Here is a 57,671-nt window from a genome sequence, read left to right on the forward strand (position 1 = left end):
GCGCCGGGCGAGCCAATATCAAGGAAAGCTACGTCATGATCAAGGATGGCGAGCTGTATCTGATCGGCACGCACATCAGCCCGCTGCCCGAGGCCTCGACGCACATCCAGCCCGACCCCACGCGTATCCGCAAGCTGCTCCTGAAACGCGAGGAAATCGACAAGCTGATCGGCAAGGTCGAGCAGCGCGGCTTCACGCTCGTGCCGCTGAATTTCCATTACAAGGGTGGCCGCGTGAAGTGCGAGATCGGCCTCGCCAAGGGCAAGAAGCTGCACGACAAGCGTGAAACCGAGAAGAAGCGCGACTGGGAGCGCGAAAAGGCGCGCCTGATGCGCTCGCCCACCTGATTCTTCCGGAATCGTTCAGACGAAAAACGGGCCGCTCATGCGGCCCGTTGTCATTTTCGGCGGTCTCGACGCCTATGCGCCCTTTGTCGCGCCCGCACCGCTGATCTGCCCCTCGCGCAAACCCGCCCGGTTCACGATCGTGAGTGCCGAAGCGATCATCGTGCTCAAATCGCCCATATTGCCCGGCACGATCAGCGTATTGCCCTGCTTCGCGAGATTGGCGAAAGCATTCACGTATTGCTCGGCCACCTTCAGGTTGACGGCATCCATACCGCCCTGCGCCTGAATCGAATTGCCGATCTTCTGGATGGCCTGCGCGTTCGCCTCCGCCACAGCGAGGATAGCGGCCGCCTGGCCCTGCGCCTGGTTGATGGCCGCCTGGCGCTCGCCCTCCGACTTCTGGATCGCCGCCTCGCGCGCCCCTGCCGCCAGGTTGATCTGCTCCTGCTTGCGGCCTTCGGAGGCTGCGATGAGCGCGCGCTTTTCCCGCTCGGCGGTGATCTGCGCCTGCATCGCGTGCAGGATTTCCTTCGGCGGCGTCAAATCCTTGATCTCGTAGCGCAGCACCTTCACGCCCCAGTTCGAGGCGGCTTCGTCGAGCGCCGACACAACGCTATGGTTGATGAAGTCGCGTTCCTCGAAGGTCTTGTCGAGTTCGAGCTTGCCGATCACGGAGCGCAGCGTGGTCTGCGAAAGCTGCGTAATCGCGAAGACGAAATTGCTCGACCCGTACGACGCTTTCATCGGATCGGTCACCTGGAAGTACAGCACGCCATCCACCTGAAGCTGCGTGTTGTCGCGCGTGATGCAAACCTGGCTCGGCACGTCGAGCGGTATCTCCTTCAGCACGTGCTTGTAGGCCACCCGATCGACGAACGGCAACACGATCGTCAAGCCCGGCGTGAGCGTGGCATGGTAGCGCCCAAGCCGTTCGAGCACCCAGGCATGCTGCTGCGGCACGATCTTGATAGTCTGCGCGATCAGCACGATGACGATCACGAGCAGAATCAGGCCGACGACTGGGACTTGCATTCGGGACCTCCGTTCGCTTCTGTGTAGTTTGCTTGTGTGAGTTCGAATGCGACCCGTTACGCGTGGCGTGCGCCGTCGCGAGCGGCGCCGGACGCCTTGGCTTCGCGGTGCTCGCGCTTCGCCGCAACGATCAGGCAACTGCCGCGCACCGCCTTGATTTCATAGAGCGGCGCATCTTCGGGCTCGCCAGGGGCGAGTTCGACATCCCATTCGGCGCCGCGATACATCGTGCGCGCGCGGCCGTCGCGCCAGGCGGCGACGGCGAGTGTTGCGCCAATATCGAGATTCACGCCCGGATCGGTCGAGGCATCGGTCATGCGCCGGCGGCGGCCGAAACGAGAGCGCCGCAGCGTGACCACAGCTGCGAGCCCAACCACCGCCGCGACAATCAACTGGACGTCGAGCGGCGCGCCAAGCTCATAGCTGAGCGCGCCGGCGAGCAAGCCTAGTGCGATCATCAAGAGGTAAAAGGTGCCGGTCATCAGCTCGGCGACGATGAGCACGCCGGCGGCAATCCACCAGAACAAACCATGCGGACCCACGGCGACCTCCCAAAGTAAAACACCCCGGATAGACCGGGGTGTTATAGCACGAAGCTGACACTTTTTTCCGCAGCGTGCAACGCTGCTCAGGAAGCTGCATCAAGCTCCCCCGAGGATTCGCACCCTCGGCACTGCGCTTACTTCGACTGCGACTTCGCCAGCTGCTGCCACGTCTCGATAACCGAGTCCGGGTTCAGCGAGATCGAAGCGATGCCTTCTTCCGCGAGCCATTGGGCGAAGTCCGGGTGGTCGGACGGGCCCTGACCGCAGATACCGACGTACTTGTTCAGGCGGCGGCAAGTTTCGATCGCGCGCTTGAGCATGAACTTCACGGCCGGATCGCGCTCGTCGAAGTCGACGGCCAGCAGTTCCATGCCCGAGTCCCGGTCGAGGCCGAGCGTGAGCTGCGTGAGGTCGTTCGAACCGATCGAGAAACCATCGAAGTACTGCAGGAACTCTTCGGCGAGAATCGCGTTCGACGGCACTTCGCACATCATGATGAGCTTGAGATCGTTCACGCCGCGCTTGAGGCCAAACTTCTCGAGCAGGCCCACCACGCGCTCCGCCTGCTTGAGCGTGCGCACGAACGGCACCATGATCTCGACGTTCGTGAGACCCATCTCTTCACGCACGCGCTTGAGCGCCAGGCACTCCATTTCGAACGCTTGTGCGAAGTCCTCGGCGATGTAACGCGACGCGCCGCGGAAACCGAGCATCGGGTTCTCTTCGTCCGGCTCGTAGCGCGAACCGCCGATCAACTTCTTGTACTCGTTCGACTTGAAGTCGGACAGACGCACGATGACGGGCTTCGGATAGAACGCCGCCGCGATCGTGGCGATGCCTTCCGTCAGCTTGTCGACGTAGAACGCGCGCGGCGACGCATGGCCGCGTGCAACGCTTTCCACGGCCTTCTTCAGGTCCGCGTCGATGTTCGGGTACTCGAGAATCGCCTTCGGGTGAACGCCGATGTTGTTGTTGATGATGAACTCGAGACGCGCGAGGCCAACACCTGCGTTCGGCAGTTGCGAGAAGTCGAACGCGAGCTGCGGATTGCCGACGTTCATCATGATCTTGACCGGAATGGCCGGCAGCTCGCCACGCTGGACTTCGCTGACCTCGGTTTCGAGCAGACCGTCGTAAATGCGGCCTTCGTCCCCTTCCGCGCACGACACCGTCACGAGCGCACCGTCCTTCAGCACGTCGGTCGCGTCGCCGCAGCCAACGACTGCCGGCACGCCCAGCTCACGCGCGATGATCGCCGCGTGGCAGGTACGCCCGCCACGGTTCGTGACGATCGCCGCCGCACGCTTCATTACCGGCTCCCAGTTCGGGTCGGTCATGTCGGCGACCAGCACGTCGCCCGGCTGCACGCGTTCCATTTCGGACGGATCGTGAATCACCTTCACGCGGCCCGCGCCGATCTTCTGGCCGATTGCGCGGCCCGTTGCCAGAACCTGCGACTGGCCCTTGAGCTTGAAGCGCTGCTCGACCTTGCCCGCGGCCTGGCTCTTCACCGTCTCCGGACGCGCCTGGAGAATGAAGATCTTGCCGTCGAGGCCGTCCTTGCCCCACTCGATGTCCATCGGACGCTGGTAGTGCTGCTCGATGATGACGGCGTACCTGGCCAGCTCGATCACGTCTTCGTCGGTGATCGAGAAGCGGTTGCGCTGTTCGTGCGTAACGTCGACCGTCTTCACGCGGCCCGGTTCGCCCGGTTGCGTGAATTCCATCTTGATGAGCTTCGAGCCGATCGAGCGGCGGATGATCGGAGCCTTACCCTGTGCGAGCGTGGTCTTGAAGACGTAGAACTCGTCCGGATTCACGGCGCCCTGCACAACCGTTTCACCGAGGCCGTAGCTCGACGTGATGAAGACGGCGTCCTTGAAGCCCGATTCCGTGTCGAGCGTGAACATCACACCCGCGGCGCCGCGGTCCGAACGGACCATGCGCTGCACGCCAGCCGACAGTGCGACTTCGGCGTGGGTAAAGCCCTTGTGGACACGATAGGAAATAGCGCGGTCGTTGTAGAGCGACGCGAACACGTGCTTGAGGCGATCGAGCACGTCTTCGATGCCTACCACGTTGAGGTAGCTTTCCTGTTGACCGGCAAACGATGCGTCGGGCAAGTCTTCCGCCGTTGCCGACGAACGCACGGCAAACGACAGCTCAGACGGCGAACCGGCCTGCAGCGTTTCGAAGCCGGCGCGGATGTCCGCTTCGAGCTTCGGCTGCAGCGGCGCGTCGATGATCCATTGACGGATCTCCTTGCCGGCTTCGGCCAGCGCCTTCACGTCGTCGACGTCGAACGTCTCCAGACGAGCGGCGATCCGTTCGGTCAGGTTGTTATGTTTCAGGAAGTCGCGGAAGGCGAGCGCAGTCGTCGCGAAGCCCGTGGGCACACGCACGCCTGCTTCAGCCAGCTGGCTGATCATTTCGCCGAGCGAGGCGTTTTTGCCGCCCACGATCTCGACATCGGTCATCCGCAACTGCTCGAAAGGCACTACATAAGCCTGATCCTTGGCAACGGTGTTAGTCATACAAGCCCCTAAGTGTGAAAAAAATTCACGATTGCGCAAGTGGGCTCGAACGCGGTCCGCCCATTGGAAGCGGATTCGCGTCTTGCGCAACCTGTTGGAGAAGCAATCGCTCAGGCGCCGAGCGAATTTCCATTCAATGGAAAAGCACGAAGATGCGCGCGATTACATGGAGTTAGATGGAATCGCTGCAAATTGACACCAGAATGCGCCGTGATAGGCGGCTGTTTGGCGCGGTTGCACTGCAATTGCTTATCCAACAGGTTGCCGCTATTCTACCGTGCCGACTCTGGAATTTGTGCCAGTCGGCGAGAATTGCCCCTCGGTCCCGCCGGACGGGGCTTTCCGGGCGCCCAAGCCTGTCCCGAGCGGCCCTGCAGCTCACGTACCCAGCCTCAATCGATGCCGCCAACCGTATTCATCGTCTCCGACGGTACCGGGATCACTGCCGAAACCTTCGCGCATTCGATCCTGTCGCAGTTCGACCAGAAATTCCGCCTCGTGCGCGTGCCGTTTGTCGATTCGACCGACAAGGCCTACTCGACCGCCGAGAAGATCAACGAGGCCGCCGTGCAGGAAGGCCGCCGGCCGATCGTGTTCACGACGCTCGTGGACAGCAACTCGAACGAGATCGTCAAGCGCGCGAATGCGCTCGTGATGGACATGTTCCAGACCTTCGTGGAGCCGCTCGAGCAAGAGTTGGAGCTCAAGTCGAGCCACGCGATGGGTCGCGGCCACCAGAACGCCGACACCGACGAATACAAGAACCGTATCGAGGCGATCAACTTCTCGCTCGCGCACGACGACGGCCAGTCCGACCGCAATCTCGCCGACGCCGATGTGATCCTCGTAGGCGTGTCACGCAGCGGCAAGACGCCTACCAGCCTCTACCTCGCCATGCAGTACGGCGTGAAGGCCGCGAACTATCCGCTGATTCCCGACGATTTCGAGCGCGGCAAGCTGCCGAATTCGCTGCTGCCGCATCGCACGAAGATTTTCGGCCTTTCGATCGATCCGCAGCGTCTCACTGAAATCCGCAACGAGCGGCGTCCGGGCAGCAAGTACGCCGCGCTGGAAAACTGCCGCTACGAAGTGAACGAAGCCGAGGCGATGATGCGCCGCGAAGGCATCAAGTGGCTCTCGTCGACGCACAAGTCGATCGAGGAAATCGCCACCACGATCCTGCAGGAAATTCGCATCGACAAGCCGTCGTATTGAAACGGCCTGCCTGAAATAAAAAAGCCCGCGTCGTGACGCGGGCTTTTTTATTGCTGACTGCTGCGAGCGTCAACGCGCATGCCGTTGCTGCCGGCATTGCTCGAACACGCACACGGCCGCCGCCGCTGCGACGTTGAGCGACTCCATGCCGCCCGGCTGCGGAATCGTCACGCGCAGCGCCGCCGCGTCGCGCCAGACCTGCGACACGCCCGCCCCTTCGTTGCCGAACACCCATGCGACCTGGCCCGTGAGATCGGCCTCGTCGATCGCCTGCGCGCCGTGCGAATCGGTGATGACGACCGGCACGGCAAGCATTTCGACGAGCGCTTCGGCCTCCACGTTCTCGAACACCTGCAGGAGAAAGTGCGCGCCCATTGCCGAGCGCAGCACCTTTGACGACCACACATAGGCCGTGCCTGGCGTGCAAAAAACCTTGTCGATGCCGGCGGCCGCCGCGCTGCGCAGGATCGAGCCGACGTTGCCGGCGTCCTGCAAGCCGTCGAGCACGAGGCAAGTCGAGCCGACGCGTTCGGGCAACTGAACTTCAGGCATATCGACGAGCAACAGCAACCCCACGCCATGCACGACGTTCGAAAGCTGCCCGAAAAGCGCGTCGGGCAGCGTGATCACGCGGCGCTCATCCACGCGGGCAACGATGGCTTGCGCCTCTTCATGCGCAAGCGCGCCTTCGGTCACCACGCAGTATTCGGGTTGCGAGCCGCCATCGAGCCAGGCGCTCGCGAGATGGAAGCCTTCGAGCAAAGCCTGATGGCTGCGCCGCTGTTGATGCGTCGAGCCGGCCAGCGCCTTCAGGCGCTTGTAGAGCGGATTGTCGCGCGAGGTAATGGCTTTCACGGGCGGGCCTGGCGTGTCAAATGAGGATCGAGAAAAAGAAAAACGGCGGCGCCTGCACTACGCACCATGGCGGCGCCCGCTCGCGCGGGACGCCATCAGCGGTTCAAGACAGTGGCGCGAAGGCGTCGCCTTCTTCCGGGCCGGCGGCAGTGACCACCGTCGAAGCACCGGCGAGGACGATGCCGTGCAATGCGTACGCGTCGCGCACGGGCGCAAACGAGCGCCGGTGATGCTCGCACGGACCATGCACGCGCAACGCTTCGAGATGCTGCGGCGTGCCGTAGCCCGCGTGGGCGTCGAAACCGTAATGCGGATGCGCCTGGTGCAGATCGACGAGCATGCGGTCGCGCGTGACTTTCGCGATGATCGACGCCGCCGAAATGCTCGGCACGAGCGCGTCGCCGCCAATCACCGCCTCGCTGCGCACCGCCATCACCGGGCAGCGATTGCCGTCGATCTTCGCGAGCGTCGGCACGATGCTCAAGCCTTCGACCGCGCGCCGCATCGCCAGCATCGTTGCGTGCAGGATGTTGAGCGTGTCGATCTCCTCGACGCTCGCCGAGGCAACGCACCACGCGAGCGAGCGTTCGACGATGCGCTCGTAGAGCGCTTCGCGCGCCTGCGCCGTCAGCACCTTCGAATCGTCGAGCCCGCGAATCGGCCGGGCCGGATCGAGAATCACGGCCGCCGCGACCACAGGCCCGGCGAGCGGCCCGCGCCCCGCCTCGTCCACGCCGCATATGACATCGTCGGGCGACTCGAACAGCAGGCCGGCTTGCCGCGCAGCCTTGCGGCGCGCGGCGAGCTTGAGTGCCGCCTGCGACGGCGGCTTTTTCACGGCCGGCGCTTTGGCGCGCTTGATCGTACCCTCGCTCATGCCCGCCCCTTGCGGCGTTCGACGATGCTCGCGACCACTTCGGCCGCGCGCTCCGCGGTGTTCTGGCGCAGGGTCAGATGCATCTGCGTGAACACCTCGGTCAGCGTGCGCCGGTTTGCCTCGTCCTGCAATTGCGTGAGCGTCGCGTCGGCAAGCGCCTCCGGCGTCGCGAAATGCTGCAGGATTTCCGGCACGACGAAGCGGCCCGCGAGAATGTTCGGCAAACCCACGTATGGCAGATAGGCCTGGCGGCGCATGATCTGCCCCGTGAGCCAGGGCACCTTGTAGGAGATGACCATCGGCTTCTTGAGCAGCGCCGCTTCGAGCGTGACCGTGCCGCTTTTCACGAGGATCGCGTCGGCGGCCGTCATGGCGAGTTGCGACTGGCCATCGATGATCGTGAGCGCGAGCCCCTGGTGCGCGTTCGCGAGTTCCTGCAACTGCGCGTGGATTGCGGGCGTTGCCGCCGGCATCACGAAGCGCAGCGCCGGCTCGCGCCGTTGCATGATCTGCATCGCGTCGAAGAAGGTCGGCCCGATCAGATTGATTTCCGAGCGGCGACTGCCCGGCAGCACGGCGATCACCGGGCCGCTTTCCGGCAGGCCGAGCGTGCGGCGCGCGCCGGCCATGTCCGGTTCGAGCGGAATCTCGTCGGCAAGCGGATGGCCCACATACGACGCCGCCACCCCGGCCTTCTCGAGCAGCGCCGTTTCGAACGGGAACACGCACAGCATGTGATCCACGGCCTTCTGGATCTTCTTGATGCGGCCGCCGCGCCACGCCCAGATCGACGGGCAAACGAAGTGGATCGTCGGAATGCCCGCGTCGCGCAGCGCGTGCTCCAGACCGAAGTTGAAGTCGGGCGCATCCACGCCGATGAAGGCGTCAGGCGGATCGGCCAGCAACTGATGCTTGAGCTCGTTGCGGATGCGCAGAATCTCGGGAATGTGCCGCAGCGCCTCGACGTAGCCGCGCACCGAGAGCTTTTCCATTGGCCAGTGCGCATCGAAGCCGGCTGCCATCATGCGCGGGCCGCCGATTCCGTAGTACTGCGTAGTGTCGGGCAAGCGGGCCTTCAGACCCGCGAGCAGCGATGCCGCAAGCAGGTCGCCGGACGGCTCGCCGGCGACCATCGCGAGGCGCAGCGGACGCGTTTGCAGCGCCATCGATCAGCGAATGATGCCGCGTTGCGACTGCTCGACAAAGTCGAGCAGCGCCTTCACGTACACGTCGCCGTCGCCGCCCGCCTGCGCGAGATCGGCGAGTTGCACCTTCGCCTCTTCGAGCGAGAGCCCGTTCTTGTAGAGCGTGCGATATGCCGAGCGCAGCGCGGAAATCGCGTCGGGCGAGAAACCGCGGCGGCGCAAGCCTTCGACGTTGATGCCGTGCGGCACCGCCTTGTTCCCGGCGGCGATCACGAACGGCGGCACGTCCTGCACGAGGGCCGAGGCGCCGCCGACCATCGAGTGCGTGCCAATGCGCACGAACTGGTGTACGCCGGTCATGCCGCCGATGATCGCGTGGTCGTCGACGATCACGTGCCCCGCGAGCTGCGCGTTGCTCGACATGATGATGTTGTTGCCGAGACGGCAATCGTGGCCAACGTGCACGTAGGCCATGATCCAGCAGTCGTCGCCGATGATCGTGACGCCGGTGTCCTGCACCGTGCCCGTATGCAGCGTCGTGAACTCGCGGATCGTGTTGCGGTTGCCAATTACGAGCTTCGTGGGCTCGCCCTTGTACTTCATGTCCTGCGGACGGCCGCCGATCGACGCGTAGTGGCCGATCGAGTTGTCTTCGCCAATCGTCGTGTGGCCTTCCAGCACGCTATGCGAGCCGACCGTCGTGCGGGCGCCGATGGTGACGTTTGCACCGATGACCGCGAACGGCCCGATTTCGACCGATTCGTCGATCTGCGCGCCCGACTCGACGACCGCAGTGGGATGGATCCTGCTCATTGGTCCTCGCTCTCCGATTCTGTTTCCGTGCTGCGGCGCCTCGAGGTCAAGGCGCGCTGCGGCATGCGGCGGCGCTTCTTATTGCGCCGCGTCCATTTTCTTGACGGTGCACATGAGTTCCGCCTCGCAGGCCACGGAGCCTTCGACTTCGGCTACCGCCTTGAACTTCCAGATGCCGCGCATGTAGCGCTCGAACGTCACGTTGAGGATGAGCTGGTCGCCCGGCTCGACTACGCGCTTGAAGCGCGCACCGTCGATGCCCACGAAGTAGTACAGCGTATTCTCGAAGTCCTGCTCTTCCTCCGAGAACGTGAGCAGCGCGGCGGTTTGCGCCAGCGCCTCGAGAATCATCACGCCGGGCATCACCGGACGCTGCGGGAAGTGCCCCGTGAAAAAGGGCTCGTTGACCGTCACGTTCTTCAACGCCTTGATGCTCTTGTGCGGCTCCAGCTCGAGAACCCGGTCCACCATCAGGAACGGATAGCGGTGCGGCAACAGCGTGAGGATCTTGTGGATGTCGAAGTTGAGTTTTTCGATGTTCATGGTGGTTCTGCTCACGCAGGAATTGCGCGTGTGACTTTCGATTTCGATATTCGAGGCGCTTGACCAAACACGCCCGCGCTGACGCGAAGTATGCGCCACGCCCGGGCTCCCGTGCATGAGGATTGCCCCGGGCGGGAAGCCCCGGGCGGGCAGCCCCGGGCGGCCAACTTTGGTCGTTCGCGAGGCAAAGCGGCGCGCCGCTTGCGCGACACGCCGCCCGCTACCTCGATACTGCTTTCTTATTCGCCCTGCGGCTTCTGGGCAACCGCCGCCTCGAGCGCCTTGATACGGTCGCGCAGCTTGTCGATGTTACGCAACAGCGCGGCGCTCTTGTTCCAGTCGGCGTGATCGACCGCCGGGAAGGCGCTCGTGTAGATGCCGGCCTTCGGCAACGACTTCGAGACGCCCGACTTTGCCGTAACGATCACGTAGTCGGCCAGCGTGACGTGCCCCGCAACGCCCACCGCGCCGCCGATCATGCAATGGCGCCCGATCGTCGTGCTGCCCGCAATGCCGGCGCAGCCCGCGATGACCGTGTACGCGCCGATCTTGCAGTTGTGGCCGATCTGCACGAGGTTATCGATCTTCACGCATTCTTCGATGATCGTATCGGCCATCGCGCCGCGGTCGATCGTGGTGTTCGCGCCGATCTCGACGTCGGGCCCGATGGCCACGCCGCCCACCTGCGGAATCTTGACCCAGCTGCCGGTGCGGGCGTCGCCTTCGCCCGTGAAATCGGGGGCAAAACCAAAACCGTCCGAGCCGATCACGGCGCCGGCATGCACGATGGCACGCGCGCCGAGCTTGCAGCTGTGGTAGACGGTCACGCCCGGATACAGGTGCGAACCCTCGCCCACCTGGGTGCCGCGGCCAATGAAGACGTTCGCATCGAGCCGGACGTTTTCGCCGATCACGGCACCCGCTTCGATCGTGACGTTCGGGCCGATCACCGCGCTCGCGGCAACCTGCGCCTTCGCGTCGACGTGGGCACTGGCGTGGATGCCGGGCTGCGCCTTCGGCGCGGCAAGGTCGATATACGCCTGCGCGACACGCGCGAAGTAAGCATACGGATTCGGTGTGACGATGAAGTTGCGTCCCTCGCGCGATGCGAGCTTCTCGAGGTCGCCTGGGCTGATGAGCACAGCGCCCGCGCGGGTCGTCTCCACCTGGGCGAGATACTTCGGATTCGCGAGGAACGCGAGCTGTTGCGGACCCGCCTGGTCGAGCGGCGCCAGCGAACTGACGCGTTGCGTCGCATCGCCCACCACCTCGCCGCCGAACCGCCCGACAATGTCCTCAAGCGTAAATGCCATGCGCGTGCTGCTCCTGCCTTAGTTGCCTGTAGTGACTTTTCGTTGCTTTAGTTGCTGCTGCTACCACCGCCGGTGCTGTTCGCTGCGAGCGCCTTCAGCACCTGATCGGTGATGTCGATGCGCGGGCTCACGTACACCGCTTCCTGCACGATCAAGTCGTAATGCTGCTGCTCGGCAATCTGCTTGATCACCTTGTTCGCGCGGTCGAGCACCGCCGCCAGTTCTTCATTGCGGCGCTGGTTCAGGTCTTCGCGGAATTCGCGCTGCTTGCGCTGGAAGTCGCTGTCGAGCGCGGAAAGGTCGCGCTGCTTCTGCGCGCGATCGGTCGGCGACATCGACGGGCCGTTCTTGTCGAGCGAATCGGACATCGACTTCAGGCGTTGCGCCATGTCCTGCAGATCCTTGTCGCGCTTGGCGAACTCGGCTTCGAGCTTGGTCTGCGCGGCCTTCGCGGGAGCGGATTCGCGCAGGATGCGATCGGAATTGACCGCCGCGATCCTGGCTTCCTGCGCCTGCGCCACACCCATGCCAACACCGAGGAGCGCCAGCGACACGGCAATCGCCCCGATCGTCCGTCTGGAAAACATACCCGTTAGCAAAGTCATCCTCTCGTTTCCTGGATTCCGGCGCTGCGCGCGGTGCGCGCAACAGCCGGGCAAAACATACGTCAGAATGCCGTCCCGATCTGGAACTGGAACTTCTGGTACTGGTCGCCTTCGTGCTTGACGAGCGGGAAGCCAAGGCTCAGCTTGAGCGGGCCGATCGGCGAAATCCACGCGAGACCGAAACCGTAGCTGTAACGCAGGCCATTCGCGCCAGTGCTGTTGCCTTCCGTGCCCCAGACGTTACCACCATCGACGAACGTAAAGACGCGCAGCGTGCGGTCATAGCCCGTGCCCGGCAGCGGGAAGGTCAACTCGACGTTACCGACGACCATCTTCGAACCGCCGATCGGGTCATTCGTGGTCTTGTCGCGCGGACCGAGCGAACTTGGCTCGTAGCCACGCACCGAACCGATACCGCCCGCGTAGTAGTTCTTGAAGATCGGGTACGGCTTGCCGCTCAGGCCGTTACCGTAGCCGCCCTGGAAGTTCAGGCCCAGCACGAAGCCGCGCGCGAACGAGTAGTAGTACTGGGCCTGCACGTCGGCCTTGTAGTACTGCGTACCGCCAACCGGCGTGCCGTACTCGGCATTCGCCTGCGTGAAGTAGCCCTTGCTCGGCACGAGCGCGCTGTCACGCGCGTCGCGCGACCAGCCCACCGTGAGCGGCACGTTGTTCGACACGCGGCCGAACTCGTTCACGTAGTCGATGTAGCTCTGCGGCGTGTTCGAGTCGACGTCGAGCGTGTCCTGCTCGAAGCCCGCGCCGAAGTAGACCGTGTCGACTTCCGAGAACGGGATGCCGAACTTCAGGTCGCCGCCCATCGTGATGATGCGGAAGCTCGAATCGGTCGAGTAGTACAGCGGCTGGTACGTACGGTAGTAGACGTCGGTAATGCGCTTGATGCCGTCCACCGTGAAGTACGGGTCCACCTGCGTGAGGGCCAGCGTGCGGTACGTCTTCGCGGTGTTCACGTTCAGCGAGAGCGACGTGCCCGAACCGAACACGTTGTCCTGCGACACGCCCGCCGAGAGCACCACCTTGTCCGTGGACGAGAAGCCCGCACCCAGCGTGATCGCGCCGGTCGGCTTTTCGGCAACCTTCACGTTCACGTCGACCTGGTCGGCCGTGCCTTCCACGGGCACCGTGGTCACGTCGACGTCGGTGAAGTAGCCCAGACGGTTGATGCGGTCCTTCGAGAGCGCGAGGCGGTTCGAATCGAACCACGAGCTTTCAAGCTGGCGCATTTCGCGGCGCACGACTTCGTCGCGGGTACGCGTGTTGCCCACCACGTTGATGCGGCGCACGTACACGCGGCGGCTCGGATCGACCTGCAGCGTGAGGTTGACCGTGTGATTCGCCTGGTCGATCTGCGGCAGCGCATTGACGGTCGCGAACGCGTAGCCGTATTCGCCGAGCTTGTCGACGATGGCCTTGGTCGTGGCTTGCAGCTTCTCGGCCGAGAAGGTATCGCCCGGCTTGATCTTGATGAGCTTCCTGAGCTCGGCCTCGCGGTCGAGCAGGTTGCCCGACAGCTGGACACCCGACACCTTGTACGGCTCACCTTCGTGAATGCCGATGGTGAGGTACATGTCCTTCTTGTCGGGCGAGATCGAGACCTGCGTCGAGTCGATGTTGAACTCGAGGTAGCCGTGATTCAGGTAGTACGAGCGCACGTTCTCGAGGTCGCCCGTGAGCTTTTCCTTCGAGTAGAGGTCGTTCTTCGTGTACCACGAGAACCAGTTCGGCGTGGACAGCTGCATCTCCGAGAGGAGCGTGCCGCTGCTGTACGTCTTGTTGCCGATGAAGTTGATCTGGCGGATCTTCGCGCTCGGACCTTCGACCACCGAGAACAGCAGACCGACGCGATTGCGGTCGATCGGCGTAACCGTGGTCGTGACCTCGGCGGCGTAGAAGCCGCGCGTGAGGTACTGGCGCTTGAGCTCCTGCTCGGCCTTGTCCACGAGCGCCTTGTCGTAGTAGCGGCCTTGCGAGAGACCGACCGCGCGCAGCGCCTTGGTCAGGTTGTCCTTGTCGAACTCCTTGATGCCCGCAAAGTCGATCGTGCCGATGGCCGGGCGCTCCTGCACCTGCACCACCACCACGCCGCCTTCAGCGGCGATCTTCACGTCGTTGAAGAAGCCCGTCGCATAGAGTGCGCGGATGGCCTCGGACGCCTTGTCGTCGGTGAAGGTGTCGCCCTGCTTGATCGGCAGGTAGGCGAACACCGTGCCCGGCTCGACGCGTTGCAGCCCTTCGATGCGAATGTCCTGAACCACGAAAGGCGTCGTTGCTGCGTGCGCAACGAGTCCATGTGCGGCGATCGCCGCGGCCGCAACCGTTTTTGGAACCAAGCGATGAGGTCTAAACAACGTGCTTCCCCAATTATGTATAGCTGCATCAGGTCAGGCGGCCCGCCCTCGGACGCCGCCAGACATCTTTAAAAATGGATTAACCGAGCCAGATCGTTGAACAACGCGATCGCCGACAGTGCGACGATGCAGGCAAGTCCCGCGCGCTGCAGCACGAGCTGCCAGCGGTCCGAGACGGCTTTGCCCGTTACGGCTTCAACCGCATAATATAACAGATGCCCCCCGTCCAATACCGGAATTGGGAGCAGATTCAATACGCCGAGGCTGATGCTCACGAGGGCGAGGAACGACAGGAACGCGGAGGGGCCCAGTCTCGCGCTCTTGCCGGCATAGTCAGCAATCGTCACCGGCCCCGACAGATTCTTCAGCGACGCTTCGCCCGTGATCATGCGGCCGAACATCCGCAGCGAATACACTGCGATGTCCCACGTGCGATACGCACCGAGCCGCACGCTCTCGAGCGGCCCGTAACGCACGTCCACGGAAGGCGCCTGGGCCGCGAGCGCGGCGCCGATCCGACCCACTTCTTCGCCGGTCTGCGCGTCGCGCTGCAGCGTCGGCGTAACCGTGAGCGTGAACGTCTGCTGGGTGTTCTGGGCAGCGTCGCCGCGCGCGACCGTGAGCCGCACGGGCTTGCCCGCGTGAGCCTTCACGTAGGCGATGAAAGTGCTTGCGCTGTCCACGGTCCGGCCGTCGACGGCGCGCAGTTGATCCCCCGCTTGCAGCCCGGCATGTTGCGCCGCACTACCCGCTTCCACTGCCGCTACCTTGAGCGTGTTGCCGCCGGCCTCGAGTCCGAGCTTCGCCATGAAGTCGTCGTCGAGATCCTTGCTGGTCAGTTGCGAGAGATCGAGCGGGAAATCGTAGGTGCCCTCGCCGTCACGCGCAGCAAGCACGACATGGCCCTGGTCGAACGCCGTGCTGAGCAGTTTCCAGCGCAGGTCGGACCACGAACGCACGGGCTCGGTGCGACTGCCGTTTGCATCGCTCACCGAAAGAATGGTTTCCCCGCCCTGGAAGCCGGCCCGCGCCGCCGCCGATTGCGCGGGCGGCGCCGCGACGATGGCCTTCTGTTCGGTCACACCGCTCGCGTAGACCACCGCAAAGAGCACGATAGCCAGCACGAAATTGGCGATCGGCCCAGCCGCGACGATTGCAATGCGCTTGCCGACCGACTGGCGGTTGAACGCGTGGGGCAAATCGCTCGCGGGAATCTGGTCGGGCGACTCGCGCTCGTCGAGCATCTTCACGTAGCCGCCGAGCGGCAGCGCCGCGATAGTCCATTCGGTGCCGCTCTTCTTGCTGACCCACTGGACGAGCGGCCGCCCAAAACCGATCGAGAAACGCAGGACCTTCACGTCGCACAAGCGCGCGACACTGTAGTGCCCGTATTCGTGCACGACGACCAGCACGCCGATCGCGACGACGAATGCGACCAGTTCGGTAAGCAGGTTCATGAGCGCCTCCTGGGCTGGAAGCAGCGCACCGGTGCGGGAGCGGCCCCGAGGTCGGGCTCGCGTGCCTGAGGGGCCGCAAGGGCCCTTCCGCAAGCCCCTCGCTGACCTGTCAGGCCGGCACCGGCAGGCTGTCGATGATGGTGTGAGCCGCGCGGCGGGCGGCCGCGTCGGCTTCGAGCACGACTTCGAGACTCGACGCGGTGCGGTTCTCGAGCGCGTTGAGTACGGCATCTACCGTCTGGGCGATGGCCATGAAGCCGATGCGCCGGTTCAAAAAGGCTTCCACGGCAACTTCGTTCGCCGCGTTGAGCGCCGCGCTTGCTACGCCGCCGGCGGACAAGGCCTGCATGGCGAGCGCGAGACACGGAAAGCGCGCGTAGTCGGGCTTTTCGAACGTCAGCGTCGCGATTTGCGCGAGATCCAGTTGCGCCACGCCGGAATCGACACGATCCGGGTACGCGAGCGCGTGCGCGATCGGCGTGCGCATATCGGGATTGCCTAGTTGCGCGAGCACCGAACCGTCGGCGTACGAGACCATCGAATGGATCACGCTCTGCGGGTGAATCAGCACGTCGATGCGCTCGCCCGGCAGATCGAACAGGTAGTGCGCCTCGATCACTTCGAGGCCCTTGTTCATCATCGTGGCCGAGTCGACGGAAATCTTGCGGCCCATGGACCAGTTCGGGTGCTTGCAGGCCTCGTCGGGCGTGACGTTCACGAGCGTCGAGGGCTCGCGCGTGCGGAACGGGCCGCCCGAAGCGGTCAGGATGATCTTCGTGACGCCGTCGCGCTGCGCGCTTTCGTGCGGGAAGCACTGGAACACGGCATTGTGCTCGCTGTCGAGCGGCAGCAGCACGGCGCCGCTGTCGGACACGGCGTTCATGAAGATGTCGCCCGACATCACGAGCGCTTCCTTGTTGGCGAGCAGGATCTGCTTGCCAGCCTTCGCCGCTGCGAGCGTGGGCGCAAGACCCGCCGCGCCGACGATGGCCGCGACCACCGTGTCGCAGCCGTCGCTCTTCGAAACTTCGACGAGCGCCTGCGGCCCGTAAGTCACGACGGTGTTCGAACCGGCCTCGCGCAGCTTGCGCTCGACCTGCGCGGCGGTATCGGCGTCGCCGACCACGGCCACTTCGGGCGCAAAACGCAGGCATTGTTCGACGAGTTTTTCGCCGTTACGGTGCGCGGTGAGCGCATAGACCGAGAAGCGTTGCGGATGACGCGCGACGACGTCGAGCGTGCTGTCGCCAATGGAGCCCGTGGAACCGAGCAGTGTGAGTCGTTTTTGCATATTCAAATCTCTAACCGAGCGTCCCTAGCCAGGCGCCATTAGCCGAGCAGCAGCATGGCAAGCGGCAGCACGGGCAGTAGCGCGTCGATGCGGTCGAGGACTCCGCCGTGGCCCGGCAGGAGGCCGCTCGAATCCTTCACGCCAGCCTGGCGCTTCAGCATCGACTCGAACAGATCGCCGATCACGCTGAACGCGACCAGCACGGTAAGTACGAAAAGCGCGCGCCCAAACCCGATCTGGGCGGCGAGCGCGGAATACAGCGTGGGTTCGAACGCGTGCAGCGCGATCGCCGCGCCGGACACCAGCATCACGGCGGCCCAGCCGCCCACGGCGCCCTCCCAGGTTTTGCCGGGGCTGATCGAAGGAGCGAGCTTATGCTTTCCGAATGCCTTACCTGCAAAGTATGCGCCGATATCGGCCAGCCACACCACGAGCAGCAGGGACAAAACAAACGCCACGCCCGCCGCGCGCGCCGCTACGAGCGCGTGCCAGCAGGCCGCGAAGATAACAAGCCCCGCGGCCAACAGAAAAGCGCGCCAGGCGCCTGCGGCGAGCACCGGCTTGCGCAGCAGGACGTACGGGCCGGCGATCACCCAGAACACGCCCGCCGCCTGAAAGAGCGGCCGGGGCGCCGGCAGCCGCGTACTGAGCGCGACAACGGCAGCCGCGATCACGGCATAGACGATCGAGCCGGCCGCGCCCGCCTTCAGGAGGCGCGCCCACTCCCACGCGGCGAACACGACCACGACACCGATCAGCGCGCCGAACGCCGCCACGGGAGCGAACAACGTGATGGGCAGGAAGACTGCCAGCAGGACGAGCGCCGTAATGACGCGGGTCTTTAGCATGAAAGGGAATCGGCGTTCTGGGAGACGACCTGCGCGCTCGTGCGGCCAAAGCGGCGCTCGCGCTCGGCATACGACGCAATGGCGCGGCTGAGCGCTTCGGCGTCGAAATCCGGCCAGAACGTGTCGGTGAAATAGAACTCGGCGTAGGCGAGTTGCCAGAGCAGGAAGTTGCTCACGCGCTGCTCGCCGCCCGTGCGGATGAAGAGATCGGGTTCGGGCGCATAGGCCATCGCCAGATGCTGGGACAACGTGTCTTCGGTGACCGCCACTGGCTGACCCGTGGCTGCGGCCTCCTCGACGAGCTTGCGCGTGGCCTGGAGGATGTCCCAGCGGCCGCCGTAGTTCGCGGCGATCGTGAGCGTGAGACGGGTGTTGCGCGCGGTCTTGGTTTCCGCGCGGCGAATCAGGTCCTGGATGCGCTCGTTGAACATCGACAGGTCGCCGACCACGCGCAGGCGGATGCCGTTCGCGTGCAGGCGCGCCACTTCTCGCTCGAGCGCGGTGACGAAAAGACGCATGAGGAACGACACTTCGTCGGTCGGACGGCGCCAGTTCTCGGAACTGAAGGCGAACAGCGTGACGTATTCGACGCCGCGCTCCACGCACGATTCGACAACCGAACGCACAGCGTCGACGCCGCGCGTGTGGCCTGCGACGCGCGGCAGGCGGCGCTGGGTTGCCCAACGGCCATTGCCGTCCATGATGATCGCGATGTGGCGCGGCACGGCCGCCACCTCGGGCACGCGAACGGTTGAGCTGGTATAGGTCATGGCCGTCGGACTGTAACTGCGGTGAAAAAGGGAAAGCGACGGAAATCTGGCGAATCTGGAAGCCCTAAGGCCTCAGACCGTCATGATCTCGGCTTCCTTCGTCTGGACGAGCTTGTCGATCTCGGTGACGAAGCGGTCAGTCAGCTTCTGGACTTCGTCGCCGCCGCGACGCTCGTCGTCTTCGGAAATTTCCTTGTCCTTCACGAGCTTCTTGAGCTGCTCGTTCGCGTCGCGACGCAGGTTACGCACGGCCACCTTCGCCGTTTCACCTTCGTTCTTGACGACCTTCGTGAGCTCCTTGCGGCGCTCTTCGGTCAGTGCGGGCATCGGCACGCGGATCAGGTCGCCATGCGTGGCCGGGTTCAGGCCGAGATCCGACTCGCGGATCGCCTTTTCGATCACCGGCACCATCTTCTTTTCCCACGCCTGAACGCCGATCGTACGTGCGTCGACGAGCGTGAGGTTGGCGACTTGCGAGATGGGCACGGGCGAGCCGTAGTAGTCGACCTGGATGTGATCGAGCAGACCGGTATGGGCGCGGCCCGTGCGGATTTTCGCCAGATCGCTCTTGAACGCGTCGATCGAGCGCTGCATTTTCTGCTCGGCGCCCTTCTTGATGTCAGCCACAGCCATTTTGATACCTCCGAACCTTCATAACGGAACGGGCCCGCCAGCGCGCTGATGGGCGGCGCGGCCCGTGTTCGAACCTCTCGTAAGACGAGAGTTTACACGTGGACGAGCGTACCTTCGTCTTCGCCCAGAACGATGCGCTTGAGCGCACCCGGCTTGACGATGGAAAAAACCCGGATCGGCAGCTTCTGGTCGCGGCACAGTGCGAACGCGGTGGCGTCCATGACCTGCAGGTTGCGGCCAATTGCCTCATCGAAGCTGATCGTCGAGTAACGCGTGGCGGTCGGGTCCTTCTTCGGGTCGGCCGAGTAGACACCGTCGACCTTGGTGGCCTTCAGCACGACTTCGGCGCCGACTTCCGAGCCGCGCAGCGCAGCAGCCGTGTCGGTGGTGAAGAACGGGTTGCCCGTGCCCGCGGCGAAGATCACGACCTTGCCTTCTTCGAGCTGGCGGATCGCACGGGGGCGGATGTACGGCTCGACGACCTGGTCCATGCGCAGCGCCGACTGCACGCGCGCCTCGATACCCGCGTGACGCATGGCGTCCTGCAGCGCGAGCGCGTTCATCATCGTGGCGAGCATGCCCATGTAGTCGGCCGTTGCGCGGTCCATGCCGGCCGCGCCGCCCGCGACGCCGCGGAAAATGTTGCCGCCGCCGATCACGACTGCGAGCTGGGTGCCGAGACGCACCACCTCGGCCACGTCTGCCACCATACGTTCGATCGTGGCGCGATTGATGCCAAAAGCATCATCGCCCATCAGGGCTTCGCCGGAAAGTTTGAGCAGGACGCGTTTATAGGCGGGTGTGGGCATGGAGGTATCCAGGATCGCGCGCAAAGGGCAATAACTTGAAACTGTAGGGGTGAAATACGGCTTCGGGCAAGCGCCGCCAGAAATAGCGAAGATTTCCGACGCCGCGCACGGCGGGGGACTACCATGCGCGTCGTCGCTACGCTGCCCGCCATGGCAAATTGCTTCGCCACGGCTTACAACTCAACCAACTGCGATGCTGCAACAACTGCGGCGCCACCTGCCGCGTAACACACGACAGGCGGGCTTTCCGTCTTATTGCTGCTTTGCAGCAGCGACTTGCGCGGCCACTTCGGCAGCGAAGTCGTCCTGGCGCTTCTCGATGCCTTCGCCCACCACGAAGAGGGCGAACTTCTGCACCGTCGTGCCAGCAGCCTTGAGCATCTGCTCGATCGTCTGCTTGTCGTTCTTAACGAACGGCTGGTTCAGGAGCGAGACTTCCTTCAGGTACTTCTGGACCGAACCTTCAACCATCTTCGCGACGATCTCAGCCGGCTTGCCCGATTCGGCGGCCTTCTGCTCGGCGATGCTGCGCTCCTTGGCGATCAGGTCGGCCGGAACGTCGTCCGACGACAGCGAGACCGGCTTCATCGCGGCGATGTGCATCGCGACGTCCTTGCCCACTTGCTCGTCTGCGCCCGTGTACTCGACCAGCACGCCGATACGCGTGCCGTGCAGGTAGGCAGCCAGCTTGTTGGCGGTTTCGAAACGCGCGAAGCGGCGGATCGACAGGTTTTCGCCGATCTTGCCGACGAGCGCGAGACGCACTGCGTCGACCGTCGAGCCGTCCAGCGGCAGTGCCGAGAGAGCCGCGACGTCAGCCGGGTTTTGCGTGGCGATCAGTTCGGCGATCTTCTTCGAGAAGTCGATGAAGTCGTCGTTCTTCGAGACGAAGTCGGTTTCGCAGTTCAGTTCGACGATCGCACCAGCGTTGGCGCCGATGAACGAAGCGATCACGCCTTCAGCCGTCACGCGCGAAGCGGCCTTGCTGGCCTTGTTGCCGAGCTTCACGCGCAGCAGTTCTTCAGCACGCGCCAGGTCGCCGTCGGCCTCCGTCAGCGCCTTCTTGCATTCCATCATCGGCGCGTCGGTCTTCGCGCGCAGTTCTGCCACCATGCTTGCGGTAATTGCCGCCATCATTCGCTCCTTGAGTCTGTCTGGTACACGCCGCCCGCCTTTCGACGCGGCCGGCAGAAATTCGTTTCCGTTTCCGCCTGCGGTGAAACGCTTTTTTACAGCTGCTTCTACAGGGCTACGGTGCCGCGCATATGACGCGGCGACGAAAGTCGCGGCTTAAAAAAAAGGGGCCTATGGAAAGCCCCCTTTTCTTGCCGGACACGGGGGCAGCTTACGCCTCCGGGTTGACCTCGACGAACTCGTCGTCGCCGTCGTTGCCGCGCACAGCTGCAACCACTTCGTTCACCGAGTTTGCACGGCCTTCGAGGATCGCGTCAGCCACGCCTTGCGTGTACAGCGCGACAGCCTTGCTGGCGTCGTCGTTGCCCGGGATCACGTAATCGATGCCTTCCGGCGAGTGGTTCGTATCGACCACGGCGATCACGGGGATGCCCAGCTTGTTCGCTTCCGTCACGGCAATCTTGTGGTAGCCGACGTCGACCACGAAAATTGCGTCCGGAATGCCGCCCATGTCCTTCACGCCGCCGATCGACTTTTGCAGCTTGGCGATTTCGCGTTCGAACAGGAGGGCTTCCTTCTTGCTCATCTTCTCGAGCTCGCCCGCTTCCACAGCTGCTTCCATGTCCTTCAGGCGCTTGATCGAAACCTTCAGCGTCTTGAAGTTGGTCAGCATGCCGCCGAGCCAGCGTGCGTTCACGAACGGCATACCAGCGCGGTTTGCCTCTTCAGCGATCGTGTCACGCGATTGACGCTTCGTGCCGACGAACAGGATCGTGCCGCGGTTCGCTGCCAGTTGACGCACGTACTTCAGCGCGTCGTTGTACATCGGCAGCGTCTTTTCGAGGTTGATGATGTGAATCTTGTTGCGATGGCCGAAAATGAAGGGGGCCATCTTCGGGTTCCAGAAGCGCGTTTGGTGACCGAAGTGGACACCGGCTTCCAGCATCTGGCGCATGGTAACTGCCATGTTTCAATTCTCCGCAAGGGTTTGGGTCTGAAGCCGGCTGCCGTATCGGTGCGCCCTCCCTTTTTCCGGAGATCGACGCGCCCGACACCCTGGGTGCGCCGGCTTGCGAGTGTGCTGCCTGAAGAAGATGCTTCCGAATGTTCTTCGCGCACCTGCCAGGATTCACTCCCGGCAAAGCACTCCGCGGCAACGGCGGATTCAGCCGCTCTCCCGCACAAATCCCGAAAGTGAATTCGAAAGACATGGGAAGCGACTTAGCCGAAGAGTATAGCACGCAAACTACCCCTTACTCAAGACAGCTATTACCCGCGGAATCTGGCGCGAAAGCGCGTGGCGGAGCGCGCCCCGCCTTTGCGAAAGTCAGCGACCACCCGCATTAGGTGCGATAATTCAATATTCGACTGCATTTTCGGGCGCATACCATGGCCATTTCGATCAAGAACGAACAAGACATCGCGCAAATGCGCGTCGCCTGCCGCCTGGCGAGCGAGGTGCTCGATTACATCACGCCGTTCGTCACCGCTGGCGTGACGACGGGTGAACTCGACCGCCTGTGCCACGAATACATGACCAATGTGCAGGGCACGGTGCCCGCGCCGCTGAACTATCAGCCGCCCGGCTATCCGCCCTACCCGAAGGCGATCTGCACCTCCGTGAACGACGTGATCTGTCACGGTATTCCGGGCGACAAGGCGCTGAAGAACGGCGACGCGCTCAATATCGACATCACCGTCATCAAGGACGGCTATTTCGGCGACACGAGCCGCATGTTCATCGTCGGCGAAGGCTCGATCCTCGCCAAACGCCTCGTGCAGACCACGTATGAATGCATGTGGCTCGGCATCGACCAGGTGCGCCCCGGCGGCCATCTGGGCGACATCGGCCATGCCATTCAGCGCTACGCCGAAAGCCAGGGCTACAGTGTGGTGCGCGAATACTGCGGCCACGGCATCGGCACGGTGTTCCACGAAGACCCGCAGGTGCTGCACTACGGCCGCCCCGGCACGGGCATCGAGCTCGTACCCGGCATGATCTTCACCGTCGAGCCGATGATCAACGCCGGCCGCCGCGACATCCGCACCATGCCGGACCAATGGACCGTCAAGACGAAAGACCGCAGCCTCTCGGCGCAGTGGGAGCACACGGTGCTCGTGACCGAAACGGGCTACGAGGTCCTGACGGTCTCGGCGGGCACGCCCGCCAAGCCGGCTATCGTCGCGCAGATGGCGGGCACGGCGGCCTGATTGCCGTGAATAGTGCCGGAAAGCGCTTCGTGGCGCGATCCGGCGCACAATGGACGTGCTCGTAGAAAACGTCCTGCACTTCGGGCGAGTACGCCCAACGCGAGCGAGGCACCGCACGCGAAAGCCTCCCGGCGCCAGCAGCACGCCAGGGCAGCCTGCCGAGCCGCCAGGAAAGCAGCCTGTAAAGCACCCGACGCACTAACAGACGAACCCACGCGGCCATCCGCCAAACGCGAGACCCGTCGCGCGCACGACCGGCCGCCTGCCCAACCACGCCAGACACGATCCGAGCCCATGAGCGTTCCCGCTGTCGCCGTTCCTGATACGTCGTCGCTGAAGTCCGACTACAAGGCCGCCAAGGCCCAGTTGCTCGAGCGCTTCAAGACCGCGACCAATGTCGATTCGTTGATGCGCGCCCTCGCCCGCACCACCGACGACACCTTGCGCAGCGCCTGGAATCTCTGCGAGCTGCCGGACACGCTCGCGCTCGTGGCGGTGGGCGGTTTCGGGCGCGGCGAACTTGCGCCCTGGTCAGACGTCGACATCCTCGTCCTGCTGCCGGACGACGAGCCGCTCGCGCTGCTCGAAGACCGCATCGAGCGATTCATCGGCCTTGCGTGGGATCTCGGACTCGATATCGGCAGCAGCGTGCGCAGCGTCTCGCAATGCCTCGAGGAAGCCGCCAACGACGTCACCGTGCGCACGTCGCTCCTCGAGGCGCGCCGCATCACGGGCAGCGCAGCGCTCTTCGGCGACTTCGCGCAGCGCTATCGCGACGCCATGGACCCGCGCGCGTTCTTCCAGGCGAAAGTGCTCGAAATGCGCCAGCGCCACGCGCGCTTCCAGGACACGCCCTACTCGCTCGAACCCAACGTCAAGGAAAGCCCCGGCGGCCTGCGCGACCTGCAGTTGATCCTCTGGATCACCGAGGCCGCGGCCTTCGGCAGCAGCTGGAAGGAACTGGACCAGCGCGGCCTCATCACCGGGCGCGAGGCGCGCGAACTCCGCCGCAACGAGGCGTTTCTCAAGGCGCTGCGCGCGCGCCTGCATGTGATCGCGGGCCGCCGCCAGGACATCCTCGTGTTCGACCTGCAGACCGCTGTGGCCGAGAGCTTCGGCTACAAGGCAAGCGGCGCGCGGCGCGCGAGCGAGCAGCTCATGCGCCGCTACTACTGGGCAGCGAAGGCGGTCACGCAGCTTTCCACGATCCTGATCCAGAACATCGAGGCGCAGCTCTTCCCGAGCACGAGCGGCATCACGCGCACGCTCTCCGAGCACTTTGTCGAAAAGCAGGGGATGCTGGAAATCGTCAGCGACGACGTGTTCGAACGCGAGCCGCACGCGATTCTCGAAGCGTTCCTGCTCTACGAGCAGGTGCCCGGCGTGAAGGGCCTGTCGGCGCGCACGCTGCGCGCGCTCTACAACGCGCGCGAGACCATGGACCAGAACTGGCGCCGCGACCCGGAGAACCGCCGGCTCTTCATGGAGATCCTCAAGCAGCCGGCTGGCATCACGCACGCCATGCGGCTCATGAACCAGACGAGCGTGCTCGGCCGCTATCTGCTGAACTTCCGCCGTATCGTCGGGCAGATGCAGCATGACCTCTATCACGTCTACACGGTCGATCAGCACATCCTGATGGTGCTGCGCAACATGCGCCGCTTTGCCGTGGCCGAGCATGCGCACGAGTATCCGTTCTGCAGCCAGCTCATCGCCAATTTCGAACGCCCGTGGGTGCTCTACGTTGCGGCGCTGTTCCACGACATTGCCAAGGGCCGGGGCGGCGACCACTCCGAACTCGGCATGGCCGACGCGCGACGCTTTTGCCGCGAGCACGACATCACGGGCGACGACGCCGACCTGATCGTCTGGCTCGTCCAGCAGCACTTGACGATGAGCCAGGTCGCGCAGAAGCAGGACATCACCGACCCCGAGGTCGTGAAGCGCTTCGCCGACCTGGTGGGCACGGAGCGGCGCCTTTCGGCGCTCTACCTGCTGACGGTCGCCGACATTCGCGGCACGAGCCCGAAGGTCTGGAACAACTGGAAGGGCAAGCTGCTCGAAGACCTCTACCGCTCGACGCTTGCCGTGCTCGGCGGCGCCAAGCCCGACGCGCACTCGGAACTCAAGACGCGTCAGGAACTGGCGCTCGCGCTGCTGCGTCTCGAGACCGTGCCGGAGCACGCGCACCGCGCGCTTTGGGACAAGCTCGACGTGGGTTATTTCCTGCGCCACGACGCCGCCGACATTGCCTGGCAAACGCGCGTGCTCTATCGCCACGTCGAAGCGCCCGAGCCGGTCGTGCGCGCGCGCCCGTCGCCCATCGGCGAAGCGCTGCAGGTGCTCGTCTACGCGCAGGACCGACCCGACCTCTTCGCGACGATGTGCGCGTACTTCGACCGCAGTGGACTTTCCGTGCTCGATGCGCGCGTGAGCACCACGCGCCACGGCTATGCGCTCGATAATTTCATCGTCGCCCACACCGAGGGCGACGTGCACTACCGCGATATCGCGAACCTCGTCGAACAGGAACTCGCGGCGCGCCTGAAAGCGACGGACAATACCTTGCCCGAACCGTCAAAGGGCCGGCTCTCACGCCTGTCGCGCACCTTCCCGGTGACGCCGCGCGTCGACCTGCGGGCGGACGAGCGCGGCCAGTACTACATCCTGTCCGTGTCGGCGAACGACCGGCCGGGCCTCCTCTATTCCATCGCGCGCGTACTCGCGGAGCATCACGTCGGCGTCCATGCGGCGCGGATCAATACGCTCGGCGAACGTGTGGAAGACGTGTTTCTGCTCGACGGATCGGGACTTTCCGACAACCGCCGGCAGATTCACGTCGAAACCGAACTGCTGCGCGCGATCGCAGTGTGAATGACCCAAGCGAAATACCCAGATCCATGCGAGCCAAACTGACAGCCAAACATCCGCGCCCGACCACTCCGGAACGCGCCCCCGTCCGCCGCGGCAGCACCACCGCGCGTAAGCCGGTGCGGCCGGCTGAGGCGCGGCCGGCGGACGCTCGGCCGGCGTCGGCTGCGAAGACATCGGCGGGCAAGCCTGCGCGCCCCTCGGGCGAGCGCAGCGCGCCTCGCGCCGGCGACACGCGCCCGGCACGGCCAACCACGGCGCGTGAACGCGACGGTTCGAGCCGTCCAGCGCGGCCTGCTCGCGAAGGCGGCTTCGGCGACGAGCGCCGCCCCGCCCGTCGCACCGGCGACGAAGCGCGTGGATTTGCGCGCGGCCGTGACGAGGGTGGAGACCGGCGCCCGCCGCGTGCTCGTGAGGAAGGCGGTGAGCGTCGTTTCGCTCCCCGCGCTCAAGGCGACGATCGCCGTCCGCCGCGTAGCCGCGAAGAAGGTAGCGCACGCCCCTACGCGCGCCGTGCCGAAGGCGAAGATCGTCGTCCGCCGCGTGGTCGTGACGAAGGTGACGACCGCCGCCCGCCGCGTAGCCGCGAAGAAGGTGGCGCACGCCCCTACGCACGTCGCACTGAAGGTGACGACCGCCGCCCCCCGCGCAGCCGCGATGAAGAGAGCGCACGGCCTTACGCACGGCGCACCGAAGGCGACGACCGCCGTCCCCCGCGTAGCCGAGATGAAGGTGGCGCACGGCCCTACGCACGGCGCACCGAAGGTGACGATCGCCGTCCCCCGCGCAGCCGCGATGAAGGTAACGCACGGCCCTACGCACGGCGCACCGAAGGCGACGACCGCCGTCCCCCGCGTAGCCGCGAAGAAGGTAACGCACGGCCCTACGCACGGCGCACCGAAGGCGACGACCGCCGTCCCCCGCGTAGCCGCGAAGAAGGTGACGCACGGCCCTACGCACGGCGCACCGAAGGTGACGACCGCCGCCCGCCGCGCGGCCGCGAAGAAAGTGGTGAGCGCCGCTTCGAACGACGCACCGAAGGTGACGACCGCCGCCCAGCACGCGCCCGCGACGAGGGAACGGAGCGACGCTTCGCGCGCCCGGTGAAATCCGTCCGAAGCGATGACCGTGAGGGCGGCGCGCCGCGCACACGCCGCAGCGCCGAAGAAGGCGGCGGCGCACGCCAGACTGCCCGCCCCGCGACGTCGGCCGGGAAGCCCCCACGGCGTACCGCCGACGCCGAATCCGCACCGCGCCGCACGCCGCGAGAGGAAGTCGACGGCGACAACACCCTGCGCCTGTCCAAGCGCATGTCCGAACTGGGCCTGTGCTCGCGCCGTGAAGCCGACGAGTGGATCGAAAAAGGCTGGGTATATGTCGACGGCGAAGTCGTCGATACGCTCGGCGCCAAGGTCACGCCGAATCAGCGCATCGAGGTCGATCCGGCCGCGCTCGCCGCGCAGGCGCGCCAGGTGACGATCCTGCTGCACAAGCCCGTGGGCTACGTGTCGGGCCAGGCCGAGGACGGCTACGAGCCCGCCGCCGTGCTGATCACCGGCGAGAATCATTGGGACGGCGATCACTCGGGCATCCGTTTTTCGGCCAAACATCTGCGCACGCTCGCGCCGGCCGGCCGGCTCGACATCGACTCGACCGGTCTGCTCGTGCTGACCCAGGACGGCCGTGTGGCCAAGCAGTTGATCGGCGAAAGCTCGGACATCGACAAGGAATATCTCGTACGCGTGACCTACAACGACATCGAGACCGAAATCGATCAGCACTTCCCGGCCGAGTTGCTCGCGCAACTGCGCCACGGCCTGTCGCTTGACGACGTGCCGCTCAAGCCCGCGCAGGTGAGCTGGCAAAACGGCGAGCAGTTGCGTTTCGTGCTGCGCGAAGGCAAGAAGCGCCAGATCCGCCGCATGTGCGAACTGGTCGGCCTCAAGGTCGTGGGCCTCAAGCGCGTGCGCATGGGCCGTGTGCTGCTCGGCGCGCTGCCGCAAGGCCAATGGCGCTATCTGGCCGCGGACGAAGCGTTCTAACGCCGCATCAACGCCAAACGCCGCGTTGCATGAAAAACGGGAGCCAGATGGCTCCCGTTTTTCATGATGCTTCGATCTTCAGTCGTCGCTGTTCGGATCGAGTTCCGGAAACAGAACCTCGGTAAAGCCGAACTTCGAGAAGTCGGTAATACGCATGGGGTACAGCTTGCCGATCAGATGGTCGCATTCGTGCTGAACGACCCGTGCGTGAAAACCCTCCGCCACACGCTCGATGGGCTTGCCGTACTGATCGAAGCCGTCATAGCGGATCATCGAATAGCGGCTCACGGCACCGCGCATGCCCGGCACCGAAAGACACCCCTCCCAGCCCTCTTCCATGTCGTGTGACAGAGGATGGATGACCGGGTTGATGAGCACGGTTTGCGGCACGGCCGGCGCTTCGGGATAGCGCTCGTTCTGTTCGAAACCGAAGATCACCACCTGCAGGTCAACGCCGATTTGCGGGGCGGCGAGGCCTGCGCCGTTCGCCGCGTGCATCGTGTCGAACATATCAGCAATGAGTTCGTGCAGTTCGGGCGTATCGAAATGATCGACCGGCCGGGCAATGCTGAGCAGGCGCGGATCGCCCATTCTGAGAATTTCGCGAATCATGTCGTTTGCCCCTCCAGGAGCTTGCGCATTGCTTCTTCGTCGAGCACCGGCACGCCGAGTTCCTCGGCTTTTGCGAGCTTGCTGCCCGCGTCGGCGCCCGCCACCACGTAATCGGTCTTCTTCGACACCGAGCCGGCCACCTTTGCGCCGGCCGCCTCCAGCATTTCCTTCGCCTCGTCGCGCGAGAGCGTGGGCAGCGTGCCGGTGAGCACCACCGTCTTGCCGGCCAGCACGCCCACCGGCGCCTTCGGCGCGGGCGGACCTTCCGCCCATGTTACTTTGCCCGGCGCGCGCAGTTGCTCGATCACCGTGCGGTTATGCTCTTCCGCAAAAAACTCGTGAATGGCGAGCGCGACGATCGGCCCCACATCGTTGACTTCGAGCAGTTCCTCGACCGAAGCGCTCATGATCGGATCGAGCGAGCCAAAGTGTTTGGCGAGATCCTTTGCCGTCGACTCGCCCACGTGCCGGATGCCGAGCGCGTAGATAAAACGCGCAAGCGTCGTGGACTTGGCCTTTTCAAGCGAGTCGAGCAGGTTTTGCGCCGATTTGTCGGCCATGCGATCGAGCTGCGCAAGCGTGCCAAAGCCGAGATTGAAAAGATCGGCGGGCGTGCGCACGAGGTTCTGGTCAACCAGCTGGTCGATGATCTTCTCGCCCAGGCCGTCGATATCGAGCGCGCGGCGCTGGGCGAAGTGCCAGAGCGCCTGCTTGCGTTGCGCCGGACAGAAGAGACCGCCTGTACAGCGAGCGATTGCCTCGTCGGGCAGGCGCTCGATGCGCGATCCACAGACCGGACATTCGGTCGGCATCACGAACGCCTGGGCGTCGGCCGGTCGGCGGTCCATGAGCGCGCTGACCACCTCGGGAATCACGTCGCCGGCGCGCCGCACGATCACCGTATCGCCGATGCGGATGTCCTTGCGGCGCACTTCGTCTTCGTTGTGCAGCGTGGCGTTCGTCACCGTCGCGCCGCCGACGAACACCGGCTCGAGCCGCGCAACCGGCGTAATCGCGCCAGTGCGGCCCACCTGCACGTCGATGGCCAGCAGCTTCGTGAGCGCTTCCTGCGCCGGGAACTTGTGCGCGAGCGCGAAGCGCGGCGCGCGCGAAACGAAGCCGAGCGCGTCCTGCTCGTCGCGGCGATTCACCTTGTAGACCACGCCGTCGATGTCGTACGGCAGGCCATCGCGCTTCTCGCCCACGGCGCGGAAGAATTCGAGCAGACCTTGCGCGCCTTTCACGACCGCACGCTCGGAATTGACCGGCAAGCCCATTTCCGCGTACCAGTCGAGCAGTTCGCTATGGGTGGCCGGCATCGGCTCGCCGTCGAGCACGCCGATGCCGTAAGCGAAGAACGAGAGCGGCCGCTGCGCGGTGATCTTCGGATCAAGCTGACGCAGGCTGCCCGCCGCCGCGTTGCGCGGGTTCGCAAATTCCTTGTGGCCGGCGTCGCGCTGACGCTGGTTCATGCGCTCGAAGTCGCGGCGGAACATCAGCACCTCGCCACGCACGTCGAGCACCTTCGGCACGCGTTTGCCCTTCAGGCGCAGCGGCAGCGAGCGGATCGTGCGCACGTTCTCCGTGACGTTCTCGCCGGTCGCACCGTCGCCGCGCGTGGACGCCTGGACGAACACGCCGTCGACATAGCGCAGCGAGATGGCGAGGCCGTCGAACTTGAGTTCAGCGGCGTATTCGACCGCGCCGACTTCGGCGCCCTCGATCTTGCCGAGCGCATCGGCCACGCGCTTGTCGAACGCGACAATGTCCTCATCCGCAAAGCCGTTGTTCAGCGACAGCATCGGCACGTCGTGCACCACGGGCTCGAAGCCCCCGGCGACTTCGCCGCCCACGCGCTGAGTAGGCGAATCGGGCGTGATGAGATCGGGATGCGCGGCCTCGATTTGCTGAAGCTCGCCGAACAGCTTGTCGTATTCCGCGTCGGGCAGCTCCGGCTGGTCGAGCACGTAGTAGGCGTGATTCGCACGCTCGAGTTCGGCGCGCAACCACACCGCGCGCTGCGCAGCGGTGGCTTCTTCGGGAGGATGGGCGGGATGACGGACCATGCCTTGGGCGACTCGCAGATGGAAATGATTTCGGACGTCAGATTATCTCAGGAAGCGGCGCGTGTCGCATCGGCCGAACGGCCAACTTCGGGCGTTCTTCGTGCGCCGCCGAACGGGCCTCCCCAAGGTCCTGGCCGAACGGCTAACGCTGTATCGGTAGCATTGACGCCGGGGTCCGGCAGTGCGAGCCTGAACGCACTACATCACTTGTGCCGGTAACGGCGCTCGAACCCCCATGACCGATCGCCACGATCTGCCCGCGCCAAGCGCGCCGCGCCGCACGCACGCACGCAAAAAAGGCGCGGCGCCTTTACGGCACCGCGCCTTGTCTGCTGGCCGGCTACAGGCCTTCGGCGTTACTGGCTGAACAGCCGCCGCGTGGCCGGCGAGCCTGCCGGAATGCCGGCCTGCTCCAGCTTCGCGTAAAGCGTCATGAGTTGTTTGTCGATCGACTGCAGCACGGACTCCGGCAGCGGCCGGCGCTGGTCGTCGACCACGCGCCCGCCAATGCGCTCCGCAAGCGACTTCGCGTAGTCGCACATGAGGCGGAACGGCAGGATGTCTTCGTCGGCCACGGGCACGTCGAGGATCAGCGTAATCAACTCGCCGCCCTTGTACGTGAGGTCGTCGCGCAGGAAGTTGGTGTCGCCGAACTGCAGCATGAACACGGGGCTCTGCTTCGCGTCGAGCTTCACGAAGCGGGTGCCGTCGCGCGAAAGCAGCAGGCCGTCCTGCGCGGCCACGGCCTGCACGTAGTTTGCCGACCAAGGCGCGCCGTCCGACATCACGTTGATGGAAAGCTGCGCGTCGCATTGCGCCGCGAAGCCGTCCAGTTCGCGCGCCATCGCAACTGTTTCCATCATGTCCGGAAACTCGGGCGCGGCATCGAGCGCGTCGGCAAACTGCTGCACGCCGGTCACGAATTCGGAAAACTCGAGTTCGTTGAGCGGGCCGTTGCGGTTCGCGAGTTGCGCAGCGGCGCGCAGCTCCTCGTAGCGCACGCCGCTTTGCAGCAGCTCCCAGCCGTCGCCCCCGTCGGGTTTGCCTTCGATGTGCACCGGCTTGCTGCCAGCGCGGCGCAAGCGCTGCGCAAACGGAATCACGCGCTCGCCCGGCACAGAAGCACCAAGCCGGATCGGAACAATACAGTCGATACGTCGGTCGACCACGGCCGGCGGCGCCGAAGAGATCGTCGTGGCGGCCGGCATGACAGGTTCGATGCGCTCGGCTTCGTCGGCGTCGTCCTTCACGGATTCGGGAACAGCCGCGCTTGCGGCTGGCGCCGCTTCACCGCTCGCCTCGGTAGCCGCTGCTTCCGCAGGAAAGCCGTTAGGGGTCGTCGTTTCCGCCTGGATGTCGGCCGGAGTGTCGAGCGGCGCCACAGTCCCGAAGCCCGGCTCCACGCGCTCGGCTTCCGCTGCGCCTGCGAGCGATGGCTCGCGACGCGACGGTGCATGCGCCGGCTCGATAAACGGGCTTTGCTCCTGGAACTCGTCGCGCTGCGGCGCCTCGACCGCCTCTTCGGGCATTGGGCGCGGCATGCGTCGGCGCACCCTCGCGCCTTGCCACGCGTTGTACACCACCACGCCCCCGACTACCACGGCGCCCGCGCCGATCAACCCGAGAGTCAACTCATCCATGCATGCTCCATCAGCAATTCTTATTCGACAGCGCGCTCGTTGTGCGCGCCGTTTCTGTGGCAAGCGCATTGCGCGCGGCGGCTGCCTCACCGATGGCGCCGCCGGCCGCGCAACGCGCGCCGTCCGTTAGACCGTGTAAATCGATTAGACCGTATTCTGGGCGAAACCCGCCGCCGTTTCCATGTCGACCGCGACGATGCGCGAAACGCCCTGCTCCTGCATCGTCACGCCAATAAGCTGCTGCGCCATCTCCATGGCGATCTTGTTGTGCGAAATGAACAGGAACTGTGTTTTGTCCGACATCGCGCGAACGAGGTTCGCGAAACGTTCGGTGTTCGCGTCGTCGAGCGGCGCGTCCACTTCGTCGAGCAGACAGAAAGGCGCCGGGTTGAGCTGGAACATCGCGAACACGAGGGCCGTGGCCGTGAGCGCTTTCTCGCCGCCCGAAAGCAGGTGAATCGTCGAATTCTTCTTGCCCGGCGGCTGCGCCATCACCTGTACGCCCGCGTCGAGAATCTCGTCGCCGGTCATGATGAGCTTCGCCTGGCCGCCACCGAAAAGGCGCGGGAACAATTCGCCGAAATGACGGTTCACTTCGTCGAAGGTGCCTTGCAGCAGCGTGCGCGTTTCCTGGTCGATCTTGCGGATCGCGTCTTCGAGCGTCTCGATCGCGCTCGTGAGGTCGGCCGACTGGGCGTCGAGGAAAGTTTTGCGCTCCTTGGCCGCGGCCAGCTCGTCGAGCGCCGCCATATTGACGGGCCCGAGCGCCGCGATCGCGTTGTTGATGCGTGTGACTTCGCCTTGCAGGTACGACGGCTTCATGTCGGCCGTGAGCTTTTCCTGCAGCGCGGCCTCGTCTACGCCAGCCGCCTGAAGCTGCTCGACAAACTGTTCGCCATTGAGGCGGGCCGCCTGTTCCTTCAACTGAAGCTCGGTGATACGGTCGCGCAATGGCTGCAGCGCGCGCTCCGCGGCGAGGCGCGTTTCGTCGGCGGCGCGCAGCTTTGCGGTCAGGTCGTCGAGTTCGGCGCGCGCAGCGCGCAGCGTGTCTTCCTTCTGCGCACGAATTTCCAGCGCGTCTTGCAGGCCGGTGTGCGCGGTCTGCTCGTTGATCGTTTCGAGTTCGGCGCGCGCGTCTTCGAGCGAAGCGGCCACGCGTTCGCTCTGATCGTGCGCGACCTGGATGTTGCGCCTGAGCTCTTCGATGCGGTTCGCCATGTTGCGCGCCGCAAAGCGCGCGTCCGCGGCCGCGCGTTCGAGATCGCGCGCCGCGTTGCGCGCCGCGCCGAGTTCCTCGTCGAGCGCTTCGAACGCGAGCTGGTTGTCCTCGAAACGGGCCTGCAGTTCGGCGAGTTCGACGTCGTGGCGTTCGAAGTTCGCTTCCGACTCCGCCCGCAGCGCGCGCTGCTCTTCGATCTGCGTGCGAATCTCGTCCAGCTCTTCGCGGATCTGCGTGCTGCGCGCCGTGTAGCGCTCATGCGCCTGCGTGAGCTTGAGCACATCCATCTGCAGGGCGTGCACCCGCTGGGTCGCGCGCTCGGCCTGCTGGCGCACTTCCGTGAGCACCTGCGCCGCTTGCGTATGCGCAGCTTCCGCGCGCACGACAGCGGTGCGTGCCTCGTCGGCGAGCAATGCTTGAGCGCGCACCTGGCGCTCGAGATTCTCGATTTCCTGCTGACGCGCGAGCATGCCAGCCTGCTCGGTGTCGGCGGCGTACAGCTGCACGCCCACGCGCGTCACCACGTGACCGGCCTTTACGACGAACGCGCCGCTAGCCGGCAGTTGCGCGCGCTGACCAAGCGCCTCGGCGAGATCGTTGGCAACGTAAGTCGAGCCGAGCCATTCGGTGAGTACGGCACGCAGGCCCGCGTCGTCGATACGCACGAGCGAAAGCAACGGCGTGAGGCCCGCAGGCACGGCGCTTGCCAGCCCCGCGGCAGGCGGCGAATAGAACGCGAGCTTCGCGGGCGGCGCGTCGCTCGCGAATGCCTTTACCCAGTCGAGGTTCGACACTTCGAGCGCGGCGAGACGCTCGCGCAGCACGGCTTCGAGCGCCGTTTCCCAACCCGCTTCGACGTGCAGCTTCTTCCACAGCCGCGGCAACGCGCCCAGTTCGTGACGCTCGAGCCACGGCTGGATCTTGCCCTCCGTCTGCACGTTTTCCTGCAACTGCTTGAGCGCGGCCAGACGCGCTTCGAACTGGTGGATCTGCGCGTTTTCAGCCTGCACGCGCTCGTGCGCGGCGCGGCGCTCCGCGTCGAGGCGCGGCACCGTTTCCTGCGCATCCGCGAGACGCGCCTGCGCTTCGTGCAGCACTTCTTCCTGCTCGGCCAGTTGCATGCGCAGCTCTTCGAGCTGGGCTTCGTCCGGCGCGTCGAGCCCGCCTTCCTCCGACTTCAGCCGCTCATGGCGTTGCTGAAGCTGCTGAAGCATCTGGTCGGCGTTGCGCTGGTGGGCGGCTTCGAGCTTGATGGCCTGCTCGGTGCGCGCGATGCCCGCGCGCTCGTCGTTCAGTTGCGCTTGAGCGTCGCGCCAGCGGTTTTCGAGCGCGGGCAATGCTTCCTGCTTTGCCGTTGCGTCCTCCTCCGCGAGCGCCGCCTTTTCCTCGGCGATCGCCAGTTGCTCTTCGGCGTCTTCGATGTCGTCCTGCGCCTTCTGCGCCTGGACTTGCCATTGCTCGCGCTGCGCGGTGAGCGCGGCGATCTGCGCCTGCACGCGGTTGCGCGACTCGACGATGAACTTGATCTCGGCTTCGAGACGGCTCACCTCGGCGTTCGCTTCATAGAGCGAGCCCTGTGCGCCCTGCATGGCGTCGCTTGCGGAGTAGTGCGCCACGCGCAGTGTTTCGAGCTGCGCTTCCACTTCGCGCAGCTGCGCGGTATGCCGCTCGAGGTCGATCTGCGCCTGCTCGATCGCGCGCTGCTGGCGTTGCTGCTCGCCCGCCGCCTCGTTCTTGCGCAAGAGCCACAGAAGGCGCTGCTTTTCCTCGCCCTCGGACTGCAGCTCGCGGAATTTCGTGGCGACGACTGCCTGACCCTCGAGCTTTTCGAGGTTGTTGGACAGTTCGCGCACGATGTCCTCGACACGCGTGAGGTTTTCACGCGTGTCGTGCAGACGGTTTTCGGTCTCGCGGCGGCGTTCCTTGTACTTCGAAACACCCGCGGCCTCTTCGAGGAACACGCGCAGCTCTTCGGGCTTCGCCTCGATGATCCGCGCAATCATGCCCTGCCCGATGATCGCGTAGGCGCGCGGGCCGAGGCCCGTGCCGAGGAAGATGTCCTGGATATCGCGCCGGCGCGCCGGCAGGTTGTTGATGTAGTAGCTCGATGTGCCGTCACGCGTGAGCACGCGCTTCACGGCAATCTCGGCATACTGGCCCCACTGCCCGGCGGCGCGGCCGTCCGCGTTGTCGAACACCAGTTCGACGCTCGCGCGGCTGCCCGGCTTGCGCGCGGTGGAACCGTTGAAGATGACGTCCTGCATCGACTCGCCACGCAGCTCGGACGCCCGGGATTCACCCAGCACCCAGCGCACCGCGTCGATGATGTTGGATTTCCCGCAGCCATTCGGCCCGACCACTCCGACGAGTTGGCCCGGAACCTGGAAATGCGTGGGATCGACGAATGATTTGAAGCCAGCGAGTTTAATCGAGGTCAGACGCACGGCGATATCGCTGTTTGAATAGTGGTGAACGGGACCGCCCGTGCCGTACGTCGCTTGCCGCCGCGAATCCGGTATCGATCGCACGGCGGCGCAGTGCGCACAAGGCAGGCGCCACGGCTCGCCGCACGAACGCGCATGCGCGCGAGCGGTCGGCGGGAATCAGCGGCAATCATACCATCGCACGCGCGCCATTCCGCGCGCGGGAAGGCCCTGGACCCGAGCCGCCGCCTGGGTTGCCATCGCCGTTGCCGCCGCCGTTGCCATCGCCGTTGCCGCCGCCGTTGCCATCGTCGCCGCCGGGGCCGTTACCGTCGGCGGCGTCCGCGTCATCGGTGCGGCTCGCGTCGGCGTGGGTCATGACGCTCGCGTCGGCGCTCACGTGTGCGCCGCGCTTGCGCGAGTCCTGCGCGCGGTGCACCCAGCTCGACAGCAAGGAAGCGAGCACGATACACGCGCCGCCCGCCCATTCGCGCGGGCCCGGCGTCTCGCCCGCGAAGAGCCATGACGTGAGCGCCGTGACGACGATCTCGAACAGCATGATGATCGATGCGCGGTTAGCCGGCACGCGGGCAAGCCCGTACTGAACCAGCATGTTGTTGGTGCCGAGCACGATGCCGAGCGCGAGCACCAGCAGCACGACGCGCGCGAGATGCTCGCCAGCCGGAGCGGCCGACATCGGCTCGAAGCACGAAGTCAGCGCGCCGAACAGCGCCGCGCCCGCGAAGATCACGGCGGTACGCATCTCCGGCTTCATGTGCGGCAGCACGCGGCTCGTCTTCACCACGAGCACGTTGCTCATCGCGAAGCCCATGCCGCCGATCAAACCCGCCCATTCGGCGGCGTTGGCGGGCAGCGGCACGCCGAGTTTTGGCGACCAGAGCATCAGGATCGCACCCAGCAGCGAAAGCGCCGCGAGCGCGCCTCCCGCCCAGTTCAGGCGTTCGTGCAGGATGAAGTGCGCGAAGATCGCCGTCCACGCCGGGGTCAGATAAAAGAGCAGCAGCACGCGCATCACCTCGCCGTGGATCGCGCCCCACACGAAACCCACATTGGTCACGCCCGCAGCAAGCCCGAGCATCGGCAGGACCCAGTGCCAGCGCACGGTCGCGAGCGAGCGCCAGCGCAGCACCAGCACGAAGAGGCAGCCGGCTGCGCTCGTCGCGGCGCTCGATGCCGTGCCGGTGAGCCCGGCGGCCGCCAGCATGCGCAGCGGATACCAGACGAAACCCCATACGGACGCGCCAATCATGATGGCGAGCGTCGGCCATGCGGCGCGCAAGCTGGTGCTCTGGCTCATTGCTCGCGTTTCCCTTGGCCCGGCCGCGCGTTCACAGCGCTCGCGCCGCTGTTCGGAACGTGATTCGAAGATTCCATGCTTTTCCTTTGTCTCGTCGTCCGGCGAGCACCGGCTGCGCCAGGGCGGGATCCGGCTGGCGCCCGCAGCAGCAACGACGCCACGCTATAATCGAGCGCTTGCAGTTCCAAGGCCGCGCCTCTGTGTTTTTCGCCGAGCCAAGCCGAGCGCAGCGCAACTGGCTCGCCGGCCCGCACCGGCCGCTCCCATCCTGCGCGCCACGCCATCCGTCTTTCGCCCACGCCTGTCCGACGCCCAAGTGAATCCGCTACTCGACACCCTTCAGTCCTATCCCTTCGAAAAGCTGCGCGTACTCTTCAAGGACGTCACGCCGAACGCCGGCCTGCGCCATATCAGCTTCGGGATCGGCGAGCCGAAACACCCCACGCCTGCGCTGATCCGCGACGCCATCGTGGCATCGCTCGACGGCCTCTCGTCGTACCCAGCCACGGCGGGCACCCCGGCGCTGCGCGAGTCGATTGCGAACTGGGTGAAGGCGCGCTATGGACTGCCGGCCATCGACGCGAACACGGAAATCCTGCCCGTCTCGGGCTCGCGCGAGGCGCTTTTCGCACTGGCGCAGGCCGTGGTCGACCCGACAGCGGGCGTGAAAGATCCGGCAAAGCGGGCGATCGTACTCTGCCCGAACCCTTTCTACCAGATCTACGAAGGCGCCGCGCTGCTGGGCGGCGGCGAGCCGTACTTCGTGAACAGCGATCCGGCCCGCAACTTCGCCTGCGACTATTCGCAGGTTCCTGAAGAAGTCTGGGCGCGCACGCAGCTGCTGTACGTGTGCTCGCCGGGCAACCCCACGGGCGCCGTGATCACGCTCGACGACTGGCGCGAGTTGTTCGCGCTCTCCGACCGCTATGGCTTCGTCATCGCCTCGGACGAGTGTTACTCGGAAATCTATTTCGACGAAGCGAATCCGCCGCTCGGCGGTCTCGAAGCGGCGCACAAGCTGGGCCGCGGCTTCGAGCGTCTCGTCATGCTGTCGAGCCTGTCCAAGCGCTCGAACGCGCCGGGCATGCGCTCGGGCTTCGTGGCCGGGGACGCCGCCATCCTCAAGCAGTTCCTGCTGTACCGCACGTACCACGGCTCGGCCATGTCGCCGGTCTGGCAGTCCGCCAGCATCGCGGCCTGGGGCGACGAGACGCACGTGCGCGAAAACCGTGCGAAATACCTGAAGAAGTTCTCGACCGTCACGCCGATGCTCGCCGACGTGCTCGACGTGAAATTGCCCGACGCCGCGTTCTACCTCTGGGCCAACGTCGCGCGCACCGGCCTCTCGGACACCGCGTTCGCCCAGCGTCTCTACGCCGACTATAATGTGACGGTTCTGCCCGGCTCGTTCCTCGCGCGCGAGGCGCATGGCACGAATCCGGGTAAAGACTTCGTCCGCATGGCGCTCGTCGCCGACGTCGAGGAGTGCATCGAGGGCGCGCAGCGCATCGTCGAGTTCTGCCGCTCGCTCAAACCGTAAAGCCTTTGCCTGCGCGCCGGGGTCCTGCCTCGCTGCGCGCAACGCCGCTTTCAACCATTACTCTCACGAAATCACCACCATGTCGCAACAACTTCAGCAGATCATCGACACCGCCTGGGAAAACCGCGCCGACTTTTCGCCCAAGTCGGCCCCGAACGACGTGCGCGAAGCCGTCGCCCACGTCATCGCCGAACTGGACAAAGGCGCGCTGCGCTGCGCCGAGAAGAAGGACGGCGACTGGGTCGTCAACCAGTGGGTGAAGAAGGCCGTGCTGTTGTCGTTCCGCCTGGAAGACAACGCGCCGATGCCCGCGGGCGGCTACAGTCAGTTCTACGACAAGGTGCCCTCGAAGTTCGCCAACTACACGGCCGAAGACTTCGCCGCGGGCGGCTTCCGCGTGGTGCCGCCGGCTATTGCTCGCCGCGGCTCGTTCATCGCGAAGAACGTCGTGCTGATGCCGTCGTACACCAACATCGGCGCGTACGTCGATGAAGGCACGATGGTCGACACGTGGGCGACGGTCGGTTCGTGCGCGCAGATCGGCAAGAACGTGCACCTCTCGGGCGGCGTTGGCATCGGCGGCGTGCTCGAGCCGCTGCAGGCCAATCCGGTCATCATCGAAGACAACTGCTTCATCGGCGCGCGCTCGGAAGTCGTGGAAGGCGTGATCGTCGAAGAGAACTCGGTCATCTCGATGGGCGTGTACCTCGGCCAGTCGACCAAGATTTACGACCGCGAAACCGGCGAAGTCTCGTATGGCCGTATTCCGGCGGGCTCGGTCGTGGTCGCGGGCAACCTGCCCTCGAAGGACGGCTCGCACAGCCTGTACTGCGCCGTGATCGTCAAGAAGGTCGACGCGAAGACGCGCGCCAAGGTCGGCCTGAACGAGCTGCTGCGAGGCGACTGATGGCGAAGTCCGCCAAAACCGTTGTCTACGGCATTCCGAACTGCGACACCGTGAAGAAGGCCCGCGTGTGGCTCGAAGAGCACGGCGTCGAGTTCGAGTTTCACGACTTCAAGAAGGCGGGCGTTTCGAACGCACTCGTCCAGGACTGGCTCAAGGACGTGTCGCTCGATCAGCTCATCAACAAGCGCGGCACGACGTGGCGCGGCCTTTCGGACGTGCACAAGGCCGAAGCCGACACGACCGCCGGCGCGATTGCGCTGATGATCCACAAGCCGTCGATCATCAAGCGGCCCGTAGTCGTGGTGAACGGCCGCGTGAAGACGCTCGGCTTTTCCGCCGACCAGTATGCGGAGCTGTTCGCCTGAGCGCCGCATGAGACCGGTGCGCCCGATCTGCTCCTTGGAAGATCGAGCGCATACGGTCATGACAAGTTGTTGCCGGCCCCTGCTCCGTCAGCTGTGCCGGCATTTTTATTGAAAGTGGTCTTTTTATGTCCGCCACCCTCGCCCTTACCGAAGCCCTGATCGCGCGCGCGTCCGTCACGCCCGACGACCAGCACTGCCAGCGCATCATGACCGAACGCCTTGGCGCGCTCGGCTTCGCGTGCGAAACGATCGAATCCAACGGCGTGACGAACCTGTGGGCCGTCAAGCGCGGCACCGCGGGCGCGCAAGGCCCGCTGCTTGCCTTCGCGGGCCATACCGACGTCGTGCCGACCGGCCCCATCGAACAATGGAGCTCGCCGCCGTTCCAGCCCTCGCACCGCGACGGCGTGCTCTACGGCCGTGGCGCCGCCGACATGAAGACTTCGCTCGCGGCCTTCGTGGTGGCAAGCGAAGAGTTCGTCGCGGCGCACCCGCAGCATCGCGGCGCGATCGCGTTCCTCATCACGAGCGACGAGGAAGGCCCCGCGACCGACGGCACCGTGAAGGTCGTCGAGGCGCTGCAGGCGCGCGGCGAGAAGATGGACTACTGCATCGTCGGCGAGCCGACCTCGACCAACACGCTCGGTGACTGCGTGAAGAACGGCCGCCGCGGCTCGATGTCGGGCAAGCTCGTCGTGAAGGGCGTGCAGGGGCATATTGCCTATCCGCATCTCGCGAAAAACCCGGTGCATCTGCTGGCTCCCGCGCTTGCCGAACTCGTCGCCGAAAAGTGGGACGACGGCAACGAATACTTCCCGCCCACCACGTGGCAGGTGTCGAACATGCACAGCGGCACGGGCGCGAGCAACGTGATCCCGGGCCATGCCGACGTGATGTTCAACTTCCGCTTCTCGACCGCCAGCACCGTGGAAGGCCTGCAAAAGCGCGTGCACGCCATCCTCGACAAGCACGGCCTCGAATACGACCTGCACTGGAGCGTGAGCGGCCTGCCCTTCCTCACGCCGCGCGGCGCGCTCTCGAGCGCGCTCGAAAAAGCGATCCACGACGAAACCGGCGTCACCACCGAACTCTCGACCACGGGCGGCACGTCCGACGGCCGCTTCATCGCGCGCATGTGCGAGCAGGTGGTCGAATTCGGGCCGCCCAACGCCAGCATCCACAAGATCGATGAGCATATCGAAGTGAAATTCATCGATCCGCTCAAGAACATCTATCGCCGCGTGCTCGAACAGCTGATCGCCTGACGGCCAACCGAACACGCTCCGGAGTCCAGAACATGACCCATCCGCTAGCCGCTACTTTTGCCACTGTGCGCGACCTGCTGCGCTACGGCGTCTCGCGCTTTTCGGCCGCGCAACTCGCCTTCGGCCACGGCTCGAACAACGCCTACGACGAAGCGGCGTACCTGATCCTGCACACGCTGCATTTGCCGCTCGACCTGCTCGACCCGTTTCTCGACGCGCGCCTCACGCCCGAGGAAATCGACAAGGTGCTCGGCGTGATCGAGCGCCGCGCGACCGAACGCGTGCCCGCCGCCTACATCACGCAGGAAGCGTGGATGCACGGCCTGCGCTTCTACGTGGACGAGCGCGTCATCGTGCCGCGCTCGTTCATCGGCGAGCTGCTCGCAGACGGCCTGCAACCCTACGTGGAAGATCCCGAGCAGGTCACCGCGGTGCTGGAACTGTGCACCGGCTCGGCCAGCCTCGCGATTCTCGCGGCGCACGCGTTCCCGAATGCCGACATCGACGCCGTCGATCTCTCCGCGCCCGCGCTCGAAGTGGCGAAGCGCAATGTGCACGAACACGATCTCGACGAGCGCATCGCCCTCTTCGAAGGCGACCTGTACGCGCCGCTGCCCGAGCGCCGCTACGACGTGATCATCACGAACCCGCCGTACGTGAACGCCGATTCGATGCAAGCGCTCCCGCCCGAGTACCGCCACGAGCCGGAAATGGCGCTTGCGGGCGGCGCAGACGGCATGGATATCGTGCGCCGCATCATCAAGGACGCACGCAACTGGCTCACCGACGACGGCGTGCTGGTGGTCGAGATCGGCAACGAGCGCGAGCACGTGGAAGCGGCGTTCGGCGGCCTCGAGCTCGTCTGGCTCTCAACGAGCGCCGGCGACGATCAGGTATTCCTGATCCAGGCCTGCGACTTGCCGGTCTGAGGATCTGAGGGTCTAACGGTCTGAGCGCAATGCGCGAACACGACGCGGCGCCTGTGCGCCGCGTCTCGCTGTGTGCAGGACTGGGCCGATAGCCGTCGTCGCAACGGGTTCGGTAAGATTGAGCCCTCCGGCCGTGCGCTTCCCGGCGCGGGCCGGCCCTGCGTTCGGCTGAAGGAGCGTCCCACGCATCTATGCGATTCGACTGGTTACACCTCGGCACGCTGCTCGCGATCATCCATCTGTTTGGGCTGATCGCGGCGTGCCACGCAATCCTCAACACGCGCACCTCGCAGGGCGCGATCGCCTGGGCCGTCTCGCTCGCGACGATGCCCTATCTCACGCTCGTCCCGTATCTCTTTCTCGGCCGCAGCAAGTTCGCGGGCTATGCCGACGCGCGGCGCCTGCGCAACGAAACGTTGCGCTCACGCGCTCCCGCGCCCGACTGGGACAAGCTAGTCTCCGCGGGCGAATGGCCAGCCGACGAACTGGGCGTACGCGTGATCCGCACATTCGCGCGCCTCGGCGGCATGCCGCTCGTGCCGGGCAATGCCGTGCGCACACTCGTGAATGGTGATGCGACCTTCTCCGCCATCTTCGATGCAATCGAACGCGCCCGGCACTACGTGATCGTGCAGTTCTTCATCGTGCGCGCCGACGCGCTCGGCGACATGCTCAAGGACGTGCTGCTCGACTGCGCGAAACGCGGCGTGCGCGCGTACTTGCTGTACGACAGCATCGGCTCGTTCGACCTGCCCGCCAGCTACGTGCACGAGTTGCAGGACGGCGGCGTGGAAGTGCACCCGTTCTCCACGAAACGCCACTTCGTCAACCGCTTCCAGCTCAACTTCCGTAACCACCGCAAGATCGTCGTGGTGGACGGCCAGCACGCGTTCGTGGGCGGCCACAACGTAGGCATCGAATACCTCGGCGCGAATGCACGCCTCTCACCCTGGCGCGATACGCATATCGAACTGCGCGGACCAGCGGTCGCCAACGTGCAGTTCGCCTTCACCGAAGACTGGTACTGGGCCACCCAGCAACTCCCCGGCTGCGAACCGCCCCCCGTTGTGCCGCGCGACGGCGATGACATGTACTGCCTCGTCCTGCCCACGGGTCCGGCCGACCGCCAGGAGACCTGCTCGCTCTTTTTCGTCGAGGCGATCAATGCCGCGAAAAAACGCCTGTGGATCACCACGCCCTACCTCGTGCCCGACGAAGCCGTGTTCTCGGCGCTGCGCCTCGCGGCGCTGCGCGGCGTGGACGTGCGCATCATGATCCCGAGCCGGCGCGACCATTACGTGGTGTTCGAAGCGTCCATGCTGTACGCCTTCGATGCGGTGCGCGCAGGCATCCGCATCTTCCGCTACAAGCCGGGCTTTTTGCACCAGAAGGTCGTGCTGATCGATGATGTGGCTGCGGCCATCGGCAGCGCGAATCTCGACAACCGGTCGTTTCGCCTGAACTTCGAGATCATGGTGCTGACGGTGCATCGCGGCTTCGCGGCCGAAGTCGAAGCCATGCTGCTGCGCGACTTCGAAGAGACGTTCGAGATCGACCGCAGCGAGTACCGCGACGCGCCGGCGTGGCGCAAGATCACGATGCACCTCGCGCGGCTCTTCGCGCCGATTCTATAACGCGCGCCTTTGCCGCCAGCCGGCGCTCAGAGCTGCTTTTCGATGTCCGCTGCAATGGCCTCGGGCTTCGTCATGGGCGCATAGCGCTTCACCACGCTGCCGCTACGGTCGACCAGAAATTTCGTGAAGTTCCACTTGATGCCTTCGAGCCCGAGGAGCCCCGGCGCCTCGCCCGTGAGCCAGCGATACAGCGGGTGCGCGTTCGCCCCGTTCACGTCGATCTTCTCGAACATCGGAAACGTGACGCCGTAGTTCTTCTCGCAGAAGCTGCCGATCTGCGCGGCGTCGCCGGGCTCCTGCTTGCCGAACTGGTTGCATGGAAAGCCGAGCACCGCGAGCCCGCGCGCGGTGTACTGGTCGTGGAGCTTTTGCAGGCCCGCGTACTGCGGCGTGAACCCGCACTCGCTCGCGGTGTTGACGATCAGGAGCACCTTGCCCGTATAGCGCTCGAGGCTCACCGGCTCCCCGCCGCCGAGCGGTTGCGCCGAAAACGAATAGATCGAAGTCATCTGGCTCTCCCGTGGAAAAGCGCCAGTCTACGTGAGAAAGCGTGGAATTAGCACTCGACCAAACGGCTAGCCGTTCGGCCAATGCCGGCCGGAGCCCCACACAGTCTAAAATAGCGCTTTCCTTCGTTTTCTTCCCGCCGGCGCCGTCGTGATCCGCTTCAACCAATTCAGTCTTGCCCGCGGCACCAAGCCGCTTTTCGAACAGACCTCGTTCACGCTGAACCCCGGCGAAAAGGTCGGTCTCATCGGCGCGAACGGCGCGGGCAAATCGACCTTGTTCGCCGTGCTGCGCGGCGAACTGCACGCGGACGCCGGCGACTTCTCGCTGCCGCCGTCCTGGCGCATCGCGCACGTCGCGCAGGAAACCCCGGCGGTGGACCGCACCGCGCTCGACTACGCGCTCGACGGCGACGCCGCGCTGCGCGAAATCGAGGCCCGCATCGCCGCGGCGTCGGCCGCACACGACGGCGCGGCCGAAGCCGAAGCGCACGGCGCGTTCGCCGACGCAGACGGCTACACGGCCCCCGCGCGCGCCGAAGCGCTGCTGCTCGGCCTCGGTTTCACGCTCGAGCAAACCCGCCAGCCCGTGGCGAGCTTCTCGGGCGGCTGGCGCATGCGCCTGAACCTCGCGCAGGCGCTCATGTGCCGCTCCGACCTGCTGCTGCTCGACGAACCCACGAACCACCTGGACCTGGACGCGATCGTCTGGCTCGAAGACTGGCTGCACCGCTATCCCGGCACGCTCGTCGTGATTTCGCACGACCGCGAATTCCTCGATTCGATCTGCAATGTCACGCTGCACCTGGAAAACCAGCAGATCAAGCGTTACGGCGGCAATTACTCGCAGTTCGAGATCTTGCGCGCGCAACAGCTGGCGCTCCAGCAAAGCGCGTACGAAAAGCAGCAGCGCACCGTCGCGCATCTGCAAAGCTTCATCGACCGCTTCAAGGCCAAGGCCACCAAGGCGCGCCAGGCGCAAAGCCGCGTGAAGGCACTGGAAAAAATGGAGCTGATCGCGCCCGCGCATGCAAGCTCGCCGTTTACATTCGAGTTCCGCACGCCCGACTCCGCACCCAACCCCATGCTCGTGATGGAAGACGTGCGCTGTGGCTACCGGGCCGAGGACGGCGGCGAAACGCCCATCGTCGAACGCGTCACGCTCTCGATCCAGAACGGCCAGCGTATCGGCCTGCTCGGCGCGAACGGCCAGGGCAAGTCCACGCTGATCAAGACGCTCGCCGGCACACTCGCCGCGCTTAGCGGCGAACTGCGCACCGGAAAGGGCCTGCAGATCGGCTACTTCGCGCAGCATCAGCTCGAAACGCTGCGCCCCGACGACTCGCCGCTCCAGCATCTCGCGCGCCTCGCGCCCGACACGCGCGAGCAGGAACTGCGCGACTTCCTCGGCGGCTTCAACTTCCCCGGCGAGATGGCCACGGCCCCAATCGCCCCATTCTCGGGCGGCGAGAAGGCGCGCCTCGCGCTCGCGCTCATCATCTGGCAGAAACCCAACCTGCTGCTGCTCGACGAGCCGACCAACCACCTCGACCTCGAAACGCGCCACGCGCTCACCATGGCGCTCGCCCAGTTCGAAGGCACGCTGATCCTCGTGTCGCATGACCGGCATCTGCTGCGCGCCACGACCGATCAATTCATGCTGGTGGCGAAGCATCGCCTGCAACCGTTCGACGGCGACCTCGACGACTACCGCGACTGGCTGCTCCAGCACGCAGCCGAGCAACGCGCGGCGCTCAAGGAAGCCGCTTCTGGCACGGCGGATGCGGCAAACGGCGCCAATAGCGCCGACAACGTCAATCGCAAGGAACAGCGGCGCCAGGAAGCGGAGCAGCGCCAGAAGGTTGCGCACCTGAAGAAGCCGTTACAGGCGAAAATCGGCAAGATCGAAAAGGAAATGGATGCGCTCAACGGCGAAAAGAGCACGCTCGACGCGTTCGTCGTCGACCCGGCAAGCTACGAGCCGGAGCAGAAGAGCCGCCTGACCGAAGCGATTCGCCGCCAGGCCGAAGTTGCCACGCGCCTCGAAACGCTCGAAGCCGAATGGCTCGACGCGCACGAGGAACTCGAGCAGATCGGCTAGTGCAGCTTATAGTGGCCACTGAGGTTGCCACTGCACCACCATCGCGCCGCTAGCCGCGCTTTTCGCCAAGAATCTTCGCCAGAAGGGAGCCACGAGTGTCGTCACCCGCCGCATTGCAGGGCCTTCGCGTACTGGATCTGACCCGTCTTCTGCCCGGGCCCGTGGCCACCTTGCGGCTCGCAGAAATGGGCGCCGACGTCCTGAAAATCGAACCGCCGGGCGCGGGCGACGCGGCGCGCGTGATGATGCAAAGCGCAGTGGACGAAGTGGCCGCACGCCCTGGTGCGTTCTATCGCCTCGTCAATCGCGGCAAGCGCGAAACCCGCGTCGACCTGAAGACCGAGAGCGGCCGGTCGGTGTTGTTCGCGCTCGCCCGCGACGCCGATGTGCTGGTCGAAAGTTTCCGGCCCGGGGTGATGGACCGCCTCGGCGTAGGCTACGAGACATTGCGCAAGGTCAATCCGAAGCTCGTCTATTGCGCGATCACGGGCTACGGCACGACCGGCCCGTTCGCCGGCCATCCGGGCCATGACATCAACTATGTGGCCTATTCGGGCGTGCTCGACCAACTGGCCTCGCGCGACGGCACGCCGGTGCTGCCCAATTTTCAGATCGCCGACCTGCTCGGCGGCGCGCTCAGCGCGGTCACGCAGATTCTCGCGGCGCTCTGGCATGTGGCGCGGGGCGGCGAGGGCCGTTTCGTCGACGTTTCGATGGCGCACGCGAGCTATGCGCACAATGTGGTCGCCCAGGTCGCGCTGGCCAACGACGACGCCGCGGCGCTGCAGCCTGGCGGCGGCCTGCTCAATGGCGGCGTGCCCTGCTACAACCTCTATCGCACGCAAGACGGCCGGTGGCTCGCCGTCGGCGCGCTCGAACTGAAGTTCTGGCAGACGCTGTGCCAGGCCATCGGCCGCGACGACTGGGCCGAGCGCCACTGGAGCCTCGGTCAGGCGATCGGCGGTGCGGACGCCGCCGCGCTCACGCGGGAGCTGGCGGCCATCATCGAGTCGGAGTCGCTGCAGACATGGATCGACCGTCTGGAGGCGATCGACACCTGTGTTTCGCCGGTCCTCACACCTGGCGAGGCTTCGCGCCATCCCCTCTTCAATGCCGAAGTCCTGCAAGCCATGATGGACGAGATGTCCGCCCGGCAAGCGCAGCAGACCGCGCCCGGTATGCAGGCGGCAGCTTTTCAGCCAGCCGGCCAGCCGCAAGGCGCGCACTCCGTCCGGTCAGCACAGCCGGTCCAAGGCGCCGAAACGTCGGGCGCACCTGGCGGGAAAAAAACCTTCACCTACGGTCCGTGGGGCTAGTTCACGCGGCGCACGCAGCGCCGACCATCAGCACAAAGCAAAATGGGCGCCTTGCAGCGCCCATTTTTTCGTTTAGCGTCGCGGCAGCGTTTGCCGCGGCGACCGCTCGTCGTCGTACATTACGTATTTGCGGCCTTCCACGTGGTGCGCAATGGTGCTGCGCACCTCGGCCGCCGTCACGTCTTCCGCCACGACGCGGCGCGAAATGCGCCCGTCACCATCGATCCACTCGACGATCCGGCAGGTGCTGCCCCAAGGCTGCATGAGCGGCTCGGATACCCGGCAGCCGCGCACGACGATCGAACGACCGTCGAAGGACGTATCAGTCTGTTTCAAGTCGCTATCCTTTCCGCTCGACACGGGTTGAACATCGCGCCAAGGATAGGGAAATCGCAGTCTGAAATGGTTACAGCCGGAACCAGGGTTGTTACTAATCATTACGCGACAGTACACAGCTTCCGCACCCGCGCGCCGCGCTCAATCCAGCTCGCGTACCCGGTCGATTGCTTCCTCGAGACGCTCCACGGCAATCACCTGTAAACCTTCGATTGGCTGCTTCGGCGCATTGGCGCGGGGAATCAGCGCGCATGAAAAACCGAGCTTCGCTGCCTCCTTCAGACGATCCTGGCCGCGCGGCGAGGGTCGGATCTCGCCCGCCAGACCGACTTCGCCAAAAACGATCAGACCCTTGGGCAACGCCTTGTTACGCATCGAAGAGTGGATGGCGAGCAGCACGGCGAGATCCGCGGCCGGCTCCGTGATTTTCACGCCGCCCACCGCATTGAGGAAAACGTCCTGATCGAAGCACGCAATGCCGGCATGGCGATGCAGCACCGCCAGCAGCATCGCCAGCCGGTTTTGTTCGAGGCCGACGGCCAGACGCCGCGGATTCGGCACGTGCGCTGTGTCGACGAGCGCCTGCACCTCGACGAGCAGCGGACGCGAGCCCTCCTGGGTCACGAGCACGCAGGAGCCCGGCACGCTCTGCTCGTGCTGCGAGAGAAAGAGCGCCGAGGGATTCGCCACGCCGCGCAGGCCCTTCTCGGTCATGGCGAACACACCCAGTTCGTTGACCGCGCCGAAGCGGTTCTTGAATGCGCGCACGAGACGGAACGACGAATGCGTGTCGCCTTCGAAATACAGCACGGTGTCGACGATATGCTCGAGCACGCGCGGCCCAGCGAGATTGCCCTCCTTCGTCACGTGGCCGACCATGATGATCGCCGTGCCCGACTGCTTCGCGATACGGGTGAGCTGCGCCGCGCACTCGCGCACCTGCGCGACGGAACCCGGCGCGGAAGTCAGCGCTTCGGAATAAATCGTCTGGATCGAGTCGATGACCGCGACATCGGGCTTCTCGGCCTCGATCGTTGCCTGGATCTTTTCGAGCTGGATCTCGGCGAGCAGTTGCAGCTCGCTCGCCATGGATCCCGGATCGAGCAACGCCAGTCGTTGCGCGCGCAACGCGATCTGCGCAGCCGACTCTTCGCCGCTCACATAGAGCGCGCGACGCTCCGCCGCGATCTGCGCGAGCGACTGCAGCAACAACGTCGACTTGCCGATGCCAGGATCGCCGCCGATCAGCACCACACCGCCCGCGACGAGACCGCCGCCCAGCACGCGGTCGAATTCCCCCACGCCGGTCGTGAAGCGCGGCACGTCGGACGCCTCGATATCGGCGAGACGCCGCACCGGCGCGCTCTTCGCGAGCGACTGAAAGCGGTGGCTGCTCGCCGATTCGGCAACGCCTTCCACCAGCGTGTTCCACGCGCCGCACGCGGGGCACTGGCCTTGCCACTTGGGCGCCTGGCCGCCGCATTCGGTGCACGTGTACAGTGTCTTGACCTTCGCCATGCTCTTTGCCATGGCGTTATTCGGCCCGCACCGGCACGCGCGGCGCAACGGCGCACATCAGCTCGTAGCCAATCGTGCCACAGGCTTTCGCGACGTCGTCGATCGGCAGGTTGTTGCCCCACAGTTCCACACGGGCGCCCACGCCCGCGGTGTGCACGGGCGTGAGGTCGACGGTGAGCATGTCCATGGAGACGCGGCCCACGACATGCGTGAGCACGCCGTCGACGATCACCGGCGTGCCTTCGGGCGCGACACGCGGATAGCCGTCGGCATAACCGCACGCCACCACGCCGATGCGCATGGGCTTGCGCGCCGTGAAAATCGACCCGTAGCCGACGGTCTGCCCTTCGGCGACGTGCTGCGTGGCGATGAGTTCGGACGCGAGCGTCATGGCCGGCTGCAGGCCTGTGCCTTCGAGCGCCGAGGAGAAGCCCGAAGGCGAAGCGCCATAAAGAATGATGCCGGGGCGCACCCAGTCGAAGTGCGTCGAAGGATGCCAGAGCGTGGCAGCCGAATTGGCGAGGCTGCGTGCACCCGCAATGCCTTGCGCGCCGCGCTCGAACGCGGCCATCTGCTCGCTCACGCCGCGCGGCGTGTCGGCGTCGGCGAAGTGCGTCATCAGCGTGATCTGGCCGATGCCGGCACAGGCGCGCGCGCGCTCCCACGCGGCGCGGTACTTCTCGGGCGTATAGCCGAGCCGGTTCATGCCGCTATTCATCTTGAGCTGAACGTTGACCGGCTTCGAGAGACGCGCCATTTCGAGCATGCGCATCTGCTCGTCGCTGTGCACGACGGTCGTGAGGCTGTAGCGGTCGATCACATCGATGTCGGTCGGCCGGAAAAAGCCTTCGAGCAGGAGGATCGGACCTGCCCAGCCGAGCTCGCGCAGCTTGACGGCTTCCTCGAGGTCGAGCAGGCCGAAACCGTCGGTTGCGCGCAGGCCGGGAAACGCGCGCGCAAGCCCGTGCCCGTAGGCGTTGGCCTTCACCACGGCCCAGATTTTCGACTTTGGCGCGTACTTGCGGACGACGGCGAGGTTATTGGCGAGAGCGGCGGTGTGGATCGTTGCTGAGAGGGGGCGCGGCATGGGAGATTTTTTCGCAAAGACGCTTTCGAATCAGGAGCTTACAGGGTGTTTTCAGCGCCCCGCAGGCCCGCCTGACGGGCGCTCAAGGATTGTGCTAGTCCGAATACGCCTATTTTCGTGATATAAAGCCCTGCGCACAACCCATTTCGAACGTAATAAGCCCGGATGCCTCCCACCCGTCCGGGGCGGACGGACCGCAGCGAGGAAAGCATCGCATCAGATGAAAAAAGGCTTTTACACCATCATGGCCGCGCAGTTTTTTTCGTCGTTGGCCGACAATGCGCTCCTGATCGCTGCGATTGCACTGCTGAAAGATCTCCACGCCCCGAACTGGATGACGCCGCTGCTCAAGCTGTTCTTCGTCCTCTCCTACGTCGTTCTTGCCGCCTTCGTCGGCGCCTTCGCAGATTCCCGCCCCAAGGGCCGCGTGATGTTCATCACGAACACGATCAAGGTCGTCGGCTGCGCCATGATGCTGGCGGGCACGCATCCTTTGATCGCCTATGGTGTAGTGGGTTTCGGCGCGGCGGCGTATTCGCCCGCCAAGTACGGCATCCTGACCGAGCTGCTGCCGCCTGAGCGCCTCGTCGCCGCCAATGGCTGGATCGAGGGCACGACAGTCGGCTCGATCATTCTCGGCACCGTGCTCGGCGGCGCGTTGATCAGCCCCCACATCGCCTCGCATGTGCTGCGCCATACGCCCGCCGCGATCAGCACGCCCGCCGAAGCCGCGATGGTCGTGATCATGGTGATCTACGTGATCGCCGCCCTCTTCAATCTGCGTATTCCCGACACCGGCGCGCGCTATCCGCGCCAGCAGCACGGTGTCATCCGCCTCATCACCGATTTCGCCGACTGCTTCAACATCCTCTGGCGCGACAAGCTCGGGCAGATCTCGCTCGCGGTCACGACGCTCTTCTGGGGCGCAGGCGCGACGCTGCAATTCATCGTCCTCAAGTGGGCCGAAGTCTCGCTCGGCATGTCGCTCTCCGAAGGCGCGGTGCTGCAGGCCGTGGTGGCCGTGGGCGTGGCGGCCGGCGCCATGATCGCGGCCGCGCGCATACCGCTCAAGAAGTCGCTCTCGGTGCTGCCGGTCGGCATCATCATGGGGCTTGCCGTCATGCTCATGGCGTTCTACACGCGCCATCTCTTTCCGCCGCATTGGGGCCTGCATATCGGCCATTTGCGCGTTCCCGGCTACCTGATTTTTGCCTACATTTTCCTCATGGTCGTGGGCGGCCTCTCGGGCTTCTTCGTCGTGCCGATGAACGCGCTGCTCCAGCATCGCGGCCACGTGCTGCTCTCCGCCGGCCACTCCATCGCCGTGCAGAACTTCAACGAGAATCTTTCGGTGCTCGTGATGCTGTGCCTCTATGCCGTGCTCGTGTGGCTCGACGTGCCGGTGACCATCGTGATCGTGCTGTTCGGCACGTTCGTCTGCCTGATGATGTGGCTCGTGATGCGCCGCCACCAGGCGAATCAGCGCTCGTTCGACTCGGTCGCCCTGATCGGCGAAAATCACAGGCATTGATGGGCGTGCGGGGTCCGACGTAATCGGACCGCCGCCTCCGCCGAACCGAATTTTCCCTGTGCACGCGCGGCGACACGCCGCGCGCGACGCGCATCTGACGCTGCCATGACTTCATCGATTTCCAACGTTCTCACGATCGCCGGCTCCGACTCGGGCGGCGGCGCGGGCATTCAGGCCGACCTCAAGGCGTTCTCCGCGCTCGGCGCGTACGGCGCGAGCGTCATTACGGCGCTCACCGCGCAGAACACGCGCGGCGTCACCGCGATCCACGCGCCCGACGCGGGGTTCGTCACCGCGCAGCTCGACGCCGTGTTCGACGACATCCGCATTGATGCCGTGAAGATCGGCATGCTCGCCAATGCCGACATCGTGCGCGCCGTCGCCGATGCGCTGCGGCGGCACAAGCCGGCGCGTGTCGTGCTCGACACCGTCATGATCTCGAAGAGCAATCACGCGCTGCTCGCGCCCGAAGCGGTCGCCGCGCTGCGCGAGGAGCTTCTGCCACTGGCTGGCGTCGTCACGCCGAATCTGCCGGAAGCCGCTGCACTGCTCGGTGTGGCGCCTGCCGCCGACGAAGCCGCGATGGTCGAGCAAGGCGAAGCGCTGCGCGCGCTAGGTGCGCAAGCGGTGCTGATGAAAGGCGGCCATCTGGGCAGCGCGGACAGCCCCGACTGGCTCATCGAAGCCGGTGGCACGCTGCGTCTTGCCGGCCCACGCGTGCCGGTCACGAATACGCACGGCACCGGCTGTACGCTCTCTTCCGCGATTGCCGCACTGTGGCCGCAACGCGGCGCGCTCGCACCGGCCGTTAGCGAAGCCAAGCAGTATTTGACGGCGGCGCTGGAGGCGAGCGAGCGGCTCGACGTCGGTCATGGCGTCGGGCCGGTGCATCACTTCTGGCGCTGGTGGTAAGCGCACTTTCACGCGCTTGTTGACCGGCAACTCACTGACGCGAAAATGCCGCGGCGCGCGCGGGCCAATCGTCGGGAACGATGAAACCGCGCGACATTTCGCGGTAGCCGCCCGCGCCGTCGGTCGCGAATGCCGCAACCAGGACCGGGTCATCTGGCCGGGCTAGCGCGGTGACCAACGCGTTGGGGTCGATGGGCGACGCTGTGCTTGCGGTTGCTTGCGCTGCACCCGGCACGGCCGCCAGCCTGCGTGGCGCGAGCCACGCGAGCCTCGGCAACACGCTCCAGCCATCGGCCGTCTGTTGCCGCGCGAACGCCGGCCAGTCCGAACGCGTGACCCACCAGCCGCGCCCATGATCTGCGGCCAGCTCAGGGGCGTCCTCCACGCGTGACGGTGCCGCTTCTCCCGCCCGGTAAAAAAGCCAGCCCTTCACGAACATCTGTGCAAGCCACTGGCCTTCGTAACCAAGCGAGGCGAATTCTTCGCGTGCGCTCATACGCAGCTGATGGTCGCGCAGATGCGTCAGCTTCAGATCGAAGCGATCGCGCAAGTTCGGCCCGACGAATTCGGCAAGCGATGCGCGTGCGGCATCGCCGGGCCCCGCGTGCAGGTAACACTTCACCGCCAGTTCCCAATGCAGGCGCGCGCCCGCACGCGTCTGCACGAGGAAATCGCACTCGCCGAGCGTGATGCCTGCACGACGCAACGGCACATTTTGCGCGACGAGTTGGGCCGCAGGTCCATTCGCGAGAAACCATCCCAGCAGATTTTCGGCATAGCGTCCAAGGCGATGCGTCGGCGCGGCCATGAGCGCTTCGTGCAGATGCGCCGGATCGCGATCGAGTTGCGCGAGCCAGTCGCACGTGGCGCGAGCTTCTTGCGCATTGGCACACCATTGCGCAAGCGGTGCGAGCGGTGGTTGCGCACGCAACAGATCGGGGCTGTAGAGCAGCCACGCGAGATCGCGCACGGCCGGATCAGTGAGGCGATCGATCAGATCGTGGTCCGCGCAAGCGTCGGGTACGCGCTGCGGCCCGGCATCGTCTCGCGGCCCGCCTTCGCCCGGGGCACTGCTCGCACCGGATACGTCCGCGGGCCGCGCGGCGTTCATTGCTCGCCGCCGGAGGCTGCTCGCCAGGTGTCGCGCGCGAGGCAGAGGTCGGTCCAGGCCTTCGCCTTGTCGTGCAGGCTGCGCAGCAGATACGCGGGGTGATAGGTGACGATGACGGGCACGCCCTCGTACTCGTGAACGCGTCCGCGCAGCGACGCGATGCTCCCTTCGGTCTTGAGCAGGCTCTGCGCCGCGAAACGCCCGAGCGCGACGATGATCTTCGGCTTCACGAGCGCCACCTGACGCTGCAAATACGGCTCGCAGCGCGCGACCTCGTCGGGCTCCGGATTGCGGTTGCCAGGCGGGCGGCACTTGATCACGTTCGCGATATAGACGTTCTCGCCGCGCGCGAGCGAGAGCGCACGCAGCATGTTGTCGAGCAGCTTGCCCGCCTGACCGACGAAGGGCTCGCCCTGACGGTCCTCGTTCTCGCCGGGCGCCTCGCCGATCAACATCCAGTCGGCCTTGCGATCGCCCACGCCGAACACGGTGTTGGTGCGTTTCTCGCACAGACGGCAGCGGGTGCACGAGGCGACGCGCTCGGCGAGCGCGTCCCAGTCGAGCGTCGCGACGTCGTTGCGGGGTGCGCCGCTCGTTTGCGCAGGCTCGGCCTCGTGCGGCAGAACCGGCTGGGCCACCGAGTCGAACCACGCGAAATCTTCGTCCGTGAGCGGCGGCGGTTCATCGGATGAATGCGGCGCGGGCTGCGAGGGCGCGGCGGCGCGCGCAACGGGTTGCGGTGGCTGGGGGGCGGCCGGTTGTGCTTCGGCGGGCTGCACCGCGGCGGCCGGGCGCGCCGCTTGCACCACTGGCGCTTCGATTTCGACTTCGGCGCGCGTCACCGCGGGCGACGGTGCGACGGCCGCGTCATCAGGAGACGCTTCGAGCGACGCGCCACCCTGCGTTCCCTTACGCACCCAGCGTGGCGCGAGCCCAAGCTCCTCCAGCGCGATCTCATCGAGCGGCATCCGCGCCCTCCCCTGCAAAAGAAAAACGCATCACGAGTGCGTCCTCGCGGCTGTGGTGCTTCGCCGGATAGTAGTTCTTGCGACGGCCGATCGTGACGAAGCCGAATTGTTCGTACAGCCGGATGGCCCGATGATTCGAAGGCCGGACTTCGAGCAGCAGGCCTTCGAGACCTTGCGAGCGCGCAATGCGGACCGCCTCGCGCAGCATCGCGAGCCCGGCGCCCGCACCCTGCGCCTGAGGCGCGACGCAAAGATTCAGCAGATGCATCTCGTCGACCACGGGCATCAGCACGCAATAGCCGACCAGCATGCCAGTGACATGACGCATGCACAGACCGTAATAGCCATTGCGCAGCGAGTCTTCGAAATTGCCGCGCGACCACGGAAACTCGTACGCCGAGCGCTCGACGATCGCGACTTCGTCCAGGTCGCTTTCGGTCATCGGCGACAAATAGCGGTCGGTCATGAGCACGCCGCTCATTGCGCGCCCTCGCCGCCCACGCCACCTTCCCCCGCTCCGCCCGCACCACGTTGCGCCGCGGCCTTCGCGGCGAGGCGTTCGGCCGTGGTTTGCGCGACCTTGTTGCGCACGTATTCGGGCGCGGCCTGGTCAGCGGGTTGCGTGCGGCCCGCGCGAAACGCGCGCAACGCCGCGTGCGCGAGCGGCAACGCGTGCGGGAGCGCCTCGGCGTCGATCGTGCGCGCGGCGGCAGCGGCTGTCAGGCGCGCGCCGAACGCGGCGGCGGCGTTGCCCGCCAGCGTGAACGGTGCGTCGGGCGCGGCGATGTGCTCCGGCGAGTCGAGCGATGCCGGCTGCAACGTGCGCCAGTCGCCAACCGCGGCGTCCCATTCGAAATCGGCCCAGTAGGCTTCGTCCATGCGCGCGTCGAGGGCGGCCAGCACGCGGGTCGCGGCGCAATCGCGCAGCCGTGCGCTCTCCGCACAGACGAGCAGCGTGCCCACCGGCACCACCGGGATATCGAGACCGAACGCGAGCCCTTGCGCCACGCCCGTCGCCGTGCGCAAACCCGTGAAGGAGCCCGGACCCGCGCCGAACGCAATCGCGTCGCAGTCGGCGAGCGTGAGGCCGGCTTCGTCGAACAATTCGGCTATGGCGGGCAGCAGCCGCGTGCTGGAGACGGCGCCCGTGGCTTCGTGGCGCACCCAGACGCTGACTTCCGACAGCGATCCGGAGGCGGTCTCGCCGCCGGTGGAGGGGGAACGATCTGCGCCGCCGGGGGCGACGCGAAGCAGCGCGACCGAGCAATATTCGGTCGAAGTATCGAGGGCAAGCAGCACGGTTTCGGTCATGAGCGCTATTGTAATGCCCCGCCCCCCGCGCGGGCCCCCGGCTCTCGCCATCTGGCGGTTGCGCGGGCGCCCTGCCGCCCCTTGGCTCATTCGGGCCAGCCATAAGTGGAGGAATCGCTCCAGCTTTTCCGGGGTTTGCGCTGCTACCATCGGCGCGCTGACCTGAACCACCAAGCGGAGGAAACAACATGAGCGACGTGAACACGCAGTTCACCCAAGCCCAGCAAGACGTGCAGCAACTGCCGGAGCGCCCCGGCAATCTGACGCTGCTGCGCCTCTACGCACTCTTCAAGCAGGCGACCGAAGGCGACGTGCACGGCGACAAGCCCGGCTTCACCGACATCGTCGGCAAGTACAAGTATGAAGCGTGGGCCGCCCTGCAAGGCACGGCACAGGAAACCGCGAAGCAGCAATACGTCGAACTCGTCGAATCGCTCAAGAGCGGCGCCACGAGCTGATCAGGCCCTTTCCAGAAAACCGCCTGGCGCACGCCAGGTAAAAGCGGTGCGTGACGAAGCGGGCGACCCGGCCCGCTGCGTCACGCCGCCGCGCCCGCGCCTTCGCGGTGCGTCGCTCTGGCGCGCCGCAACAAAACGAGATATACTGCGTGCTGCGTTGCGCTCCGGTCGCTCGTTCGATCAGCACAACGCCTCGTAGCGTTAAGCTCCAATCCAGTTTAGAACCTGTCCCCCCCTGCTTGGCCCTGTTTTCGGGCCGTCAAGTATCAGGCTGGCGACTGGCCAATCCCGGCCGAAGTCGCACCCAAAACAGCTTCTAACGAAAAATCCGCCATTGCG

Annotated in this window: 49 protein-coding genes (1 of these 49 only partly in view); 17 read left to right on the forward strand and 32 right to left on the reverse strand. The window is 65.3% G+C overall.

What is annotated here, in order from left to right; translation table 11 throughout:
• Positions 1-347, forward strand: the 3' portion of a protein-coding gene (smpB, locus tag U5A58_RS11855) for an SsrA-binding protein SmpB (protein ID WP_028204044.1). Its footprint begins 100 nt before the window's first position; only the last 347 of its 447 coding nucleotides appear in the window; the start codon falls outside the window, past its left edge; its stop codon occupies positions 345-347.
• A gap of 72 nt (positions 348-419) precedes the next feature.
• Here the strand turns inward: smpB and U5A58_RS11860 are convergent, their stop codons facing one another.
• The 3 genes from U5A58_RS11860 to ppsA all read right to left on the reverse strand — a co-directional run bounded on the left by U5A58_RS11860 (position 420) and on the right by ppsA (position 4,458).
• Entirely contained in the window at positions 420-1,379 is a 960-nt protein-coding gene (locus U5A58_RS11860; protein WP_321934857.1) for a stomatin-like protein, read from the reverse strand.
• A 56-nt stretch (positions 1,380-1,435) separates the two neighbouring features.
• On the reverse strand, positions 1,436-1,921 hold the full coding sequence (locus U5A58_RS11865) for an NfeD family protein (RefSeq protein ID WP_321961597.1): 486 nt from the start codon (positions 1,919-1,921) through the stop codon (positions 1,436-1,438).
• A gap of 137 nt (positions 1,922-2,058) precedes the next feature.
• Positions 2,059-4,458 carry a phosphoenolpyruvate synthase gene (gene ppsA / locus U5A58_RS11870; RefSeq protein ID WP_321961598.1) on the reverse strand — a complete coding sequence of 800 codons (2,400 nt, stop codon included), beginning with the start codon at positions 4,456-4,458 and terminating at the stop codon, positions 2,059-2,061.
• Positions 4,459-4,857: 399 nt separating this feature from the next.
• Between ppsA and U5A58_RS11875 the strand changes: the two genes are divergently transcribed.
• On the forward strand, positions 4,858-5,673 hold the full coding sequence (locus U5A58_RS11875; RefSeq protein ID WP_321908775.1) for a pyruvate, water dikinase regulatory protein: 816 nt from the start codon (positions 4,858-4,860) through the stop codon (positions 5,671-5,673).
• Positions 5,674-5,742: 69 nt separating this feature from the next.
• Here U5A58_RS11875 and U5A58_RS11880 read toward each other — a convergent pair whose 3' ends face one another.
• From U5A58_RS11880 to rpsB, 16 genes are all read right to left on the reverse strand, one after another.
• Positions 5,743-6,528: an RNA methyltransferase gene (locus tag U5A58_RS11880; RefSeq protein ID WP_321961599.1), complete on the reverse strand. Its 786-nt coding sequence runs from the start codon at positions 6,526-6,528 to the stop codon at positions 5,743-5,745.
• Between the two features lie 103 nt (positions 6,529-6,631).
• Complete coding sequence (rnhB, locus tag U5A58_RS11885; RefSeq protein ID WP_321961600.1) at positions 6,632-7,405, reverse strand: ribonuclease HII; 774 nt, start codon at positions 7,403-7,405, stop codon at positions 6,632-6,634.
• The gene (gene lpxB / locus U5A58_RS11890) at positions 7,402-8,571 is read right to left on the reverse strand and encodes a lipid-A-disaccharide synthase (protein WP_321961601.1); all 1,170 of its coding nucleotides are present in this window, start codon (positions 8,569-8,571) and stop codon (positions 7,402-7,404) included. The genes rnhB and lpxB overlap by 4 nt, the downstream gene beginning before the upstream one ends.
• Positions 8,572-8,574: 3 nt before the next feature.
• Positions 8,575-9,363, reverse strand: coding sequence for an acyl-ACP--UDP-N-acetylglucosamine O-acyltransferase (lpxA, locus tag U5A58_RS11895; protein ID WP_321908781.1), 789 nt, complete (start codon positions 9,361-9,363; stop codon positions 8,575-8,577).
• A 78-nt stretch (positions 9,364-9,441) separates the two neighbouring features.
• Positions 9,442-9,906: a 3-hydroxyacyl-ACP dehydratase FabZ gene (fabZ, locus tag U5A58_RS11900; RefSeq protein ID WP_112172932.1), complete on the reverse strand. Its 465-nt coding sequence runs from the start codon at positions 9,904-9,906 to the stop codon at positions 9,442-9,444.
• A 239-nt stretch (positions 9,907-10,145) separates the two neighbouring features.
• Positions 10,146-11,219: a UDP-3-O-(3-hydroxymyristoyl)glucosamine N-acyltransferase gene (lpxD, locus tag U5A58_RS11905; RefSeq protein ID WP_321961602.1), complete on the reverse strand. Its 1,074-nt coding sequence runs from the start codon at positions 11,217-11,219 to the stop codon at positions 10,146-10,148.
• Between the two features lie 47 nt (positions 11,220-11,266).
• Positions 11,267-11,818 (reverse strand): OmpH family outer membrane protein, encoded by a 552-nt coding sequence (locus tag U5A58_RS11910; RefSeq protein WP_321961740.1) that lies wholly within the window; start codon positions 11,816-11,818, stop codon positions 11,267-11,269.
• 68 nt (positions 11,819-11,886) lie between these two features.
• Positions 11,887-14,193, reverse strand: a complete 2,307-nt coding sequence (gene bamA / locus U5A58_RS11915) for an outer membrane protein assembly factor BamA (protein ID WP_321961603.1) — start codon at positions 14,191-14,193, stop codon at positions 11,887-11,889.
• A gap of 68 nt (positions 14,194-14,261) precedes the next feature.
• A complete protein-coding gene (rseP, locus tag U5A58_RS11920) occupies positions 14,262-15,650 on the reverse strand; it encodes an RIP metalloprotease RseP (protein WP_321961604.1) in 1,389 nt (462 codons plus the stop codon).
• Between the two features lie 109 nt (positions 15,651-15,759).
• Entirely contained in the window at positions 15,760-16,941 is a 1,182-nt protein-coding gene (locus U5A58_RS11925) for a 1-deoxy-D-xylulose-5-phosphate reductoisomerase (RefSeq protein WP_321961605.1), read from the reverse strand.
• Between the two features lie 38 nt (positions 16,942-16,979).
• Complete coding sequence (locus U5A58_RS11930; RefSeq protein WP_321961606.1) at positions 16,980-17,789, reverse strand: phosphatidate cytidylyltransferase; 810 nt, start codon at positions 17,787-17,789, stop codon at positions 16,980-16,982.
• Entirely contained in the window at positions 17,783-18,559 is a 777-nt protein-coding gene (locus U5A58_RS11935; protein ID WP_321961607.1) for an isoprenyl transferase, read from the reverse strand. Before U5A58_RS11935 ends, U5A58_RS11930 begins: the two co-directional genes overlap by 7 nt.
• A 72-nt stretch (positions 18,560-18,631) precedes the next feature.
• The gene (gene frr / locus U5A58_RS11940) at positions 18,632-19,192 is read right to left on the reverse strand and encodes a ribosome recycling factor (RefSeq protein WP_028204060.1); all 561 of its coding nucleotides are present in this window, start codon (positions 19,190-19,192) and stop codon (positions 18,632-18,634) included.
• Positions 19,193-19,284: 92 nt separating this feature from the next.
• Positions 19,285-20,001, reverse strand: a complete 717-nt coding sequence (pyrH, locus tag U5A58_RS11945) for a UMP kinase (RefSeq protein ID WP_028204061.1) — start codon at positions 19,999-20,001, stop codon at positions 19,285-19,287.
• A 252-nt stretch (positions 20,002-20,253) separates the two neighbouring features.
• A complete protein-coding gene (gene tsf / locus U5A58_RS11950) occupies positions 20,254-21,135 on the reverse strand; it encodes a translation elongation factor Ts (RefSeq protein WP_158757668.1) in 882 nt (293 codons plus the stop codon).
• Positions 21,136-21,346: 211 nt separating this feature from the next.
• A complete protein-coding gene (gene rpsB / locus U5A58_RS11955; protein WP_112172807.1) occupies positions 21,347-22,102 on the reverse strand; it encodes a 30S ribosomal protein S2 in 756 nt (251 codons plus the stop codon).
• A 422-nt stretch (positions 22,103-22,524) separates the two neighbouring features.
• On the opposite strand from rpsB, the gene map reads away from it, so the two are divergent.
• The 4 genes from map to U5A58_RS11975 all read left to right on the forward strand — a co-directional run bounded on the left by map (position 22,525) and on the right by U5A58_RS11975 (position 28,259).
• Positions 22,525-23,346 (forward strand): type I methionyl aminopeptidase, encoded by an 822-nt coding sequence (gene map / locus U5A58_RS11960; RefSeq protein WP_321908801.1) that lies wholly within the window; start codon positions 22,525-22,527, stop codon positions 23,344-23,346.
• 294 nt (positions 23,347-23,640) lie between these two features.
• Positions 23,641-26,220 (forward strand): [protein-PII] uridylyltransferase, encoded by a 2,580-nt coding sequence (locus tag U5A58_RS11965; RefSeq protein WP_321908803.1) that lies wholly within the window; start codon positions 23,641-23,643, stop codon positions 26,218-26,220.
• Between the two features lie 258 nt (positions 26,221-26,478).
• Positions 26,479-27,324, forward strand: coding sequence for a hypothetical protein (locus tag U5A58_RS11970; protein WP_321961608.1), 846 nt, complete (start codon positions 26,479-26,481; stop codon positions 27,322-27,324).
• Positions 27,321-28,259 (forward strand): pseudouridine synthase, encoded by a 939-nt coding sequence (locus U5A58_RS11975; protein ID WP_321961609.1) that lies wholly within the window; start codon positions 27,321-27,323, stop codon positions 28,257-28,259. Before U5A58_RS11970 ends, U5A58_RS11975 begins: the two co-directional genes overlap by 4 nt.
• A gap of 78 nt (positions 28,260-28,337) precedes the next feature.
• Here U5A58_RS11975 and def read toward each other — a convergent pair whose 3' ends face one another.
• From def to U5A58_RS12000, 5 genes are all read right to left on the reverse strand, one after another.
• Entirely contained in the window at positions 28,338-28,871 is a 534-nt protein-coding gene (def, locus tag U5A58_RS11980; RefSeq protein ID WP_321961610.1) for a peptide deformylase, read from the reverse strand.
• Positions 28,868-30,937: an NAD-dependent DNA ligase LigA gene (ligA, locus tag U5A58_RS11985; RefSeq protein ID WP_321961611.1), complete on the reverse strand. Its 2,070-nt coding sequence runs from the start codon at positions 30,935-30,937 to the stop codon at positions 28,868-28,870. Before ligA ends, def begins: the two co-directional genes overlap by 4 nt.
• A gap of 356 nt (positions 30,938-31,293) precedes the next feature.
• Positions 31,294-32,577, reverse strand: coding sequence for a cell division protein ZipA C-terminal FtsZ-binding domain-containing protein (locus U5A58_RS11990; protein ID WP_321961612.1), 1,284 nt, complete (start codon positions 32,575-32,577; stop codon positions 31,294-31,296).
• Between the two features lie 144 nt (positions 32,578-32,721).
• Positions 32,722-36,240: a chromosome segregation protein SMC gene (gene smc, locus U5A58_RS11995; RefSeq protein ID WP_321961613.1), complete on the reverse strand. Its 3,519-nt coding sequence runs from the start codon at positions 36,238-36,240 to the stop codon at positions 32,722-32,724.
• A gap of 169 nt (positions 36,241-36,409) precedes the next feature.
• On the reverse strand, positions 36,410-37,537 hold the full coding sequence (locus tag U5A58_RS12000; protein WP_321961614.1) for a DMT family transporter: 1,128 nt from the start codon (positions 37,535-37,537) through the stop codon (positions 36,410-36,412).
• Positions 37,538-37,853: 316 nt separating this feature from the next.
• On the opposite strand from U5A58_RS12000, the gene dapC reads away from it, so the two are divergent.
• From dapC to cls, 6 genes are all read left to right on the forward strand, one after another.
• The gene (dapC, locus tag U5A58_RS12005) at positions 37,854-39,077 is read left to right on the forward strand and encodes a succinyldiaminopimelate transaminase (protein WP_415774210.1); all 1,224 of its coding nucleotides are present in this window, start codon (positions 37,854-37,856) and stop codon (positions 39,075-39,077) included.
• A 79-nt stretch (positions 39,078-39,156) separates the two neighbouring features.
• Positions 39,157-39,984 (forward strand): 2,3,4,5-tetrahydropyridine-2,6-dicarboxylate N-succinyltransferase, encoded by an 828-nt coding sequence (gene dapD / locus U5A58_RS12010; RefSeq protein ID WP_028204072.1) that lies wholly within the window; start codon positions 39,157-39,159, stop codon positions 39,982-39,984.
• Complete coding sequence (locus U5A58_RS12015; RefSeq protein ID WP_028204073.1) at positions 39,984-40,349, forward strand: ArsC family reductase; 366 nt, start codon at positions 39,984-39,986, stop codon at positions 40,347-40,349. Before dapD ends, U5A58_RS12015 begins: the two co-directional genes overlap by 1 nt.
• Before the next feature lie 125 nt (positions 40,350-40,474).
• On the forward strand, positions 40,475-41,614 hold the full coding sequence (dapE, locus tag U5A58_RS12020) for a succinyl-diaminopimelate desuccinylase (RefSeq protein WP_321908815.1): 1,140 nt from the start codon (positions 40,475-40,477) through the stop codon (positions 41,612-41,614).
• A 32-nt stretch (positions 41,615-41,646) separates the two neighbouring features.
• Complete coding sequence (prmB, locus tag U5A58_RS12025; protein WP_321908817.1) at positions 41,647-42,543, forward strand: 50S ribosomal protein L3 N(5)-glutamine methyltransferase; 897 nt, start codon at positions 41,647-41,649, stop codon at positions 42,541-42,543.
• A gap of 191 nt (positions 42,544-42,734) precedes the next feature.
• A complete protein-coding gene (gene cls, locus U5A58_RS12030; RefSeq protein WP_321908820.1) occupies positions 42,735-44,177 on the forward strand; it encodes a cardiolipin synthase in 1,443 nt (480 codons plus the stop codon).
• Positions 44,178-44,203: 26 nt separating this feature from the next.
• Here cls and U5A58_RS12035 read toward each other — a convergent pair whose 3' ends face one another.
• Positions 44,204-44,686 (reverse strand): glutathione peroxidase, encoded by a 483-nt coding sequence (locus tag U5A58_RS12035; RefSeq protein WP_321908822.1) that lies wholly within the window; start codon positions 44,684-44,686, stop codon positions 44,204-44,206.
• 148 nt (positions 44,687-44,834) lie between these two features.
• Between U5A58_RS12035 and U5A58_RS12040 the strand changes: the two genes are divergently transcribed.
• Both U5A58_RS12040 and U5A58_RS12045 read left to right on the forward strand, forming a co-directional pair.
• The gene (locus tag U5A58_RS12040) at positions 44,835-46,784 is read left to right on the forward strand and encodes an ATP-binding cassette domain-containing protein (RefSeq protein ID WP_321961615.1); all 1,950 of its coding nucleotides are present in this window, start codon (positions 44,835-44,837) and stop codon (positions 46,782-46,784) included.
• A gap of 95 nt (positions 46,785-46,879) precedes the next feature.
• A complete protein-coding gene (locus U5A58_RS12045; protein ID WP_321961616.1) occupies positions 46,880-48,100 on the forward strand; it encodes a CaiB/BaiF CoA-transferase family protein in 1,221 nt (406 codons plus the stop codon).
• 72 nt (positions 48,101-48,172) lie between these two features.
• Here the strand turns inward: U5A58_RS12045 and U5A58_RS12050 are convergent, their stop codons facing one another.
• The 3 genes from U5A58_RS12050 to alr form a co-directional block, all read right to left on the reverse strand.
• Entirely contained in the window at positions 48,173-48,436 is a 264-nt protein-coding gene (locus tag U5A58_RS12050) for a DUF2866 domain-containing protein (protein ID WP_233271643.1), read from the reverse strand.
• A 141-nt stretch (positions 48,437-48,577) separates the two neighbouring features.
• Positions 48,578-49,954: a DNA repair protein RadA gene (radA, locus tag U5A58_RS12055; RefSeq protein WP_321961742.1), complete on the reverse strand. Its 1,377-nt coding sequence runs from the start codon at positions 49,952-49,954 to the stop codon at positions 48,578-48,580.
• A gap of 16 nt (positions 49,955-49,970) precedes the next feature.
• The gene (gene alr / locus U5A58_RS12060; RefSeq protein WP_321961617.1) at positions 49,971-51,041 is read right to left on the reverse strand and encodes an alanine racemase; all 1,071 of its coding nucleotides are present in this window, start codon (positions 51,039-51,041) and stop codon (positions 49,971-49,973) included.
• Positions 51,042-51,261: 220 nt separating this feature from the next.
• On the opposite strand from alr, the gene lplT reads away from it, so the two are divergent.
• Entirely contained in the window at positions 51,262-52,572 is a 1,311-nt protein-coding gene (lplT, locus tag U5A58_RS12065) for a lysophospholipid transporter LplT (RefSeq protein ID WP_321961618.1), read from the forward strand.
• Positions 52,573-52,677: 105 nt separating this feature from the next.
• The gene (thiD, locus tag U5A58_RS12070) at positions 52,678-53,484 is read left to right on the forward strand and encodes a bifunctional hydroxymethylpyrimidine kinase/phosphomethylpyrimidine kinase (RefSeq protein ID WP_321961619.1); all 807 of its coding nucleotides are present in this window, start codon (positions 52,678-52,680) and stop codon (positions 53,482-53,484) included.
• Between the two features lie 31 nt (positions 53,485-53,515).
• On the opposite strand, the gene U5A58_RS12075 is transcribed toward thiD, so the two are convergent.
• Genes U5A58_RS12075 through tsaB form a run of 4 tightly spaced genes read right to left on the reverse strand, consistent with a single transcriptional unit; the run spans position 53,516 to position 56,883 of the window.
• The gene (locus U5A58_RS12075; RefSeq protein ID WP_321961620.1) at positions 53,516-54,595 is read right to left on the reverse strand and encodes a DUF1853 family protein; all 1,080 of its coding nucleotides are present in this window, start codon (positions 54,593-54,595) and stop codon (positions 53,516-53,518) included.
• Entirely contained in the window at positions 54,592-55,563 is a 972-nt protein-coding gene (locus U5A58_RS12080; RefSeq protein ID WP_321961621.1) for a uracil-DNA glycosylase, read from the reverse strand. The genes U5A58_RS12075 and U5A58_RS12080 overlap by 4 nt, the downstream gene beginning before the upstream one ends.
• Entirely contained in the window at positions 55,550-56,044 is a 495-nt protein-coding gene (gene rimI, locus U5A58_RS12085; RefSeq protein WP_321908834.1) for a ribosomal protein S18-alanine N-acetyltransferase, read from the reverse strand. The genes U5A58_RS12080 and rimI overlap by 14 nt, the downstream gene beginning before the upstream one ends.
• Complete coding sequence (gene tsaB / locus U5A58_RS12090) at positions 56,041-56,883, reverse strand: tRNA (adenosine(37)-N6)-threonylcarbamoyltransferase complex dimerization subunit type 1 TsaB (protein WP_415765208.1); 843 nt, start codon at positions 56,881-56,883, stop codon at positions 56,041-56,043. The genes rimI and tsaB overlap by 4 nt, the downstream gene beginning before the upstream one ends.
• 179 nt (positions 56,884-57,062) lie before the next feature.
• Between tsaB and U5A58_RS12095 the strand changes: the two genes are divergently transcribed.
• Positions 57,063-57,332: an acyl-CoA-binding protein gene (locus U5A58_RS12095; protein WP_321961622.1), complete on the forward strand. Its 270-nt coding sequence runs from the start codon at positions 57,063-57,065 to the stop codon at positions 57,330-57,332.
• The last annotated feature ends 339 nt before the right edge of the window (positions 57,333-57,671 follow it).

Origin of the sequence: Paraburkholderia sp. J7, from assembly GCF_905220155.1 — a bacterium.
Classification (GTDB): domain Bacteria; phylum Pseudomonadota; class Gammaproteobacteria; order Burkholderiales; family Burkholderiaceae; genus Paraburkholderia.

Coding starts and splice junctions, on each gene's coding strand:
- map (WP_321908801.1), top strand. CDS start 22,525: ATGGCCATTTCGATCAAGAACGAACAAGACATCGCGCAAATGCGCGTC.
- pyrH (WP_028204061.1), bottom strand. CDS start 20,001: ATGCCCACACCCGCCTATAAACGCGTCCTGCTCAAACTTTCCGGCGAA.
- rseP (WP_321961604.1), bottom strand. CDS start 15,650: ATGAACCTGCTTACCGAACTGGTCGCATTCGTCGTCGCGATCGGCGTG.
- lpxD (WP_321961602.1), bottom strand. CDS start 11,219: ATGGCATTTACGCTTGAGGACATTGTCGGGCGGTTCGGCGGCGAGGTG.
- dapD (WP_028204072.1), top strand. CDS start 39,157: ATGTCGCAACAACTTCAGCAGATCATCGACACCGCCTGGGAAAACCGC.
- tsf (WP_158757668.1), bottom strand. CDS start 21,135: ATGGCGGCAATTACCGCAAGCATGGTGGCAGAACTGCGCGCGAAGACC.
- ppsA (WP_321961598.1), bottom strand. CDS start 4,458: ATGACTAACACCGTTGCCAAGGATCAGGCTTATGTAGTGCCTTTCGAG.
- U5A58_RS11875 (WP_321908775.1), top strand. CDS start 4,858: ATGCCGCCAACCGTATTCATCGTCTCCGACGGTACCGGGATCACTGCC.
- cls (WP_321908820.1), top strand. CDS start 42,735: ATGCGATTCGACTGGTTACACCTCGGCACGCTGCTCGCGATCATCCAT.
- alr (WP_321961617.1), bottom strand. CDS start 51,041: ATGCCGCGCCCCCTCTCAGCAACGATCCACACCGCCGCTCTCGCCAAT.
- rpsB (WP_112172807.1), bottom strand. CDS start 22,102: ATGGCAGTTACCATGCGCCAGATGCTGGAAGCCGGTGTCCACTTCGGT.
- ligA (WP_321961611.1), bottom strand. CDS start 30,937: ATGGTCCGTCATCCCGCCCATCCTCCCGAAGAAGCCACCGCTGCGCAG.
- U5A58_RS12035 (WP_321908822.1), bottom strand. CDS start 44,686: ATGACTTCGATCTATTCGTTTTCGGCGCAACCGCTCGGCGGCGGGGAG.
- frr (WP_028204060.1), bottom strand. CDS start 19,192: ATGGCTGTGGCTGACATCAAGAAGGGCGCCGAGCAGAAAATGCAGCGC.
- U5A58_RS12080 (WP_321961621.1), bottom strand. CDS start 55,563: ATGCCGCTCGATGAGATCGCGCTGGAGGAGCTTGGGCTCGCGCCACGC.
- U5A58_RS11860 (WP_321934857.1), bottom strand. CDS start 1,379: ATGCAAGTCCCAGTCGTCGGCCTGATTCTGCTCGTGATCGTCATCGTG.
- thiD (WP_321961619.1), top strand. CDS start 52,678: ATGACTTCATCGATTTCCAACGTTCTCACGATCGCCGGCTCCGACTCG.
- dapE (WP_321908815.1), top strand. CDS start 40,475: ATGTCCGCCACCCTCGCCCTTACCGAAGCCCTGATCGCGCGCGCGTCC.
- U5A58_RS11990 (WP_321961612.1), bottom strand. CDS start 32,577: ATGGATGAGTTGACTCTCGGGTTGATCGGCGCGGGCGCCGTGGTAGTC.
- fabZ (WP_112172932.1), bottom strand. CDS start 9,906: ATGAACATCGAAAAACTCAACTTCGACATCCACAAGATCCTCACGCTG.
- rnhB (WP_321961600.1), bottom strand. CDS start 7,405: ATGAGCGAGGGTACGATCAAGCGCGCCAAAGCGCCGGCCGTGAAAAAG.
- U5A58_RS12015 (WP_028204073.1), top strand. CDS start 39,984: ATGGCGAAGTCCGCCAAAACCGTTGTCTACGGCATTCCGAACTGCGAC.
- lplT (WP_321961618.1), top strand. CDS start 51,262: ATGAAAAAAGGCTTTTACACCATCATGGCCGCGCAGTTTTTTTCGTCG.
- U5A58_RS11965 (WP_321908803.1), top strand. CDS start 23,641: ATGAGCGTTCCCGCTGTCGCCGTTCCTGATACGTCGTCGCTGAAGTCC.
- U5A58_RS12095 (WP_321961622.1), top strand. CDS start 57,063: ATGAGCGACGTGAACACGCAGTTCACCCAAGCCCAGCAAGACGTGCAG.
- U5A58_RS12000 (WP_321961614.1), bottom strand. CDS start 37,537: ATGAGCCAGAGCACCAGCTTGCGCGCCGCATGGCCGACGCTCGCCATC.
- lpxA (WP_321908781.1), bottom strand. CDS start 9,363: ATGAGCAGGATCCATCCCACTGCGGTCGTCGAGTCGGGCGCGCAGATC.
- U5A58_RS11930 (WP_321961606.1), bottom strand. CDS start 17,789: ATGCTAAAGACCCGCGTCATTACGGCGCTCGTCCTGCTGGCAGTCTTC.
- U5A58_RS11935 (WP_321961607.1), bottom strand. CDS start 18,559: ATGACCTATACCAGCTCAACCGTTCGCGTGCCCGAGGTGGCGGCCGTG.
- U5A58_RS12075 (WP_321961620.1), bottom strand. CDS start 54,595: ATGAACGCCGCGCGGCCCGCGGACGTATCCGGTGCGAGCAGTGCCCCG.
- rimI (WP_321908834.1), bottom strand. CDS start 56,044: ATGAGCGGCGTGCTCATGACCGACCGCTATTTGTCGCCGATGACCGAA.
- def (WP_321961610.1), bottom strand. CDS start 28,871: ATGATTCGCGAAATTCTCAGAATGGGCGATCCGCGCCTGCTCAGCATT.
- radA (WP_321961742.1), bottom strand. CDS start 49,954: ATGGCGAAGGTCAAGACACTGTACACGTGCACCGAATGCGGCGGCCAG.
- U5A58_RS11925 (WP_321961605.1), bottom strand. CDS start 16,941: ATGCAAAAACGACTCACACTGCTCGGTTCCACGGGCTCCATTGGCGAC.
- prmB (WP_321908817.1), top strand. CDS start 41,647: ATGACCCATCCGCTAGCCGCTACTTTTGCCACTGTGCGCGACCTGCTG.
- lpxB (WP_321961601.1), bottom strand. CDS start 8,571: ATGGCGCTGCAAACGCGTCCGCTGCGCCTCGCGATGGTCGCCGGCGAG.